This is a genomic window from Enterovibrio nigricans DSM 22720, from assembly GCF_900167155.1.
Classification (GTDB): Bacteria; Pseudomonadota; Gammaproteobacteria; order Enterobacterales; family Vibrionaceae; genus Enterovibrio; species Enterovibrio nigricans.
In genome coordinates this window covers 1-57,671 of record NZ_FUXU01000015.1, presented here as the reverse complement: position 1 = coordinate 57,671, position 57,671 = coordinate 1, and the positions used below count along the sequence as shown (strand labels likewise).

47 protein-coding genes and 2 pseudogenes (1 of these 49 running past the window's edge) are annotated in these 57,671 nt (G+C 46.5%); 22 read left to right on the top strand and 27 right to left on the bottom strand.

Going from position 1 to position 57,671, the window contains the following annotated elements; genetic code table 11:
- The 4 genes in view from B5D35_RS08010 to B5D35_RS07995 are tightly spaced (at most 53 nt apart) and all read right to left on the bottom strand, a layout consistent with a single transcriptional unit that may run on beyond the window.
- On the bottom strand, positions 1–1,301 hold the 5' portion of the coding sequence (locus B5D35_RS08010) for a bifunctional 2-methylcitrate dehydratase/aconitate hydratase (RefSeq protein WP_078752064.1). It extends 151 nt beyond the left edge of the window; 1,301 of the gene's 1,452 nt are visible here — the first part of the coding sequence; it begins with the start codon at positions 1,299–1,301; the stop codon falls past the left edge of the window.
- 22 nt (positions 1,302–1,323) lie between these two features.
- Positions 1,324–2,460 (bottom strand): bifunctional 2-methylcitrate synthase/citrate synthase, encoded by a 1,137-nt coding sequence (gene prpC / locus B5D35_RS08005; protein WP_078752063.1) that lies wholly within the window; start codon positions 2,458–2,460, stop codon positions 1,324–1,326.
- A gap of 53 nt (positions 2,461–2,513) precedes the next feature.
- Positions 2,514–3,386: a methylisocitrate lyase gene (prpB, locus tag B5D35_RS08000; RefSeq protein WP_078752062.1), complete on the bottom strand. Its 873-nt coding sequence runs from the start codon at positions 3,384–3,386 to the stop codon at positions 2,514–2,516.
- On the bottom strand, positions 3,383–4,024 hold the full coding sequence (locus tag B5D35_RS07995; RefSeq protein WP_170915153.1) for a GntR family transcriptional regulator: 642 nt from the start codon (positions 4,022–4,024) through the stop codon (positions 3,383–3,385). Before B5D35_RS07995 ends, prpB begins: the two co-directional genes overlap by 4 nt.
- Before the next feature lie 430 nt (positions 4,025–4,454).
- On the opposite strand from B5D35_RS07995, the gene B5D35_RS07990 reads away from it, so the two are divergent.
- The 5 genes from B5D35_RS07990 to B5D35_RS07970 all read left to right on the top strand — a co-directional run bounded on the left by B5D35_RS07990 (position 4,455) and on the right by B5D35_RS07970 (position 11,692).
- Positions 4,455–7,616 carry a chitinase C-terminal domain-containing protein gene (locus tag B5D35_RS07990; protein ID WP_078752060.1) on the top strand — a complete coding sequence of 1,054 codons (3,162 nt, stop codon included), beginning with the start codon at positions 4,455–4,457 and terminating at the stop codon, positions 7,614–7,616.
- 161 nt (positions 7,617–7,777) lie between these two features.
- On the top strand, positions 7,778–9,604 hold the full coding sequence (locus tag B5D35_RS07985) for an ABC transporter ATP-binding protein (RefSeq protein WP_078752059.1): 1,827 nt from the start codon (positions 7,778–7,780) through the stop codon (positions 9,602–9,604).
- A 131-nt stretch (positions 9,605–9,735) separates the two neighbouring features.
- Complete coding sequence (locus B5D35_RS07980; protein WP_078752058.1) at positions 9,736–9,966, top strand: hypothetical protein; 231 nt, start codon at positions 9,736–9,738, stop codon at positions 9,964–9,966.
- A 207-nt stretch (positions 9,967–10,173) separates the two neighbouring features.
- Positions 10,174–11,331, top strand: coding sequence for a flavohemoglobin expression-modulating QEGLA motif protein (locus tag B5D35_RS07975; protein WP_078752057.1), 1,158 nt, complete (start codon positions 10,174–10,176; stop codon positions 11,329–11,331).
- 103 nt (positions 11,332–11,434) lie between these two features.
- Entirely contained in the window at positions 11,435–11,692 is a 258-nt protein-coding gene (locus tag B5D35_RS07970) for a hypothetical protein (RefSeq protein WP_078752056.1), read from the top strand.
- An 18-nt stretch (positions 11,693–11,710) separates the two neighbouring features.
- Here the strand turns inward: B5D35_RS07970 and B5D35_RS07965 are convergent, their stop codons facing one another.
- Both B5D35_RS07965 and B5D35_RS07960 read right to left on the bottom strand, forming a co-directional pair.
- The gene (locus B5D35_RS07965; protein WP_078752055.1) at positions 11,711–12,793 is read right to left on the bottom strand and encodes an endonuclease/exonuclease/phosphatase family protein; all 1,083 of its coding nucleotides are present in this window, start codon (positions 12,791–12,793) and stop codon (positions 11,711–11,713) included.
- A 52-nt stretch (positions 12,794–12,845) separates the two neighbouring features.
- Positions 12,846–13,346, bottom strand: a complete 501-nt coding sequence (locus tag B5D35_RS07960; RefSeq protein ID WP_078752054.1) for a hypothetical protein — start codon at positions 13,344–13,346, stop codon at positions 12,846–12,848.
- Between the two features lie 276 nt (positions 13,347–13,622).
- Here B5D35_RS07960 and mobB point away from each other — a divergent pair, with 276 nt between their 5' ends.
- Together mobB and B5D35_RS07950 are read left to right on the top strand one after the other, a co-directional pair.
- The gene (mobB, locus tag B5D35_RS07955; RefSeq protein ID WP_078752053.1) at positions 13,623–14,201 is read left to right on the top strand and encodes a molybdopterin-guanine dinucleotide biosynthesis protein B; all 579 of its coding nucleotides are present in this window, start codon (positions 13,623–13,625) and stop codon (positions 14,199–14,201) included.
- Positions 14,202–14,377: 176 nt separating this feature from the next.
- Complete coding sequence (locus B5D35_RS07950) at positions 14,378–14,833, top strand: methylglyoxal synthase (RefSeq protein ID WP_078752052.1); 456 nt, start codon at positions 14,378–14,380, stop codon at positions 14,831–14,833.
- Positions 14,834–14,897: 64 nt separating this feature from the next.
- Here the strand turns inward: B5D35_RS07950 and B5D35_RS07945 are convergent, their stop codons facing one another.
- Positions 14,898–15,194, bottom strand: a complete 297-nt coding sequence (locus B5D35_RS07945; RefSeq protein WP_078752080.1) for a winged helix-turn-helix domain-containing protein — start codon at positions 15,192–15,194, stop codon at positions 14,898–14,900.
- 450 nt (positions 15,195–15,644) lie between these two features.
- On the opposite strand from B5D35_RS07945, the gene B5D35_RS07940 reads away from it, so the two are divergent.
- Positions 15,645–15,893, top strand: a complete 249-nt coding sequence (locus B5D35_RS07940) for a hypothetical protein (RefSeq protein ID WP_078752051.1) — start codon at positions 15,645–15,647, stop codon at positions 15,891–15,893.
- A 138-nt stretch (positions 15,894–16,031) separates the two neighbouring features.
- On the top strand, positions 16,032–17,378 hold the full coding sequence (locus tag B5D35_RS07935) for a permease (protein WP_078752050.1): 1,347 nt from the start codon (positions 16,032–16,034) through the stop codon (positions 17,376–17,378).
- Positions 17,379–17,448: 70 nt separating this feature from the next.
- Here the strand turns inward: B5D35_RS07935 and B5D35_RS07930 are convergent, their stop codons facing one another.
- Positions 17,449–19,197, bottom strand: a complete 1,749-nt coding sequence (locus B5D35_RS07930) for a type I secretion C-terminal target domain-containing protein (protein ID WP_078752049.1) — start codon at positions 19,195–19,197, stop codon at positions 17,449–17,451.
- Entirely contained in the window at positions 19,194–22,298 is a 3,105-nt protein-coding gene (locus B5D35_RS07925; protein WP_078752048.1) for a beta strand repeat-containing protein, read from the bottom strand. Before B5D35_RS07925 ends, B5D35_RS07930 begins: the two co-directional genes overlap by 4 nt.
- A 347-nt stretch (positions 22,299–22,645) precedes the next feature.
- Between B5D35_RS07925 and B5D35_RS07920 the strand changes: the two are divergent.
- From B5D35_RS07920 to B5D35_RS24810, 6 genes and pseudogenes are all read left to right on the top strand, one after another.
- Positions 22,646–24,129: pseudogene (locus tag B5D35_RS07920) on the top strand (carbon starvation CstA family protein).
- A gap of 100 nt (positions 24,130–24,229) precedes the next feature.
- Positions 24,230–25,927 carry a sensor histidine kinase gene (locus tag B5D35_RS07915; RefSeq protein WP_078752047.1) on the top strand — a complete coding sequence of 566 codons (1,698 nt, stop codon included), beginning with the start codon at positions 24,230–24,232 and terminating at the stop codon, positions 25,925–25,927.
- Entirely contained in the window at positions 25,921–26,649 is a 729-nt protein-coding gene (btsR, locus tag B5D35_RS07910) for a two-component system response regulator BtsR (RefSeq protein ID WP_078752046.1), read from the top strand. The genes B5D35_RS07915 and btsR overlap by 7 nt, the downstream gene beginning before the upstream one ends.
- Before the next feature lie 148 nt (positions 26,650–26,797).
- Complete coding sequence (locus B5D35_RS07905) at positions 26,798–28,099, top strand: APC family permease (protein ID WP_078752045.1); 1,302 nt, start codon at positions 26,798–26,800, stop codon at positions 28,097–28,099.
- Positions 28,100–28,107: 8 nt separating this feature from the next.
- Positions 28,108–28,713 carry a DMT family transporter gene (locus B5D35_RS07900; RefSeq protein ID WP_244556533.1) on the top strand — a complete coding sequence of 202 codons (606 nt, stop codon included), beginning with the start codon at positions 28,108–28,110 and terminating at the stop codon, positions 28,711–28,713.
- The gene (locus tag B5D35_RS24810; RefSeq protein WP_244556532.1) at positions 28,668–28,994 is read left to right on the top strand and encodes a DMT family transporter; all 327 of its coding nucleotides are present in this window, start codon (positions 28,668–28,670) and stop codon (positions 28,992–28,994) included. Before B5D35_RS07900 ends, B5D35_RS24810 begins: the two co-directional genes overlap by 46 nt.
- A gap of 13 nt (positions 28,995–29,007) precedes the next feature.
- On the opposite strand, the gene kch is transcribed toward B5D35_RS24810, so the two are convergent.
- The 8 genes from kch to B5D35_RS07860 form a co-directional block, all read right to left on the bottom strand.
- Positions 29,008–30,216 carry a voltage-gated potassium channel protein gene (gene kch / locus B5D35_RS07895; RefSeq protein WP_078752044.1) on the bottom strand — a complete coding sequence of 403 codons (1,209 nt, stop codon included), beginning with the start codon at positions 30,214–30,216 and terminating at the stop codon, positions 29,008–29,010.
- A gap of 112 nt (positions 30,217–30,328) precedes the next feature.
- The gene (locus B5D35_RS07890) at positions 30,329–31,198 is read right to left on the bottom strand and encodes a hypothetical protein (protein WP_078752043.1); all 870 of its coding nucleotides are present in this window, start codon (positions 31,196–31,198) and stop codon (positions 30,329–30,331) included.
- Positions 31,188–33,644 carry a fimbria/pilus outer membrane usher protein gene (locus tag B5D35_RS07885; RefSeq protein ID WP_078752042.1) on the bottom strand — a complete coding sequence of 819 codons (2,457 nt, stop codon included), beginning with the start codon at positions 33,642–33,644 and terminating at the stop codon, positions 31,188–31,190. Before B5D35_RS07885 ends, B5D35_RS07890 begins: the two co-directional genes overlap by 11 nt.
- Positions 33,641–34,306 (bottom strand): fimbria/pilus periplasmic chaperone, encoded by a 666-nt coding sequence (locus tag B5D35_RS07880; protein WP_170915149.1) that lies wholly within the window; start codon positions 34,304–34,306, stop codon positions 33,641–33,643. Before B5D35_RS07880 ends, B5D35_RS07885 begins: the two co-directional genes overlap by 4 nt.
- A 28-nt stretch (positions 34,307–34,334) precedes the next feature.
- The gene (locus B5D35_RS07875; RefSeq protein ID WP_198557012.1) at positions 34,335–35,048 is read right to left on the bottom strand and encodes a fimbrial biogenesis chaperone; all 714 of its coding nucleotides are present in this window, start codon (positions 35,046–35,048) and stop codon (positions 34,335–34,337) included.
- A 57-nt stretch (positions 35,049–35,105) separates the two neighbouring features.
- On the bottom strand, positions 35,106–35,597 hold the full coding sequence (locus tag B5D35_RS07870; protein ID WP_078752040.1) for a hypothetical protein: 492 nt from the start codon (positions 35,595–35,597) through the stop codon (positions 35,106–35,108).
- Between the two features lie 101 nt (positions 35,598–35,698).
- Positions 35,699–36,193: a hypothetical protein gene (locus B5D35_RS07865; protein ID WP_078752039.1), complete on the bottom strand. Its 495-nt coding sequence runs from the start codon at positions 36,191–36,193 to the stop codon at positions 35,699–35,701.
- A gap of 374 nt (positions 36,194–36,567) precedes the next feature.
- The gene (locus B5D35_RS07860; protein WP_078752038.1) at positions 36,568–37,125 is read right to left on the bottom strand and encodes an outer membrane beta-barrel protein; all 558 of its coding nucleotides are present in this window, start codon (positions 37,123–37,125) and stop codon (positions 36,568–36,570) included.
- Between the two features lie 456 nt (positions 37,126–37,581).
- Here B5D35_RS07860 and murQ point away from each other — a divergent pair, with 456 nt between their 5' ends.
- Entirely contained in the window at positions 37,582–38,484 is a 903-nt protein-coding gene (murQ, locus tag B5D35_RS07855; RefSeq protein WP_078752037.1) for an N-acetylmuramic acid 6-phosphate etherase, read from the top strand.
- 204 nt (positions 38,485–38,688) lie between these two features.
- On the opposite strand, the gene B5D35_RS07850 is transcribed toward murQ, so the two are convergent.
- The 5 genes from B5D35_RS07850 to B5D35_RS07830 all read right to left on the bottom strand — a co-directional run bounded on the left by B5D35_RS07850 (position 38,689) and on the right by B5D35_RS07830 (position 43,990).
- Complete coding sequence (locus B5D35_RS07850; RefSeq protein WP_078752036.1) at positions 38,689–38,997, bottom strand: hypothetical protein; 309 nt, start codon at positions 38,995–38,997, stop codon at positions 38,689–38,691.
- A gap of 306 nt (positions 38,998–39,303) precedes the next feature.
- Positions 39,304–40,356 carry a TRAP transporter substrate-binding protein gene (locus B5D35_RS07845; protein ID WP_078752035.1) on the bottom strand — a complete coding sequence of 351 codons (1,053 nt, stop codon included), beginning with the start codon at positions 40,354–40,356 and terminating at the stop codon, positions 39,304–39,306.
- Between the two features lie 71 nt (positions 40,357–40,427).
- Entirely contained in the window at positions 40,428–41,702 is a 1,275-nt protein-coding gene (locus B5D35_RS07840) for a TRAP transporter large permease (RefSeq protein WP_078752034.1), read from the bottom strand.
- Positions 41,702–42,244 (bottom strand): TRAP transporter small permease, encoded by a 543-nt coding sequence (locus B5D35_RS07835; protein ID WP_078752078.1) that lies wholly within the window; start codon positions 42,242–42,244, stop codon positions 41,702–41,704. The genes B5D35_RS07840 and B5D35_RS07835 overlap by 1 nt, the downstream gene beginning before the upstream one ends.
- Before the next feature lie 468 nt (positions 42,245–42,712).
- Positions 42,713–43,990: an alanine racemase gene (locus B5D35_RS07830; RefSeq protein WP_078752033.1), complete on the bottom strand. Its 1,278-nt coding sequence runs from the start codon at positions 43,988–43,990 to the stop codon at positions 42,713–42,715.
- 165 nt (positions 43,991–44,155) lie between these two features.
- Here B5D35_RS07830 and B5D35_RS07825 point away from each other — a divergent pair, with 165 nt between their 5' ends.
- From B5D35_RS07825 to B5D35_RS07815, 3 genes are read left to right on the top strand one after another with little or no spacing between them, the layout of a single operon-like run.
- Positions 44,156–45,019 carry a MurR/RpiR family transcriptional regulator gene (locus B5D35_RS07825; RefSeq protein WP_078752032.1) on the top strand — a complete coding sequence of 288 codons (864 nt, stop codon included), beginning with the start codon at positions 44,156–44,158 and terminating at the stop codon, positions 45,017–45,019.
- Positions 45,020–45,039: 20 nt separating this feature from the next.
- Positions 45,040–46,515, top strand: a complete 1,476-nt coding sequence (locus B5D35_RS07820) for an N-acyl-D-amino-acid deacylase family protein (protein ID WP_078752031.1) — start codon at positions 45,040–45,042, stop codon at positions 46,513–46,515.
- Positions 46,512–46,904: a RidA family protein gene (locus B5D35_RS07815; protein WP_078752030.1), complete on the top strand. Its 393-nt coding sequence runs from the start codon at positions 46,512–46,514 to the stop codon at positions 46,902–46,904. Before B5D35_RS07820 ends, B5D35_RS07815 begins: the two co-directional genes overlap by 4 nt.
- Before the next feature lie 270 nt (positions 46,905–47,174).
- Here the strand turns inward: B5D35_RS07815 and icmH are convergent, their stop codons facing one another.
- From icmH to B5D35_RS07790, 5 genes are read right to left on the bottom strand one after another with little or no spacing between them, the layout of a single operon-like run.
- A complete protein-coding gene (gene icmH, locus B5D35_RS07810) occupies positions 47,175–47,969 on the bottom strand; it encodes a type IVB secretion system protein IcmH/DotU (protein WP_078752029.1) in 795 nt (264 codons plus the stop codon).
- Positions 47,966–49,291 carry a type VI secretion system baseplate subunit TssK gene (tssK, locus tag B5D35_RS07805; RefSeq protein ID WP_078752028.1) on the bottom strand — a complete coding sequence of 442 codons (1,326 nt, stop codon included), beginning with the start codon at positions 49,289–49,291 and terminating at the stop codon, positions 47,966–47,968. Before tssK ends, icmH begins: the two co-directional genes overlap by 4 nt.
- Positions 49,292–49,300: 9 nt before the next feature.
- Positions 49,301–49,801 carry a type VI secretion system lipoprotein TssJ gene (tssJ, locus tag B5D35_RS07800; protein WP_078752027.1) on the bottom strand — a complete coding sequence of 167 codons (501 nt, stop codon included), beginning with the start codon at positions 49,799–49,801 and terminating at the stop codon, positions 49,301–49,303.
- On the bottom strand, positions 49,794–51,278 hold the full coding sequence (locus B5D35_RS07795; RefSeq protein WP_078752026.1) for a type VI secretion system-associated FHA domain protein: 1,485 nt from the start codon (positions 51,276–51,278) through the stop codon (positions 49,794–49,796). The genes tssJ and B5D35_RS07795 overlap by 8 nt, the downstream gene beginning before the upstream one ends.
- 12 nt (positions 51,279–51,290) lie before the next feature.
- Positions 51,291–51,893, bottom strand: a complete 603-nt coding sequence (locus B5D35_RS07790) for a hypothetical protein (protein WP_078752025.1) — start codon at positions 51,891–51,893, stop codon at positions 51,291–51,293.
- Between the two features lie 429 nt (positions 51,894–52,322).
- Here B5D35_RS07790 and B5D35_RS07785 point away from each other — a divergent pair, with 429 nt between their 5' ends.
- The 3 genes and pseudogenes from B5D35_RS07785 to B5D35_RS07775 all read left to right on the top strand — a co-directional run bounded on the left by B5D35_RS07785 (position 52,323) and on the right by B5D35_RS07775 (position 57,097).
- Positions 52,323–53,657, top strand: coding sequence for a type VI secretion system ImpA family N-terminal domain-containing protein (locus B5D35_RS07785; RefSeq protein ID WP_078752024.1), 1,335 nt, complete (start codon positions 52,323–52,325; stop codon positions 53,655–53,657).
- Positions 53,658–53,671: 14 nt separating this feature from the next.
- A pseudogene (locus tag B5D35_RS07780) lies at positions 53,672–56,606 on the top strand (ImcF-related family protein).
- Positions 56,607–56,644: 38 nt separating this feature from the next.
- Complete coding sequence (locus B5D35_RS07775; protein WP_078752023.1) at positions 56,645–57,097, top strand: Lrp/AsnC family transcriptional regulator; 453 nt, start codon at positions 56,645–56,647, stop codon at positions 57,095–57,097.
- The last annotated feature ends 574 nt before the right edge of the window (positions 57,098–57,671 follow it).

Below are 57,671 nucleotides of genomic sequence, written 5' to 3'. Positions count from 1 at the left end.
CCCTCTTCACGGCGACGTCGATGCCCAATCGGATATTCAATCTCGACTTTCTCCGTAGACGAACCGTCTTTGAAGAACACTTGAATCGCATTCGCTATCGAGCGCTTATCCGCATCGAGGTATTCTTGGGTATACCGCGCATCTTCTTTGATCACCATTTTGTCTCGCAGAGCATCAATGCGTGGGTCGTTACGGTGGACGTCATCTTCGTAGTGCTCCGCAACCAGATCACCGTGGATCAGAGGGATCGCAATCATGTACTGCAAACAGTGGTCGCGATCAGCTGGGTTCGCTAAATTACCGACTTTAGAAATGATACGAATCGCTGATTCATGTGTCGTGACCTCTATGCGGTCAATCTCGTCCAACCTATCCAATACAAGAGGATGGAGCTTAACCGCACATTCCACCGCCGTTTGCGCGTGAAACTCTGCGGGGAAGGAGATTTTGAATAACACATTTTCCATCACGTACGAATCGAACGGCTGATTCACTTTGAAGGTCTCACCTTTAAATAGAACATCGTAGAAGCCCCACTTCTCGGCCGTCAGCACAGACGGTAATCCCATTTCTCCTTTCATGGTAATCATGGCTAAACGAACAGCGCGAGATGTTGCATCACCCGCAGCCCAAGATTTTCTAGAACCTGCATTTGGTGCGTGGCGATAGGTGCGAAGTGCGCAGCCATCTACCCATGCTTGAGACAGCGCATCAATCACCTGATCGCGCGAGCCACCAAGCATACGCGTTACCACCCCTGTGGACGCAACACGTACCAAAAGCACATGATCAAGACCGACGCGGTTATAGCTATTTTCCAGTGCCAGAACGCCTTGGATCTCATGCGCTTTGATCATTGCCGTCAGTACGACTTCCATCGTCAAAGGCGACTTTCCTTCACTGACCGCCACTCGACTTAGGTAATCTGCGACAGCCAAGATGCCCCCTAAATTGTCAGAAGGGTGACCCCACTCTGCGGCTAACCAAGTGTCGTTGAAATCTAGCCAACGGATCATACAGCCAATATTGAACGCTGCTGTAATCGGGTCTAACTCATGGGAGGTACCCGGTACTCGCGCCCCATGTCTGACGGTTGTTCCCGGCACCAGCGGCCCCATGTGTTTGGTACACTCAGGAAAACGGAGAGCCAGTAAGCCGCACCCCAACGTATCCATCAGACAATTCCTCGCCGTGTTGTAGGCTTCTGCTGATGTGATCTCTTTATCACACACATAGTCGGCGATGGTTTGCAGCAGTTCATCTGGCGCAGGTCGCTGGTTAAAATCAACGTTCTGTGACATTTTCTATCCTTCCCTGAGTCAATTAGTTTCGTTTTTCAATCGGTAGCCAATCTTGGTGATCGGGTCCGGTATAGTCCGCACTAGGGCGAATAATGCGGTTGTTTTCGCGTTGTTCGAATATATGGGCGCACCAGCCTGTCACGCGACTCATCACAAATATTGGGGTAAACAATTTGGTGGGTATTCCCATAAAGTGATACGCCGACGCATGATAGAAATCCGCATTCGGGAACAAGTCTTTCTCACGCTTCATCACCCATTCCACGCGCTCTGATACGGCGTAAAGCAGCTTTTCGTCATCCGATTCTGCCAGCGCCTTTGACCATGCTTTGATCAAGGTATTTCGAGGGTCTGATTCTCTGTATATCGCATGACCAAACCCCATCACTTTTTCCTTTTCCGCCAACATCGCCATCAAGGCCGATTCTGCCTCGTCTGGTGTTTGCCAGTTTTCAATCATCGCCATTGCAGCTTCATTCGCCCCACCATGGAGCGGGCCTCGCAATGTACCGATGGCAGCAGTCACGCAAGAGTGAAGATCAGAGAGTGTTGACGCACACACTCTGGCTGCAAACGTAGAAGCATTGAATTCATGCTCGGCATAGAGCACCAAAGAACAGTGCATCACGCGCGTATGAAGGTCAGAAGGTGAATGGTCGAACAGCATATCGAGAAAATACCCGCCGATACTGCTTTCCTTACTGTCAGCAGTATCAATACGAACGCCTTCGTGGGAGAAGCGATACCAATAGGAAATGATAGCAGGCAGGTGCGCCAGCAAGGTGTCCGTTTTATCTTCTTGCTCAGCGAAATCGGTTTCAGTATCAAGGTTACCCAACATTGAGCAGCCTGTTCGCATGACATCCATCGGGTGTGCATCGGCAGGGATCCGCTCTAAAACTTCACACAGCGGTGCAGGAAGGCCGCGTTTATTAACAAGAAGTGCTTTGTAAGCATCAAGCTCAGACTGATTGGGTAGCTTGCCTTTTAGGAGTAAATAGGCGACTTCCTCAAACTCTGCGTGATTCGCCAAGTCGGTAATATCATAACCTCGATAAGTCAGTCCGGTACCCGATTTACCTACTGTGCATAACGCTGTACTGCCTGCACTTTGACCTCGTAGCCCTTCACCACCAAGCGGTTTGTTTCTGTCTGGCATGGTTCGCTCCTTCTCGTTAATGACTTCCTTTCGATAACGCGTCCTTTCAAAAATCAGTTGTTTTCACTAAACAGCTGATCGAGTTTCTGCTCGTAGTCGTGATAACCAAGATAGTGGTATAACTCTTCGCGTGTTTGCATCGTCGCAACCACACTTCGCTGATGCCCTTCGGTTTTAACTTGCTCATAAACATTGAGCGCAGCCTGATTCATCGCTCTAAATGCCGACAGTGGATACAGAACCATCGATACCCCCACCTCACCCAGTTCAGAAACGGAGAACAGCGGTGTCTGGCCAAATTCAGTGATGTTCGCCAAAACGGGCACATCGAGTGCGTTTGTAAATTGCTGATACTGTGCGAGTGTGTTTATCGCTTCGGGGAAAATCATGTCTGCACCCGCTTCTACACAAGCAAGAGCCCGCTCTATCGCTGCATCCATTCCTTCGACAGCCAGTGCATCAGTGCGAGCCATAATGACAAAGTCACTATCGTGCTTTGCATCCACCGCTGCTTTCACCCTATCAACCATTTCGCCTTGGCTGACAATGGCTTTGTTAGGACGATGACCACACCGTTTCTGAGCGACCTGATCTTCAATATGAACCGCTGCCACACCTGCACGTTCCATCTCTTTCACGGTACGCGCAATGTTGAATGCACCGCCAAATCCAGTATCAATATCAACGAGTAAAGGCAAATTCGAAGCAGCGGTGATTCGCCTTGCATCTTCCAAAACATCATTCAACGAGGTCATGCCAAGATCTGGCAAACCAAATGATGCGTTCGCGACCCCGCCGCCTGACAAGTAAATTGCATGATGACCCACTTGCTCTGCCATCATTGCGGTGTACGCATTAATGGTTCCCATTACTTGTAAAGGTTTATGACTATTAACGGCTTCTCGAAATTGTTTCCCTGCACTCATGACGCCATCTCCTTATGATCTTTCAGCCTCTCAGCGGCTAACTGTCCACTCCGACGGATATGTCTACGCATCAACATCTCCGCTAACTCTGCATCACGATCTTCCAATGCGGTTAGAATCTGAAAATGCTCGTTCAATGCCCTTTCTGGTCGAGATTGCGTACGTGTCGATTGCTTTCGATACATCCGAACTAAGTGGTAGAGCTCGTCACAAAGCAATCCAATCAACTTACTGTTTCTGCTTGCTTGAATGATGCGATAGTGAAAGTCAAAATCGCCTTGTTGGTGGAAATAGGTCGCACCATCCACGTCATCTATATGTTGCTGATGACGGATCAATAGCCCCCTTAATCCTTCCAACTCTCGCTCAGAAATATAAATGCACGCCTGCCTGATAGCCATGCCTTCCAACGCCTCACGCACAGCGTAAATTTCTGATAACTGCGCCTCGCTCATGGTAATGACTCTTGCCCCAACATGCGGGATCCGCTCTATCAATCCCATCGCTTCGACACGCATCATCGCCTCCCGCAGAGGACCTCGACTCACGTTAAGCTCACGAGATAATTCGGGTTCCGAAATTTTTGAGCCCGAGGGGAATTTCCCTGAAACAATGGCTTCTATCAGCCACTCCGTCATTCCCTCGGACTTAGTCACATCCTTCAACGTAAACACCCTCTATAAATCACAACAATTTGCTAACTGCTCTCGCAAATATTCATTTATTGTCGACAATTTAATCATCAATGAATAAGTTATAGCCTATAAAACGATAGATACACAGATAATTGTCAACAATTCATACTAGACATTAGTCTACATTCCATTAACATCACGCCCGTGCATGACGCACAATTTGTCATGTCATCTTAAAAACTCATGCAGTTGAAACTGTGAATCGCTACTAGAACGAGCAAGATTTTATCGTCTGTTACTGACTACAGATCTAACTCTGACGAAATGAGCAATGTTTCCTCACCAGAACTCATCTACTTTATTTATTACGCAATTTAAGTTGCGTTAATTATATATAAATCAATAACTAAAAATTTTTCTCGAGGGATTCACAATGGATGTTACACGCTCTAGCAAAGGGTTCACGCTGTCGGCAGTTGCCGTCGCGTGTATGTTTGCTTTCAACGCGCAGGCAGCAACCGACTGTTCGACTATCGAACAATGGTCTGCTGACCAAGCCTATGGCGGTGGCTCGACCGTCCAACATGAAGATAAAGTGTACAAGGCGAATTGGTGGACAATGGGTAACAACCCAGCAACATCATCTGGCCAATATCAAGAATGGAAGTTCATTGATCAGTGTGACACTGGCACTGTCGAGCCACCTCCCAATGAAGCCCCTACTGTTTCGCTAGATTCTCCAACTTCCGCCGACAAAATTACAGATGGTGACGTTGTCACGCTAACCGCAACAGCTGCAGATGTTGACGGTACGGTTGCAAGTGTTGAGTTCTTCGTAAACGGCGTTTCTGTCGGCGTTGATAAGACATCGCCTTACTCAGTAAGCTGGAACGCGACCGAAGGCAATCACACGCTTTCTTCTAAAGCGACCGACGACAAAGGTGCGGTAACAGAAAGTGCCGCGATAAGTGTATCTGTGCAAACGGGTACCGTTGTGCCTGGCAACGAGCCTCCTACTGTTTCTGTCAATGCTTCCGCTATGGCCGTTGACCAAGGCGCCACTGTCACCCTGACAGCAGATGCCGCTGACACTGACGGAACCATTGCTAAAGTAGAATTCTATGCCGCAGGGAAAGTGGTTGGTTCAGCAACCTCATCACCCTATAGTGTGGATTGGGTTGCAAACACTGCTGGCAATGTATCGGTCTATGCCAAAGCAACTGACAATGACGGTGCCGCGACTGATTCCTCGCTTATTACTGTCAATGTTACCGGACTTCCAACCGTTTCAAACTGTCGTCCTGATGGCCTTTATCAGACAACGGGTGTGAATGTCCCTTACTGTACAATTTATGATGCAGATGGTCGCGAGCTAATGGGTGCTGACCACCCTCGCCGTATCATCGGCTACTTCACAAGTTGGCGCTCGGGCGATGACCCGCAAGCCGCCTACCTCGTAAAAGACATCCCTTGGGAAGAACTGACCCACATCAACTACGCCTTCGTAAGCATTGGCTCTGATGGCAAAGTGAACGTCGGTGATGTGAATGATCCTACCAATGTCGCCGTAAACAAAGAATGGCCAGGCGTTGAAGTTGACCCAGCACTGGGCTTTAAAGGTCACTTCGGTGCGCTCGCTACCTATAAGAAAAAGCACGACGTTAAAACGCTTATCTCAATCGGTGGTTGGGCAGAAACAGGTGGTCACTTCGGCACAGACGGAATACGTGTTGCTGACGGCGGTTTCTACACCATGACCACGAATGCTGACGGTTCCATCAACCACGCTGGTATCCAGAAATTTGCAGATTCAGCCGTTGAAATGATGCGTCAGTACAAGTTCGATGGTCTGGATATCGATTACGAATACCCAACATCAATGGCGGGTGCGGGCAACCCAGACGATAAAGCGTTTATGGAGCCTCGCCGTGCGTATCTTTGGGCCTCTTATCAAGAGTTGATGAAAGTCCTGCGTGAAAAAGTGGACCGTGCTTCTGAGCAAGATGGCATTCACTACATGCTGACTATCGCTGCGCCATCTTCAGGCTACTTGCTACGTGGGATGGAAACCTTTGATGTCACTAAGTATCTTGATTACGTCAATATCATGTCTTATGACCTACACGGCGCATGGAACGATCACGTTGGTCACAATGCTGCCCTGTATGACACAGGTAAAGATTCTGAGTTAGCTGCATGGAACGTCTATGGCACCAGCCAATACGGCGGTATCGGTTATTTGAATACTGATTGGGCTTACCACTACTTCCGTGGTTCAATGCCTGCGGGCCGTATCAACATTGGTGTTCCTTATTACACCCGTGGTTGGCAGGGCGTAACGGGCGGAGATAATGGCCTTTGGGGTAGAGCCGCTCTTCCAAACCAGGCTGAATGTGCACCTGGTACTGGCGAAGGTGAGAAGAATAACTGTGGGAATGGTGCCGTAGGTATCGACAACATGTGGCATGACAAAAATGCCCGTGGTGAAGAAATGGGCGCAGGCTCTAACCCTATGTGGCATGCTAAGAACCTCGAAAACGGCGTCTTTGGTAGCTATGCATCTGCATATCAACTAGACCCAGCGACTAACCCAGCTCACGTTCTGAGTGGCAGCTATGCACGTAATTACGACAGTGTGGCAGTCGCCCCTTGGTTGTGGAACGCTGAGAAGAGCGTCTTCTTGTCTACCGAAGATGTAGCATCAGTTTCTGTGAAATCAGATTACGTCATCGACAAAGGTATCGGCGGTATCATGTTCTGGGAACTGGCCGGTGACTATAACTGTTACGTCTTTGACGCAAGCGGTAACCGTACCAACACGATCGACAAAACCGAAAATGCGTGTGCTACTGGCAACGGTGAATTCCATATGGGTAATAGCATGACTAAAGCGATCTACGACAAGTTCGCTGCAGCCACACCTTATGGCAACAAGGTTTCTGACACCGCTATGCCTACTGAAGCCGTCGATATCGCAGTGTCTGTCGGTGGATTTAAAGTGGGTGATCAGAACTACCCGATCAATCCAAAACTTACCTTCACCAACAACACAGGTACAGCACTACCTGGAGGAACTGAATTCCAGTTCGACATTCCAACCTCTGCACCTGACAACGCGAAAGATCAATCTGGTGGTGGCCTGAGCGTAATTTCTTCTGGTCACACGAAAGCCAACAACATTGGTGGTTTGGAAGGCAACATGCACCGCGTGTCCTTCTCTCTCCCTAGTTGGAAATCACTGGCAGCAGGCGCAACATATGAGCTGGATATGGTGTACTACCTACCAATTTCTGGCCCTGCAAATTACACCGTGAACATCAACGGTGTTGAGTATGCCTTCGCGTTTGAATATGCCGACCTGCCATTGGCAGACCTGAGCGGTGGCGGTACTGACCCAGGTAACCCAGACCCAGGTACGTGTGACACCGCAGGCCTAAGTGTCTACCCTGACTTCCCGCAGAAAGACTGGGCAGGAAACCCAAGTCACGCCAATTCCGGTGACAAAGTGGTACACGAAGGTGCTATCTACCAAGCAAACTGGTGGACAGCTTCTGTTCCAGGCAGCGACGGTAGCTGGAGTAAAGTGTGTGGTTAATTACCACTAAAACAACGCATTAAATAAATTCAAACCGGCCTTTTTGGCCGGTTTTTCTTTTCTTCATCATTCCTATCCCCCCTATTATTTTGCAAATGAAGGCGTATCATGTGGTCTCTTTGTGACCATTTCTCCCTACACACTTTCGAGACCAACTCAACATGATCTTCAGACTCTTCGAGCAAATTACGCCGGCTTTTCCGCAAGCCGAGCCCGCTCAGCCACCAAACTCCTTGTTGGATTTTTGTCGTCACTACACCAAAGGATTTGAAAAACCTTTAATCCTTATGTCCTTACTGACCGCCATGATAGCCGTGGCAGAAGTGACGCTTTTTGGGTTTCTTGGCCAGTTAGTTGATTGGCTATCAAGCCAAGAGCAAAGTACATTTTTGGCCAATGAAGGAAATACACTCTTTTGGATGGGTGCCCTTATTTTGGGGATGCCTCTGCTCGTTTCACTTCATTCATTGGTTCTCCATCAATCCCTATTAGGGAATTACCCAATGTCGATTCGCTGGCTCGCGCATCGGTATCTTCTAAAACAAAGTATCGGATTCTACCAAAACGATTTTGCAGGCCGAATTGCCACTAAAGTGATGCAAACCGCATTGTCTGTACGTGAAACCGTGATGAAACTGCTTGATGTCGCCGTCTATATTTCTGTGTACTTTTTCAGCATGCTTTTCGTAGTCGGCCACGCCGACATGCGCTTAATGGTACCGCTTCTCGCATGGTTGTTAGCCTACATTGGTATTCAAATTTACTTCGTTCCAAAGCTCAAGGCTGTGTCCACCGAACAGGCCGATGCTCGCTCATTGATGACCGGCCGAATTGTTGACAGCTACACCAATATCGCGACCGTAAAATTGTTCTCTCATACCGAGCGTGAAACTGCTTATGCCGAAGAAGGCATGACGACCTTCATGGACACGGTCTACCGACAAATGCGTCTGGCTACCGGTTTCAATATCGCTGTTGAAGTGATCAACTATGTATTGGTATTCGCTATTTCAGCTATTTCCATCTGGTTGTGGCTTGATGCAAAAATCACCATCGGCGCGATCGCTATTGCCGTAAGCCTGGCCCTTCGCATCAATGGCATGTCTAAATGGATCATGTGGGAAATTGGCTCGCTGTTCGAAAACATTGGTACTGTCGTCGACGGCATGAGAACTCTCTCGAAGCCTGTAGAAGTGACCGACAAACCCGACGCGCCTGAACTGGACGTACCAAAAGGCGAAATTGCATTCAATGACGTAACCTTCCACTATGGCGAAACCAAAGGTGTCATCGAAAAACTGAACTTGTGCATCAAGCCAGGCGAAAAAGTCGGCCTCGTCGGACGTTCAGGTGCAGGTAAATCCACTATGGTGAACCTGTTGATGCGCTTTCATGATGTTGAAGGCGGTGAGATCCGCATTGATGGCCAGAACATCTCTGAAATAACGCAAGATTCGCTCCGTGCAAATATTGGGATGGTGACGCAGGATACATCACTGCTTCATCGCTCTATCCGTGAAAACATTCTGTATGGCAGACCGGATGCCACGGAAGAAGAGATGATCGATGCCAGCAGAAAAGCACAGGCACACGATTTTATCGAAACGCTTAGCGACCCACATGGCAACCTCGCTTACGACTCCCAAGTAGGAGAAAGAGGCGTCAAGCTATCTGGTGGTCAAAGGCAACGTGTCGCGATATCGCGCGTTTTACTGAAAAATGCACCGATTCTGATCCTCGACGAAGCAACGTCAGCACTGGATTCTGAAGTCGAAGCAGCGATTCAGGAAAGCTTGTACCAGTTAATGGAAGGCAAAACCGTTATCGCCATCGCTCACCGGCTATCAACCATTGCTGCCATGGACCGTCTCATCGTATTAGACAAGGGTGAAATCGCCGAAGAAGGTACTCACCAAGAGCTCATTGCCAGCGGCGGGATTTACGCACAACTTTGGCAACATCAAACGGGCGGATTCATCGGAGACTAACACGCCACATCAGCCAACAAGCAAATATTCAACGCAAAGGGATGACTTAGTCGTCCCTTTGCTTTTGTCGCAGAAATGAGAATTCTCTCCTACCCTTAGCGAAAGACTACCGTTAACTAAAGGAAGCCATTATGCGATTCACTCTCCTCGCTGTTACCGTTCTTACACTATCTGCTTGTACTGATTACGACCCTATTCCGGTCAGCCAGTGCAACAAGGTTGTCAGCCATGCTCAGAAAGTCTTGGGCGCATTGGCACCGAGTGCTAACGAGCTTATGAGCCAATGTAAATCAGCCTCTGACAGTGAGCGGGGCTGCGTAATAGCCTCCTCTAAAAAAGGCCAGCTCGCACAATGCTTGTAACCCCAAAGCAATAACTTAAAATGAGTATTCCGGCGAGTGATCATCTATCACTGCCGGTTAACTCTCGCCCTCACGCCCTGCTCTATTTCAACTAAGAAAAATCACTCATTTTTGTTGTGGAAATCACAAAACCGACGCATACTCAATACCTTGTTGTACCCAAGGATGTGACAAGATCCCTTGTCCAGGGGCAGTGAGGGACATAATTTGAATACAGGATGTTTAACTTCTTACCCACGCACAGACCTTCTCCATGCTGCGAAACTTGATGACGCACTGTTCAATTTAGTCAATGGTATCGAAATACTCTCGGCAGTCAGCCCTTTAAATTACAAAGAGCAAAAAGCAGACTTTTTCAAGCGCCACTATTCGTTCGAACCTACTTTCACCTACAAAGAAAATGTCGCGAATGCGTTTCAACTAAAACGGCAGCTGTTTAACCTTCCCATCGAAAAAGTTGAAGACGCCGATCTTCAAACAATCTATGAAGATGTCATCGTTTCCTACGCTGACAAAGTCGATCAGTTGCAAACTATCGGAAGCAATGAATTTCTCTACAATTCGTTACGCTATTTTGGCGAGCCGACGGAAAAAGACATTCGTAACGCAACGTTTATCCTGCACTTGCCCGACACCGACGATGAAGATTGTGCCTTGGTCGATGCGGCCGGCATTCAACACATCATGGAAGCCTTCGCACAGCATGAAGGATACGACTACCAATTGCTGATTGACGACAACATGATTGCCAATGCATTGGTTTCCGGCACGTCCGTAAAAATAAATTCCGCGGCACAAGTACCCTTGGTCGAAGCAAACGCCCTGGCGCATCACGAACTGGGCGTGCACCTTGTAACCACCCTTAATGCACGCGTACAACCACTCAAAATACTGTCGCTAGGTTGTCCCGTAAATACGATGACACAAGAAGGCATGGCAATTTTAAGTGAGTATTTGGCGGGCCATCTGTCAATCAAACGTCTGAAAATTCTGGCTCTTCGCGTGTTGGCCGTGGAGTCTATGATTAAAGACAAATCTTTCCGCACCACATTCATGATGTTGAAAGAGCAGTATGGTGTTGAACGAAACTTGGCATTTACAATTACCGCACGCGTATATCGTGGTGGTGGTTTTACCAAGGACTATCTCTACCTGAAAGGCTTCCATGAGGTGCTAAATGCGTACGAACAAGAGAAAGGCTTTATGGACTTGCTTTGCGGAAAAACCGCATTGATGCACCTTCCACAGATCAATCGCTTGGTTGAAAAAGGTATATTCATCCCACCACAAAAAATCACGCCGTCTTTCAACGCTCCGCAAGATAACGACGAAATTCGCCGATTTATCACGCACGCAATTAAGTGACGGTTAAACGCGCTTACCTTGTCATCGCTGCCATCTGATTTGACGATGAGGATTTGAGATCGTTTAGGTATATACTGGCTCCGATATATTTCAGGAGCCATTTATGCAACGTTCAACCCTTATCGGTCTCAAAATCGGTCTTTTAGCACTTTTGGCATTTATCGCCGCTATCGGCATGAGTGTGAATGCGCCCGCTTCACAATGGCTCAAAGAAGCGTTTCTAGGGCTGAGCTTTAGCTTTGGTTTTGGACTCGGCTTGCCAGACGCCGTCGCTTACGTTGCAACGATTCTGGTATTTGTTGCGATATTCAGTGCTGGATATTTCGTTGGCAACCTCGTTGTAAAAAAGCTCGAAAACTAGCCAACACTCCTCTCCCCCTTAATCAATGTCAATATCCACCCAAACCAAACGGTGATCTGAGGGTGCTTTAAATGACAGACGCCCTTGATTATCGGTAAGAAGCGAATACAAAGGGGCATCTTTGCGCGGCCAGAAAACGCCGCAATCCTTTACAGTTAATTCACGTGAAGGCAGCACATAGTCAAGCCTCAGTCCCCGGTTGTGCGTTGCCAGTGCCTCATTCTTTACGTGTTTGTTAGCAAAGTATTCTATGGCACCGATACTTGAAGGAGAGACATTTGCATTCACTCTTGGATGGTTAATAAGGGATAGTATTGCAGCCTTGTCGCCATCACCGTTTGCGCTGTCCGCGTTCAGATCGCCCATCACCACAAAAGGCATCTCTGCACAAACACCACCATGCAGACCATTATCGTCACGCAACGCATTTTCATCGGAGATGATCGCATCCAACAGTTTAAGTTCGTCAGCATTTCTGTTGAGATTTCTTTTCTCCGGACCGTCAAAAACTGGTGGTGTTGGGTGGCATGCAACCAAAGTAATCGCTGAGCCCTCAATTTCAATAGGAATCGCAATGTGATTTTTGGAGGACATCCTTAGTTTGGCGGCAAACTCTTCGGGGTAGAAATCTACAGGCATGCGCGATTGAGGCATGTCTTTCCACAAGAGTGTTTGCCACGTTCTGACGTCATCTACCCTTAACGGATACTGACTCAATACAACGAAACCGTACTGCCCGTGATGACGACCAAACCCTTGCGCTTTCTCAGGAGCCATCGACACATCATCGTCCAATACAGGCAAACCGGTATTCGAGGGCGGAAGATAGCGATAAGGATAGTGAATAGGCTCAAGGCCAAACTGACCCGTGCTCAAGTATTCGCGACAAAAATACGCGAGAGAACCCGCATCCCCGCCTTCACCCGGATGATCGAATTCACACAACAGAAGTACATTCGGACGGCAGTGCTGAATGACAGCGGCCAGTTTCTGAATTCTCTTACTGTTACTTTTAAGCTCTGTATGCACAAGATCGGGCAAGTCCGCAGACATTGCCACATTAAAGGTTGCGAACCGAACGGTGGAAGGCTTCGCTGTCATATTCTAGGTCACCAAAGGGTACAAGACCCAAATGGTAACCTAGTCCCGGCATTTATGAACAGCGTTGCCGATTGAGTAATTTAGAGAGTGCATCACGGATATACTTTGCATCCGCTTCCGCACGATGCGGTGCCGGCCCCAAAGCATCCAACGCGGAGATAAAATCCGACTTTTGTATGCCATCGATTCCTTGGAGCCAATGCCCCACTTCTGTCAGTGTAAATGCTGGTCGCATGTGCGCCGACTTGTAGAGTCGTCCGAGCCAGAACAAATCCCACTGACTGTCGCAAATGACATCATCATAAACGCATAATCTGCTGTTCAGATGCGCACAGACATCAAACACTGACATACCTTTTGTCATAAGTTCTTGTCTGCTTATGCCGTGGATTTCGTTCTCAGCATAATCGTCCCAGTACTGCCAGTTTTCTGAGGATGATTCGGGGTTGATAAGCAAGCTAACGCTTGACCCATCAGGAAGGCTATAGCCTACTTCAATCGGATATGATGCTTCAGTGAGACCTGATGCTTCAAAATCGAGTGTAACCCACATATTATCGCTCCGTGATAATCAGATGTATCTGCAGTTATCGAGTCAGGATCAAGCCAACTAATGCCCACAATTGCTTATCCATAAGAACTTTGTGATGCATAGAATACTTGCCCAGCCAGGCTCGTGTTGGTTTGTATTTTAGATAACAACGATTAACTATGACTAACTGTAGTGCCTCTTCGCTATCGTGCACGTCTTAATCTTGTACGCGTACCGATTTATTTTGGGCCTTATCACTTTTTAGAATGACACTTTGCATTTAGGGCAATGAAGATTATGGATTCCAACAAGTTAACACCCGTTATCGGCTTTGCCGGATTCAGCGGCTCAGGAAAAACGACATTGCTTGAACAAGTTATCCCGCAGATCAAAGCACGAGGATTGCGAGTTGGCGTACTTAAGCACAGCCACCATACAATTGAACCGGATCCACCAACGAAGGATAGCTATCGTTTACGCTATGCAGGAAGCGATCAGCTGCTTTTGGCTACCGCCCAGCGGCATATGCTTTTTTTCGAATACCATGATGTTGAAAACCGAGAACCAGCGCTGACAGAGTGCTTGGCACAGTTAGACCATTCACGCCTAGACGTCATCTTGGTTGAGGGGTTTCGCGATGCCACATTGACAAAAATAGAGGTGCATCGTCCAAGTTACGGTAAACCTCTTCTCTGTCAAATCGACAATAATATTGTCGCGCTGGCCACTGATGGTGCCGTCGAGATGCATCAGAGAAACGAGATGAATATTGAAACATTGGATTTAAACCAGCCCACCCACGTCGCGCAATTCATCCTACATTGGCTTGAGCATGGTTCGAAAGAACAAAAATACCGCGCTTATTCGAGTAATTAGTGCTATCCATCACGAGTCAAAGTGATAGATAGGTGATTAGGGGTATGAGACATGTCACAATCAGTCCGTATGAATTACTGATCCCTGTCGGGAAAATCACCGTTGGTTGTCGCAGATGACAATGAACATCATTCAGAATGTGCTTTCTGTTTTTCCTCTAAATAAAGAAGTTAAGAATGAAGTCCACCACTCGTAAAGTAAATTCGCGCAAGCAAGTCGCCCTTGTTGCTCACGACCACTGCAAATCCGAGCTGGTTCGTTGGGTAAAAGAAAATAGAGAAGAACTGTCTCAACATTCACTTTTTGCCACAGGCACAACAGGGAATTTACTTGGCAAAGAGACCGGACTTTCAATCACCTCTTTGATGAGCGGCCCGATGGGCGGCGACCAACAACTCGGTGCCATGATCTGCGAAAAGAAAATCGACGTTCTGATTTTCTTCTGGGATCCCTTGAGTGCAGTACCCCATGATCCTGATGTTAAAGCACTGCTTCGTATTGCCGCGGTTTGGAATATTCCCGTTGCCATTAACCGCGCATCAGCGGGCTATCTCATTACTTCGCCTATAATGGCACAAGAAGTAGAAATCGAAGTACCTGATTACGACGCCTATCTGGCAGAACGACTGTAATCGTCGATAATCAACACGTTGAATTTAAACGCCCAACTCTTGGGCGTTTTTTTATGGGTGATGCCTAGCTGGATTGAAGAGGATAGTTCAGCGTTTCCTTGATAAAAGACAGATTCCTCTTCACCCATGATTTATTGATCGCCCCCCAATCAGAGATTTGATACCCACCGTTTTTGTTGGCACCAACAAACTGCACCTCAATATCAAGTTCGGCTAATGCATCAATCGTATCCTGCGCAGTCCGTCTCGGCATCCCTGTTTCACCTATTATGGCGGGCACGGTGTTTACACCTTCATCAATAAGGTAAGCCACTAAAAGGCGGCGATAAAAGCTGGTTTTGGTTTTGCTGGGTGCTGACAAATGTATCCCCTCTTTTTTTTGTTTCCCAACAGTGTAACGGCTATCTGTTAGGGAAAAAGTACGGGGTTGATGATCGGTGCCAAGGCTCACAGAAGTAACCTTGGAAAGCCACTTTTAGCCACATCTCATGCCTATTGACTTTTCTCTCGTTATCTCAGGAATGACACACCAATAGAACCTCAATCGGAAAAGTTTAATGCCAGACTAGGTGTTGACTAAATACATGCGGAACATTGTGGGTAGGAGAAAGCCAACTCATCGACGTCACTACGATCCCGTGTTCATTGTTAAGGGCAATTGGTCTCGATGAAAGCGAAGATTTTCGAAAGCCAGCGAGAACTTATATTTCAATTTTCCTGCTGCTTTTACGTGATTTTTAGGCGTTACAATGAAATGAAGTTAAGCAAGAAAGCTATATAGACACACAACTATCCGTATCAGGAGGCCATTATGGCGCAGCAAAAAACCAAAGTGTCCACCCATGAAACAATGGAACATGCTTACGGCGACGACGTAGAGCATAAACACAATAAAGATCATATGGACTATCGTGCTCATGAGCCTAGCCACGGCCATCACTTACACGGCGGTGTAGACACCCATAAAGGTACGCATCACCATCACCGAACAACTCACCATCACCATCATTACTACGGCCCAGTAACCATCGTCATGGGCCCAGACGACAACGAAGAATAGCCTGCAAATATTTTTTATTGCCTAAGAAGCCCGCCTCACGCGGGCTTCGTTGTTACTTGCTTGCATCTTAGGTGATACACCAAAGTGCATCACCCACGACTAGCCTTACTTCCAAACTCACCAAATGAGGGTTCAACAATGGGAAGTGGTGATAGCAATATCGTTTTTCACATTCTGGATGTCTTTTTCAACATGGTTTGGCAGATATATTGGCCCCTAGCCTTCGGCCTGATACTGTCGTCATTTATTCGCAATATGCTGCCTGTTGATACCGTTTCAGCGCACCTAGGACATACCAGCGTCAGAAGCTTATCCATTACCACGTTATTAGGCGTGGTCTCGTCCTCGTGCTCCTACGCAGCAGCTTCTCTCTCCCATACTTTACTTCTTAAAAAAGCCACATTGGCTAACGCAATGGCCTTTTTGGTATCGAGCACCAACCTCATCGTAGAAATGTTTATTGTTCTCGTCGCTTTACTCGGCTGGACGTTTCTCTGGGGGGAAATCCTTGGCGGATTACTGCTTATCTGCTTTGTTGCGTTGCTTTTCACCCGCTTCTTCCCAAAGGACGTCGAGCAAGAACTAAGAAACAAATTGGACTCAGAAGGGGCACCTGTCGCTAAACACGACTGCGGTATGGATATGGGCGACATGCATCATGAAGACCATAAACAAATGCACCCAGAGAAAGAAGTTGATGATTGTGGCATGGCGGGTATGCATAGCGAAAACCACGAACATATGCACCATGACCATGGCATGCACTCTCACAGTGAAATGCATCACGACGAGCCTAAAAGCGACTGTGGCATGGACATGGGTTCTATGAACCACGATTCGCATGCGCACATGCATGGTTCCAATACATCTGAGATGCCACATACCCCACCAAGTAAAATGACGAAAGCTGCTGGATTTTTCCATATGGACTTGGCGATGATAGGCAAAGAAATTTTGATAGGTGTCGTAGTCTCTTCCCTATTAATTACCATTGTGCCGTTGGAAGGCTGGCGCGCGCTGTTCATCAGCAGTGATGCCAACCTCCCCGTTTGGTTACATTCATTCCTCGATGTGATCATTGGTATTTTCGTGGCCATGATTGCCTACGTATGCTCAGTCGGTAATTTGCTTCTGGCCGCAGCACTTTGGCACGGGGGAATTTCGTTCGGCGGTGTGATTGGTTTTATTTTTGCTGATGTACTTACGATTCCCATGATGCGGGTTTACCAAAAATACTATGGTGTTCGACCTGCAAAATGGATGGTGGGCTTACTCTTTGTCGCCATATTACTGACCGGACTGAGTGTCGATATCGTTTTCCATGCACTGGGTTTCGCGGTAAACGATTCGTCGCTACGGCCCCTCGTTCAAGATGGTTTCGGCATGAACTTCACCACCATCATGAATCTGATTTTCATACCCCTGTCGGTTTGGTTTTACCGTATTGGTAAAAAAGCCAATGCCGGAATGGGCATGAGCATGTAAAAAAGAAAAGGTCAGGCATTTTTTGCCTGACCTTTTCTTTGCGTGTGACTTTTATAGACCTTTGGCAGCGCTAATGATCGATATTGAGATACGCCTGCATCATCATCGACTCCAAAACCAGATGACTTACTTCGCTGTCCGATTTTCCAGAAGTATCGATAGAGTATGCTGTTGCCATGTCTGACACACTCAGATTATCGAACACAATTTGTTGGTCTATATTGCCATCACCATGACTGGAAATACTGATGACAGCATGCCCGGACCCATCGTCTAACACTGACAGATAGTCATCCATGGTTGCGTCCGTTTCATCTTGCAGTAAATCGGACAAGTCCAGCACGTCATTTAGCAGATCGAAATCAGTAATATGACCAATGGTCACGCCCGCTTGCCCTTCAACGTCTGCTTGCAGGAATTTAAACGTATCCGTACCACTGCCACCCGTGAGCGTATCATCGCCCGCTCCGCCAACAATAAGGTCATCGCCTAACCCGCCGTCCAGGGTATCATCACCACCACCACCATAAATCGTTTCATTTGCCGAGGTGCCTGTAAACGTGTCATCGGTACTCAAACCCGCAAATGAAATGATCGGGTCATCAATGATACTGACAGTAACGGTTGAACTGACTGACTCCGATGAATTAGACACATTGTAAGTAAACACCTCTGTTTCATTGCTACCATCACTCGCTGACGTCAGCAGAAACTGATATTCACCCGCGCGATGGACGCCATAGTTCTCGGTGTAAAGCGTGAATTCGCCGTGGTCTGTGGGAATGACAATAATCCCCGATCCATCAGGGTTGTAGGTGGTGCCATTCCATTCAACAGTATCTACTTGCGCATCTCCCGTAATGCCCAAGTCATTGTCCAATACATTCCCAACACGATAGTGCAGATCAGCACCATAATCCGACCCGTAAGTCAGGCTGGATTCATAGACGGAAACCACGTCTGCCACTGCAGTCATGGATAAATCATGGGTGATTGTCAATACGGCAGTATCCGTATCGCCGTCGTTATCACCCAAGGTGTAAGTAAATAGCTCATCGCTGTATGGTCCAGAACCAGACACCGACGATACAAAGGTATAGCTCCCGTCCGGACTGATTGTCAGCGTCCCGTGGGTCGCTGTAATGGTTGTTGCACCAGACACAAAGAAGGTTGTTCCATCATAAAGAACGGACGTCACTTTGGCATCTGACGCAACAGTATCGGCACCGCTACTGTCTGTAATGACATTGCCATAGATTGACCCCAACTCGCCAACGCTGTCACTGTCACTGTCATCATTGGCCGTGATATCCATGTCATCCACATTCAGAGCCACTTTTGTCCAGCTTCCGTCACCTACACGGTAGTAAAAACTGTCTTCAATGCTAGAGGAAGATGAATGATCAAGTAGCGGCGCAACATAGGTAAATGAACCATCTGGATTGACCGTGACCGTCCCCCCCAAGGTGGTGGTAAATGTCACCGCACCTGAGACGGTTGCCGCGTTGCTGCCCGAGGCATCCGTCGCGACTTCAATGGCATTGTTTGTATCGCCTGTGTCGTTAGAGAGCAGGCCTGACGCTTGATTTACCGTTAACGTCCCTTCTTCCGTTATCGAATAGCTATCAGCGACAGCGGAAAAATCATCGGTAAGCGTGATCCCGAAAGTCTTAATGGAAACATTCCCTGATGCATCCACCGCTCTCACCGTCACGGTTGGATATGGATCAGTTTCAAAATCCAGCTTGGAGCTGTCTCTAACGGTCACGACGCCAGTACTTGAATTAATTTGAAATGCACCGTTGTGATCATCTGTCAAAGAATATGATGTCGCGTCTTGCGTCGTCGTAAAGGATACGGCGTAATTTGAAAAAAGTTAGCATAGTGCTGCCCGCTGGCGACATTCGATGTTTGTCCGTCATACGTTACGGTTGCCCACACATCCGTTCCATCCGAAAGCGACTGAACGTGACCAGAATTGTGGGCGTACACGATTCCACCCGTTGCGACTACCGTAGAGAGAAGTGTTCCTCCCAGGTAAAAGTTAACCGTTGCGCCAGAAGGGATTCCATTCGCATGAATGCCCGTCACATTCCCCCAACCATGTGCATGCCAACGTACTTGTGTACTGTCTATCCAGCTGCCGATGCCTTCAGGGTCAGCATACGCAGTCAGTCCAACGGTGGTACCATTCGCAGCGCTTTCACTGATAATGTTTGACGATCCATTACTGTCAGTGATTGCGCCGATATTTGACCCATCGGTTTCCGACGTTACATCAATGGTGTATTCCTTCGATACATGAGAGCCATCCGCGGATGTTGCTTTAACCTCAATCGTCACTTGAGGATCTGTAGACGCATTCAATAAAGCATGGTTGGCAACGTATACCTGTCCCGAAGATGAGTTGATACTGAATGCGCCGCCATGATTATTAGTCAGACTATAAGTAACATTATCGCCATCGCCATCCGTCGCTTTCGCTTGCAGATAGGTATACCCATTGCTCGCATCACCAACCAAATTCTGCATTGCATTATTATCAGATAGATCACCAATACCACCGTCGATAATATCAATGTCGTAATTTTTTGAACTCAAACTTCCGTCACTGGACGTAGCAACGACTGTGATAGTTTGTGTGGTACCCGTTAGCGTACTCACATCCGCGGCGACCGTAACGACGCCTGTAGCGCTATCAATCTCGAACAGCCCCCCCGCGTCATCAGTCAAAGAAAACACAACGTTATCTCCATCCGCATCGATAGCTGAAAGGTTAACGCCTACCGTAGCGCCAACACTTGCAGTAGCGGCTACTTGATCAATATCCGTATCGCTGTCTGTGATGGCTCCTAAACTATTGTCCGTGTCGCCCATCGCAGGATCAGCATTCGATACATCTATCACAAACGACTGATTGCTAGTACTTCCATCAGTCGAGCTCGCCTGCACCACAATTGTGTGCTGAGTAGCAGTCTCATAGTCCAAATTGCCATTAACTGTGACAACACCGGTCGTGGCGTTAATGGCAAACATGCCTCCCGCATTGTCTGTCAGCGTGTAAGTTACTGTATCGGTTGCATCACTGTCAGAAGCATTCAGCGTTATCCCCACTTGCGACCCGATAGATGCATTCTCTGATATGGTGTTTACCCCTGCATCCGTATCTACCACCGCGGTGACGGCAAACTCAGAGGTGTCATCCGTTAGCCCTACCGTCAGCGTATGGGTACTGGTGCTGCCATCTGTCGATGTCGCTAACACAGTGATCAGATGTGAGGTGACACTTTCATAATCTAACGTACCATTAACGGTGACTTCACCCGTTGAGGCATTGATAGCAAACAGTCCTCCCGCGTCATTGGTCAATGTATAGGTGATACTGTCTGTCCCATCATTGTCTTGAGAAAGGAAAGTCACACCAACCGCAGTTCCGATGGTTGCAGATTCGGACACGGTATTTGCCGAAAGATTGGAATCCGTTATTGCACTGGCCGAGAACTCGGTGGTGTCATCCGATACATTGACAGTAAATGATTGGCTGGTTGTTGACCCATCCGTTGACGTTGCCACTACCGTGATACTGTGACTGGTGCTTGTTTCGTAATCCAATGCAGCAGCCACAGTCACCACACCCGTGCTTGGGTCAACAGTGAAGCGGCCGCCCGCATCATCTGATAACGAGTAGCTAATCACGTCAGATAAATCGCCATCTGCCGCACTAAGTTGTACACCCACTTGGCTACCCACGGTTGCACTCTCCAACACAATATTGGCACTGCCATCTCCGTCTGTGATTGAGGAGACGCTGAACTCAGCGTTATTGTCAGTTAAGGCAATGGTGAACGTCTGTGTTGAGGTGCTGCCATCTGTAGAGGTAGCTTGAACGATGATGGTTTGCGATTGTGCTGTTTCATAGTCAAGTACAGAGCTGTCAGCAACGGATACTTCCCCCGTAGCGCTATCAATCTCAAACGCGCCACCCGCGTCATCGACTAAGGAATAAGAAATGTAATCGCCGTCAACATCGGCTGCGCCAACAGTGAGTCCCGTCAAACTGCCATCAGCGATGCTTTCGGATACCTCTCCGTAAGCACCATTTATTGCGGAAATAGCGGACACCGCATTGTCTGTATCGCCTTCTTCTGGGGAGCTGTTGGTAATGTTGATTGTGAACTGTTTGGTTTGAGTGTGGCTGTCTTCTGACGTTGCGGTCACTTCGATCGTATAAGAAGACGCGGTTTCGTAATCCAAGTTTCCCGCGACAGTGACAACCCCTGTTTCCGGATCAATGGCAAAGAGTCCGCCTGCATCATCGCTCAGCGTATAGGTGACATCACCATGCCCATCATCAAATTCTTTCGATACACGAATGCCGACTTCATCGCCAACTTGTGCATTTTCATTTAGTGTATTTTCGCTGTCGCTAAGATCAATCATCTCCGCCAGCGGGAACATACGTCCAACCAAATTAAGCTGGAAAGGTGAAAGCTCACCAAGAATGTCTTTAGTATCAAAACCCGCCATCTCTGACGTAGCAACACCTAAGTGTAAACAGCCTTCGATCACTGACAGAGGGACACGGGTCTCATCATGAGACACTTCTTCTTCGTTTTCTCTACGATGTCCGATTTGGATCCCTGAGTTCGCAAGCCCAATGACAGATGCAATGCCTGCACTCGGAAACGTTTGCGCCAAAATATCATCTAAATCGTCATTCGCAATCGCTGAGAACACGGGCTGGGGACCATAATCTGCAATAACAAATGCAGTTGCTCTGCTTCCCAATCCTGAGTAATCCGCAGAGCCTGGTGACGCCATAAAACTGGCGTTGTGAAACGCAATGATCAAATCACCCGCATAACCTACGTCATTCCCGTTAACAACTCGAAGTCCACCCTCAGGAGAAACAGCAATCATATCCCAAACCTCCAGGTCAAAAATGGTTAACCTAAAGCCCGCATCCTTTCGTTATTCCCAAGTGACTTGAAGATGCAAGATTCAGCGAGCATCTCCCTGCAGCTTGAGTTTTCCGTGATTGAAACCACACTTATAAAACCGCGGACACACTTCCCTTCACTAAAAGTAGCACATTTGTCTCATAAGTGATCCGATCAGTACTCGTCGAGCTTTACACCACCTTGACCGCTCAACGCTCTATCCTGCCACTCACAACGCTATTTCCCCGCTTAACCAATCAGATGCTGCTGCATTGACGTAAACGCCGTACATTGCCACCGTGCATTCACTCTATAAGGACTTTTGCCATGATGTGGTTTCTCTTCTGTGTCGCAGCACTCGTTGGCGGCTATTTCATTTACGGTGCCTTTGTCGAAAAAATCTTCGGCATCAACGACACCCGCAAAACCCCTGCTCACACCAAAAACGACGGTGTTGACTATGTCCCTATGTCCACGCCTAAGGTTTATCTCGTTCAATTGCTCAATATCGCCGGTGTAGGCCCCATTTTCGGCCCTATCATGGGGGCATTATATGGGCCCGCTGCGATGCTATGGATAGTGGTGGGATGTATCTTTGCAGGTGCTGTACACGACTATTTCTCTGGCATGCTGTCAATTCGAAACGGCGGCGCATCGGTTCCAACCATCACAGGTCGCTACCTGGGTAATGGCGCAAAACACTTTATGAACATCTTTGCCATTATCCTGCTACTGCTTGTCGGTGTTGTCTTTGTCTCTGCGCCAGCAGGCATGATCACAAATCTGATTAACGAACAAACCAGTCTCACCGTTAGCATGACCTTCATGGTTGTAGTGATTTTGCCTACTATATTCTGGCGACCATTGTCCCAGTTGATAAAATCATTGGTCGCTTCTATCCGTTTTTTGGCGCATTGCTGATTTTCATGTCAGTCGGTCTGATGACAGCCATTGGCCTGTCTGATGAACACACCGTTATGGGTGGCTTTGAAATGTCTGACATGTTCACCAATATGAACCCTGACGACATGCCACTTTGGCCTGCGCTATTTATCACTATCGCTTGCGGTGAAATCTCTGGATTCCACGCCACCCAATCTCCATTGATGGCCCGCTGTATCGAAAATGAAAATAATGGCCGCTTTGTGTTCTACGGTGCCATGATCGGCGAAGGCATCATTGCCCTGATTTGGTGTACCATCGCGCTGTCTTTCTTCGGCTCGCTGGAAGAACTAAACGCAGCGGTCGCGAACGGAGGACCCGGCAATGTCGTTTACGGCGCGTCTTTTGGTCTTCTGGGTGTATTCGGGGGTGTGATTGCATTTCTTGGCGTCGTGATTTTACCTATTACCTCTGGCGATACCGCATTCCGCTCTAGCCGACTGATTTTGGCTGAATACTTCAACATGGAACAAAAAACGCTACGTAATCGACTGATTGTTGCCATTCCGCTGTTTGTTGTCGGTGGTATTCTGACTCAGGTCGATTTCGGGATCATCTGGCGTTACTTTGGCTTTGCCAACCAAGCGACAGCCGTAATGATGCTCTGGACGGCTTCTGCATACCTACTTCGCCACAACAAACTGCATTGGATCACCACCTTGCCAGCCATGTTCATGACGACGGTGTGTGTCACCTTCATTCTGAACAACAGCACACTTGGTTTTGGTTTGCCGATGAACGTTTCGACCATTGCAGGCCTAATTTTCACATTGAGTGTTACTGGCCTCATCATTAAAACGTCTAAAGGCAAGGGGGAAGAGGATTTGGCCGATGAAGATAACTCAGAGGGTGTGACGAAGACGGCGTAATTCGTGTTCCCATTCAATAACAAGAGCCTGCGTAGTCAGGCTCTTATTGTTTCACTTTTAAATGAGATTAAAATAGCGAAAACAACCGTTAAGGTCTGATATGGAACTCGTCATCTCTCTGCTTCAGCAGATGTGTGTCTATCTTGTACTCGCATACATGTTGAGTAAAACGCCCATCATTCTTCCTTTGCTGAATATTTCCTCTCGGATTAGCCACCGCGTCATTTGCTACATCTTATTCTCTGGTTTTTGCGTACTTGGCACTTACTTTGGCCTTCAATTCAATGATGCCATTGCCAATACCCGAGCTATTGGGGCCGTAATGGGAGGATTATTTGGGGGCCCAGTGGTGGGTTTTCTTGTTGGCTTAACAGGCGGTTTGCACCGTTATTCTCTGGGAGGATTCACCGACGTTGCATGTGCTATTTCAACGACGGCTGAAGGGCTCATCGGCGGCGTGCTTCACGTCTATTTTGTGCGTAGAAACCAACTCACTGCACTGTTCAATCCCGCCGTTGTTTTTTGTATCACACTGTTTGCTGAAGTCACTCAAATGCTGACCATACTTTTGGTCGCAAGGCCCTTCGATCAGGCATATGCCTTGGTGTCTGCCATTGCCGCTCCCATGATCATTGCAAACTCCATCGGTGCTGCCCTGTTTGTCAGCATTCTTCAAGATCAAAAAACCATTTTCGAGAAGTATTCCGCTACCTTTTCCCGACGAGCACTTAAAATCGCAGAGCGATGCGTCGGCATTTTACACGGCGGATTTAACAGCCAAAATGCAGGAAAGATAGCCCGCATAGTGTATGAAGAAACAAAAGTCGGTGCGGTCGCTATCAGCGATAAAGAAAAGATCCTCGCATATGTCGGCATTGGAGATGACCATCATTTACCCGAGACCAAGATATCGTCGCAGGCAACGATGGATGCGATTGCACAAGATAAAATCATCTATTTGGATGGCAGCGAAAACCCGTACCAGTGTTCTATTTCGTCAGAGTGTAAGCTTGGCGCAGCACTGATAATACCGCTGCGTTCTGGCGATGAAGTGGTTGGCACAATCAAGCTCTATGAACGAAAACATAAACTTTTTTCTACCATCAATATGTCTATGGCGGAAGGTATCGCCCAACTGCTTTCCAGTCAGATATTGTTCAGTGGTTACTTGCAGCAAAAATCGCTGTTAACACAATCAGAGATAAAACTGCTTCAGGCACAGATTAACCCTCACTTTCTGTTCAATGCCCTGAATACAATCAGTGCCGTAATTCGTCGTGATCCAAATAAAGCGCGAGAGTTGATTCAAAATCTCTCGCAATTTTTCCGGAGCAACCTAAAACAAAACATCAATACAGTGACACTTCGTGAAGAGTTAGCACACGTAAATGCGTATCTCAGCATTGAAAAAGCCCGCTTCACAGACCGTCTCCATGTCAGCATTGAAATCGACGATGCGCTGTTAGATATCACCTTACCAAGTTTCACCTTACAGCCCTTGGTCGAAAACGCCATTAAGCGCGGTATTTCGCAAACGCTTGAAGGCGGTGAAATTCGAATATTCAGTGAACAAACACGCACTGGCTACGCCATCATTGTGGAAGACAATGCCGGGACATATCAGGCGCCAAGTCCCGAACATACTGGGCTCGGTATGGAAATTGTGACTAAACGATTAGAAAACCATTTTGGTCGTGATGCATCGCTAAAAATCGACACGCGGCAAAACCAATTCACGCGAATGACGTTTATTATCCCGTCCGTTATTGCCCACAGAAGTATTGAAACGACATGCTAACCGCCCTTGTAATTGACGACGAACAGCTGGCCCGCGAAGAGCTCACCGAGCTTTTGACAGAAACGGGCATCGTCAATGTTATTGATGACGCACCAAACGCCATTATCGGGCTTCAGAAAATCAATGCGTTTCGCCCAGATGTTGTCTTTTTAGATATTCAAATGCCGCAAGTGTCGGGGTTAGAACTCCTTTCAATGCTGGACCCCAACAACATGCCCTATGTGGTATTCGTGACTGCCTATGATGACCATGCACTCCAAGCGTTTGAAGACAATGCATTTGACTACCTCTTAAAGCCCGTGGAGCCTTCCCGCCTTCAAAAAACCGTTTTGAGGCTGCAAAAAAACCTGAATCACCTTACACGCCAACAAAACTTTTCCGCGCTAGAAACGAACGCATTGGCACAGATCCCTTGTGCGGGCCACAACAGAATACTGTTGGTACCAACCAATCAAGTAGAAAGCGTTAAATCCGATTTGAGTGGCGTGCATATTCAGTCTGCGGAGTTAAACGGCACCACGCAGTTGACCTTGAAAACACTTGAAGAAAAAACACCGCTGATACGCTGTCACCGCCAGTATCTCGTGAACGTTAATCATATTCGAGAAATCAAACTACTCGACAATGGGCTGGCAGAAGTCATCACCACCAGCCGCTTTCATGTCCCGGTTAGCCGCCGATTTTTAAAGCCACTCAAAGAGCAAATTGGTATTTCGGTATAGCCTCAGAAATACGAAACCGCCGTGGTTAATAACCACGTTAAAACCCAACGCCTGCCTTCATTGCGTTTGTCACTGATCCGCGTCATCTGGCCATAACCTGATGGACTATCCTCCTTGGTAATTGTTAACGAGCCCCCAAGGAAAATGGATGTCAGACTCAAATCCGCTACCCCACCACAAGCACATGAGTGTTTGGGGCGTTGTTGCACTCGGAATAGGCTCGATGGTTGGTGCGGGTGTCTTTGCACTCTTAGGCCAAATTGCCATCAATGTGCGCAGTGATACATGGATTGCCTTTGTTCTTGCCGGCATCGCCGCCTTGTTCTCTGGGTATTCCTATGCGCGATTAAGTGCTGTGTTTCCGTCTCGCGGAGGAGTCACTGACTTCTTTGCATTAGGCATTGGTTCTCCTGTTGTCGAGCGCGCGCTCGCTTGCTTGTACCTGATCACACTCATTTTGACACTTGCCCTTATCGCCAAAGCCTTTGGGGCGTACACTGCACGCATTCTCCACCAATCAGAACACAGTGACTGGGTAAACATCTATGCCACTGGCATCATGATTTTGCTGACAATCATTAACCTCTTGGGCTCTAAAACAGTAGGCAGGGTTGAGCTTGTGCTGGTCGCCGTCAAACTTATTATACTGTTTCTGTTTATCATTGTCGGCGCGATCACGCTCAAACCATCGATGTTAGAGGTCCATCAAGACGTGCAAACATCGATGATGTTCTCCAGTATTGGTCTTGCCTTTTTTGCGTATTCTGGGTTTGGACTGATGGCAAGTGCCTCCGCCGATGTGACTAACCCCGAGAGGGACATGCCCCGCGCATTCATGCTCGCAATCGGCCTTGTCATTGTGCTCTATGTGGTTCTCGCCCTTGTCGTATTGGGTAACGTCAGCCCGGAAGATCTGATTAAGTATACCGACACCGCCGTCGCACAAGCCGCCGCCCCCATTCTAGGCAGTGCTGGCTTTTTACTTGTCTCGATAGCCGCACTTTTTGCTACCGCGTCTTCCATTGTCGCGAACATTTTCTCTATGTTAAATGTGTCCAAGGAGATGGGTAGTTCCGGTATTCTTCCGCTGCCGTTTAGAAAAGCGATCTTCTCTGGCGGTAGTCAGGGGTTTTTCCTTTTGATTGCACTGGTTATGCTACTTACCAATTTCTTCAATCTCTCCTTTATCGCGAACGTCGCGAGTGCCACCTTTCTGGCTTGCTATATCGCGGTGTTTGTCGTGTGCTGGCGAAGAAGAAAAGAATGCCATGCCAATGCCCTCCTTCTGGTACTCGGGTTTGTTTTTATGGTTGGGATATTTACAACCTTTATCGCCGAAATGGTCATGGCCGGACTGTGGTTACAGTGTGGAACGCTTGCCGCAGCCATTCTGGTCAGTCTTGCTATTGGTTGGAAAACGCCACCTGAGAACACTGAGATTGAGGAATAAACACGTCAATGTTTAACATACTCACACAGGCACTCTCTAAGCTTCAAGACGAAGCGAAAGGCCGTGTTTTCACGTTGATGGGTGTGATGATTTTGAGCTTTGATAGTTTGCTGGTACGGCTTATTGACAGTGATCCTTGGACACTCATTTTTTGGCGCGGATTATTGCCGTCATTGGTTTACTTTCTCGTGCAATGGCACATGGACAAAACCGTACTTGAGAAGCACTTCTTCAAACCCGTATTAAGCACTTTGCTAACAGCAATATTGTTGGCGGCCTCAACGATTTGCTTTGTATTTTCGCTCGATAATACGCAAGTCACGAGCACATTGGTTATCGCCAACACAGCGCCTTTAATCACCGCAGTACTGGCCTTCTTCTTTTTGAAAGAGCGGCTTTCAACCTCAACAATGATTGCTATCGCGGTGTCAGTAGGGGGGATTTGGCTTGTGTTTGGCTATCAGCCAACACATGCTGAGCTTGAAGGGGATTCTCTTGCATTGGTGACAGCGCTTTCCATGTCGGTGTATCTCATCATGCTTCGAAAACACAGGCACGTTATGCAACCGTGTTTTTGGTTTACGGCGGACTATTTACTGCAATCATCGCGCTAATCGCGGGCGCGGAGCCCTTTTCGCTTACCCTTCAACATGCCTTATTCATGCTTATGCTGTGTGTTGTGGTGCTTCCGTGTTCGTTTCTGTTTATCAATATCGGTCCGCGATACCTTCCCGCCGCAGAAGCCAGTCTCATCTTATTGCTGGAAATATTGTTCGGGCCGCTTCTGGTCTGGTTAATATTGGGAGAAGCCCCTACCCGCTCTGTCGCGCTGGGGGCAGGAATCATATTGCTTACGCTCGTCACTTATACCTTGTATGGCCAAAGGCATCGATAAGACCGATGCCCATTTAATCCCCTTTCATCAACCCTTTACCTGACCCCAGCAGCATCTCTAACAGCTGATCATTATCAATAGATTCGCCCGCCAATACACTCGCCAGAATTTTACTGCCGAACAATTGCGGGGAAATCACAACATCAGCATTCACCTGTTTCACTTTGTTCAGATTTTTCGCGTCATTCACTGCCGCGACCACTTTTATATCGGGTGAAATGGATTTTACTGAAAGAACAATAAATGCGTTTGTGGCATCGTCTTCCGTCAACGCCAACACTGCCTTACACTGCTCTGCGCCCGCCTCTTTTAAGAACTCGCTGTCTGTACTATCTCCGGACAAGATATCGATTTTCCGTCCAATACGTTGTTCGATACTGAGAAATTTATCTTCATCTTCGATAGTCAGCAACGTCACTGGCATTTCCCGCTTGGACAACTGCCAGACCGTACTGGTAGCAAGGACTGACGTACCACACACCAAAAAATGGTTCTTTCGATTCATGGGTTTTTGAACTCCTTTCACCAGTTTGTTTAATCCGCCACGGATAATGGGCCCAAAGACGGTTGTGAGTGATGTAGCAAAGACAGTGATACCCGCGATAATGACAGAAACAGTAAACAACCTTGCCGCTTCCGTTTGCGGAATAATGTCCCCATATCCGACGGTCGTCATCGTGACCATGGAGAAGTAAAAGGCTGTCATCAAGTCATGAATTTGGGGCTTGAAACCGCCACCAAAGTACAAAGCACCGTATGTGGAATAAAAGAGCAGGACAGCGAAACTAATAAAAGCCGCGATCCCACCCGCAGTGGCACTGGAGCGATGAAAATCTTTCCCCAAAGAAAAGAGCAATACCGCCGTCCCCGCACTTAAATATAAGTGTTTGCCAAAGTGAGGAAAGAAATGCCAATTGAAGGTAAAAGCGATAATCAACAAGATCAGGCTAACAGCCCATGCCACCCTCGCGCGAAACAAGAGCCCCAGCGCGTTAAGCATAAGAAAGGCGCCAAGCAATAACCAAGGGCCATTGGCTGCGTGCGCCCAATCTATGTTGGCAAAATTCTTGATATTAAACAGCGCGATCAGGTCAAGCTTTTGACCCCATACCGCGCGAAAAATGACAACACCATTGAGGAAGACAAGACCCGCAATCAAGATGTGTCGTAAATACAGCAACAGGGAAAGAAACTTGTCCCATTTGGCTTTGTGCCACTTCAATATCCCATCACTCCGAGTATTTTTCTTGAAGGGAGTATAGTGGCTAACACAACATGTATTTGTATATTCGCCAAGATATCAATACAGATGACAATGCCGGAGGATTAGCAAGCTACTGCGGTGCAAGTGACAGGCTAGGTGCAATATAGATATGTACAGTGTCACTGTATTTGCCCCCAGCTTTACGTTTAGTGTCACCCACAATAATTTGGATGGACAAGGGCGTGCCATCCGTAGAATGGCTTCGGCTCCATCGCCTTTGTGTGCCATCAAAAGAAATAGCTTCATTGGCTATCAACATCTGATACGCCAAATCCCATTTCGGGTTTTGTGATTGATGACGAAGCTTACCGTCATATAGGGAGTCAACTGACAAGGCATAAGGGGCAGTACTTTCTACCCACAACCTAGGGTCATAATCAATGATTTTATTTGACTTCAATGACCCTAAATCGAGGTTGTAGTGCCGTTGAGACAATCCGTAAAACTGAATGCGTGCACTCGGCAAAACCGCCGCATCAACATTTAGCGTAAGCTGATCCATTTCCATCGAGGAGTTCGCTTGAAACAAGGACGCTCTCAGGCGATTTTTATACACTCCCGCTTCGAGCCATTGCCCACCCACAAAGCGAAATTCAACAATCGCGTCGGTGTTGTCACTGTCGAGTTGTAAAATCCACTTATTCGACTGAATCTGACCTTGCGTGGAATACCAATCGAAACGCATCTCAGCCCTGTGCGCATTGGTCAGCGCCGCGCGTTCATTTTCCAAATCTAGGACAACAATCACGTCGCAACCTTCAGATATGGCCGTTCGAACGTTGAACTGCTGCCTGAGAGGATAGGTGCTTGTCGCAAAGACATCGTACGTGTTTACGCTTGTTATTGGCTCCAAGCTCAATACCGATGCCTCACACATATCAGCAATACTCAGCGAAGAATAAAGAAGCGTCCCGCTGAAAAGTAACCCTCTACTCCACATATAATTCTCCCAAGCGCACCAACGTCTCGCCTTTGTCATCAATGATGATGCCGACGTTTGTCCTCGGATTGGTTTTTAAAACAAGTAGGTACTTACCCGGTCGCATCCCTGAAATAGCAAAACGTCCCTTCCTGTTGGTGAAAAACTCCACCGGTGAAACCCGCTCATCATCAAGAAAGACAGCCTCACCAACCGTAAGCGGTACGGGGTTGTCATTGTTTTTGAAACGCAAAACGCCCAATGCGGTGATGACGGCATCCGAACCAATCGTAAACTGATATCCCTGCTTGTAGCCGGGATTGACAGAAAACACACCTTCACCCAAATCATAACCGGCCGGTAAGTCCTCAACATCAAAGCTCACAAACTGAGGGTTATAAGAAATCAAATCCGGAATCAGAACATTCGACGGTGTGTTGCTGATCACTCGCGCATACCCGTCCGTACTTGATGGGTCGATATCGATGGTATTTTCAGCCAGACTTTTATGTTTGCTGACGATCGCAAAGGCTTCGCCGACCTCCCGTCCTACCGCGATGTTATCTCCAGAAAACGCGATGGCACTTGAAAGCTGAAGCCGCGTGCTGTGATTGCGCATATCTTCGCTTAAGTCTTCAAAACGGGTAAAGTGATCGGCTCTCGCTTGAAACCGATTTCCCGTGTAATCGATGGACCCATTGATGTTTGCGTCTCGGTCATCATCCCGCTCAATCGATGCAAATGCCGAAACGCCGCCAGTATTGCCCACACCTTCACGGTAACTGATATCTAATCCAGCAAAGCCATTTACATTCTGCACACGGCTCACCATTCTTGTTGTTTCACCGATTGGCCAGCTAAGCGTAAATGTGGTGCAAAATTCGTCGTCACCAGAGCGGTACTTTTGATAGTCTACGCGCGTGCTCCACGTTGCTCTGGTTTGAAATAAAACCCCCGTCAAACTTGGGCTAACCGACCAATAATTGTCTGTCTCGCGTTCCCCTTGCGAATAAGATAAAGAGAGTGCAGAGCGCAACGTTGGCGTCAGGTTAAAGGACGTGAAAAATGAACCAAAGTGCCTGACCGAATTAAGCGGCGAACCCGCGTTATCAATCTCTTCTACGCCAGCAAAATTTGGGCTGACGTAGTCGTAAAGAAAGCTCACTTGCGTTAGCCATGCTAACTCTTCCGCGATGTCTATATCCTGCGCGAAACGAAATGCATGCCCTTTGCCGAGTTCAGGGTGTTCACTTTGACTCGCGACCATCTCGGTCACCCCCAAAGACGACGCCAACAGTACCGTTCCACCATATTGATAAAGTGACTCGCGCTTCTGTCCATTGATGCCGACCGTCAGCCAAGGTGCAATACCAACATCAACGTAACCGGAAATGATCCTCTGATCCGTGTCATAGTGCAGCGCGTCTTCTTCAAACTCAGTCGGTGCTCCCACCAAAAATGCGTATTCATATTGGCCTGCCGCCAATAAATCATTCCCCGTCGCCACGGAAAAACTGACCCGCTCTTCCTGTCCTGCTGAGTCAGTGATCACAAGCTCTATGTCGTTGATACCTTGAACTATCGGAATATCATTGAGGTTGTACGTCCCGGCATTGAGCGTAAAACGTTGCACGACAGCACCATCTACAACGACATCCACATTTGACGTGCGCGTCAGCGTGAACGTTTGCGACGCTTTTGGCCTGACATTACGCGTAGGAATAAGTGAGAAATCTCGGGTAATGCCAATACCAAACACATCGACACTGTCTTGAAACAAAGTTCCTGCATTAAACATATCGCCAACCACTAAGCGAGTTCCACTTGTCGGAAAATCAAGGTTCAGACGTGTTCCCTGACGAATGTATAGCCCCTCAGAACCGTCTAAATCGTCATATGTCGATTCGTACTCAAGCGACAGTCTTTTATAGTTGAACCCAGCATCAAAACGGTGGTGATAATGGCTTTGTTTGCTTTCTCCGTGACCCAAGGATTGCACCAAGGTGTTGGAAACGGACGCATTGATATAACCACTGATATTTTGAGGTTCTATGAACACAGTGTTCCCCGTTTGTTCCGTTATCGATAGGTGCTGCGTTTTCATCTGATCGGACGGGATCGTTATCACGCACTCCAAACTGGAAAAATCAAAAGCCAGTACCAATCCTGCCTGAACAAAATCATGCTGGGAAAGCAGGGAACCATCACGGCTTTTTCCAAGCTTAGCGAGTGTTGATGGCATCACCATCGGCGCCAGCAACGTCAATGTTGACGCCTTAGGCAATAGAATCTCGTCATCGGCGGTGATGGTTAATTCGGTTTCACCGATGACACTGTCACTTACCCGCAAAAGAGACGTCAGTGTAATATCTCGTCCAGTCGGGTTTATTTTCTGATCGGCGGAAGCTGACGAAATCAAAATTGGACTGACAAGCAACAATACATTGAGATATCGCACCCCATTCATCGCGGCTCACCCACATAAGCTCCCGGTGTCACAAATGTGGGTACATCCAAAACGACAGATGACGAAGGGGATAGAAAACGTTCGCCAAATATCGTTTCAGGCACTTCAATCACGTTCTGACTATTTTGTATAAATCGAAGGCGACTGAGAAACGTGTAACGATTACCGTGATTCGACAATGTTGCTTTGTCACCACGGATACGCAGTGTAATCTCAGCCTGTTGGCCAGGTGAAGATACATGCACCAATGCGTTATAGTGAATTTCTATGGCTAATGCAGAGCCCGCACTTTTGTCCCAAGAATCGGGGTTATCAAATGGCTCAAGGGCTGGTTGGGTAAACCGAACAAAAAAACTCTCCGATTTTGGCAGATTCCCCTTCCCCAGCCATTGAAGCCGAAAGACTTGAACACCCCCAACTTCAAGAACGGCAGCAGGTGGAAACACCACTAACTCAGCGTTTTCGGTGTCCTCAACGGTAAAATTACCATCCCTATCAAACACCAAGTGACGCACGCTGACTTCAATGGATGTTTGCTTCGAGCTACTATTTTCCAGCCTGATCTGTGCCGTTGCCCTGGACTGCGTGCTCATCTCAATAATCGTCGGAGAAATCGTCAGTGCATCAGCATGAAACCCCAATACACCGCCGAGTATGCACATTAACGCCTTATGCATAACAACGGCCCAACTAGTTAAGGTTGCTGATTTCTACCGACGTCTTATTCGGTGAAAAACCTTTGATCGGTTTCATTGAAAAAACGCGTGAAGAATGCGGCAATACAAGCGTCGCCGCGATGTATTTACTGATATCAGCCCCGCGCAAAACCATTGTTTTTCCGCCTTCTTTCAACGTCCATATCACCTCATTGATCCTACCGTAACTGTCTCCTGTATTTTCCACCTCCACCAGCCAGTTTTGTTTGTCCTTTTTCAGACTTTTCACCGACAAGTTGGACGATACATTCTCCGGTTTGACGTTCATCAAGGTGTCGAAACGCATTAACAGCCCAATATCTAAATCCTGATCCTCATCACGCAGCACATTCTGTTGCCGAACAGAAATCCGGTACGCTTTTGACTGTTTAATTTCGGGATCGCCAATGTACCTGACAAGCACGGACTGAGATTTACCCGGCGCAATGACTGCGGTAACGGGTATCACCAGAAGGTCATCATCCGCAGCATCCAGGGTTTCAATACCTGCACGATCCATCGAGAGTTTGAGCGGAATTAATTCTACTGTAAGGGGAAAATCGTTCGTGTTATCGATACGCATCGACATCTGCGCCCCCCTGCCCAGAGGCGTCATTTCCGCAATCATCGGTTTGACTTGATAGGCATGAGATACCCAAGAAAAGAGTAATCCCATCAACAACACAGACCAAGAGAACAACATATTCATCTTTAGAGTGCTCCTGCTTTGCAAAGACACAGGGAGGCTATCGCCTCCCTGACCGCTCTATTGCTGAGCTACTGTGATTGTTAGCGTATCTGTATAGTCACCGGCAAACACCGTACCCGTGGGGACATTGATGGCCATATCACTCGTCACGCCAGCGGCCAACGAAGCCGAACCAGCATAATTGGCAGAAGCACTGTTACCAACAGAAGTGTCTAAAGAAACTGGGCTACCACCCATTGCGAGCGAAGCTGTGTAATCCAGCAGAATGGTGGAAGTTGGATCAGTGCTTTTTAAACCTTGATTAGAACTGGTCAGCGTAACCGTTGCACCCGACGCATAATTACACGTTACGGTAATGTCTTGGATCGTGCCTGTGGTTGCAGACCCTGTATTTAACTGACCGACATGCAGGTTTGTCGTATCGTGCAAACCGGTGACCGCGCAGACAGGGTCAACATTACCCGACACTTGAACGGATTGAGGTGCAGCATAAGAAACCGCCGCAAATAACGCAGACACTGACATTGTTGCGAGAACTAGCCTTTTCATAAACTTCTCCAAGAGATCATTTAACTTACATGTATCGGCTCAAAAAGCCATTTTGAGCCGAATCAACTGCATGACTGCATGACTGCAGATTCTATAAATTATTAATATGCATCGTTAATTGAAGGCGAAACGTCAATAGTAATGATGTCCAAATATTCCCCTGCGAAAATTAACTTTTCTTTCAATGTTATTACCAACTTTCCTTCGGAGAGGAATGGAATAGCATTTGAACCGTTAACATATTGCGGATAATGTAAATCTTTACTATTAAAGGTGCGATTAATACCCACACTAGACACCAATATATTTAGGTCATAGAAATTGGGTTTATCACTGTGATCGCTCGTCAATTTCAGACCACCGGATCTTGAAAAGACTGACATTGCAAATGGCTGATTGCAATCGACAATAAATGGGAGGGTATGTTTTTTCCTCTCCGTTATATTGACGACATTTCCAGCATTCAACTTGATATCACACCGAGACTCAATCTCACCAGAGATCGTCATCGATAGTGACTCTGAAACAGCGAACGCTGTTTCCGAATGAAGTATACATATGCCAACCAACATTACTGTATTAACGCGAGAATACATCAAACCTCCCGCTTTTATTATTTTAAATCACATAGGGTAATGTAGTACAAATTAATAATGATAGTATTAGAATGCATCATTAATTAAGTGCTAAAATATTAGCATGAGATAAAACTAATACAATGGTCGTATAGAGATAATATTTTTAATTGTTTGTCTCGAAAACAACTCATTTATATGCAACCTAACCAAAGAATAGAAGTTCAACACACGTATCATTTTTATAACATTGCACTATACATGGAATAATATACACGAGACAGGTAAAGAGCATAAAAGGCCGAACGTAGGGCGGGGAATTTGAACGAAAACCGATAAAGTATGTAGCAAAAAATGAGGGAAATATCTCCCTCATCACAACATGATAGCGTAAGTTAGAAGCGATAACTCACACCGGCATAAAACCCGTTAGTCGTAAAGTCGATAGTCTGAATCTCAGCCGTCGCAGATTTGAAACCGAGATTCACACCAAAGCCGGACTCCGTCTCATAGCCTGCTTCAATACCAAATTGGATACTGGAATCCGAATCGCTGGCGGTGCCTGATGAATCGCGCACTTCAATGTCCATTGAACCAAACCCAACTAAGCCCGCCACATAGAAACTTCTTGCATCGTCCACATAAAACTTTGGCTTCGCGTTGAAGTAGAAGGCCGATCCTTCAAGCATTAATACGTTAGAAAAATTCGCTTCACCAAAAAAACGAAATTCCAGCTCCATCCCCAGGTCAATATAATCGGAAATCGGCATTTGATACCCAATAAAGAAGTCAAACCCAACGTCGCTGTCTTCGCTCGCGGTAAAGCCCGATATTTCGAATTCAGTCTCAGCACCAAACAGCATATTTGCGCCCACATACACGCCTTCCGTTGCTTGGGCCGTACTGCTAATACCCAATGCCAAAGCGGCAGCTAAAAATCCAATCTTTTTCATCGCTCGTCTTCCCTAAATGATTGCTGTCTATAAGCCGAACAACCTTATACAGGCTGTGTGGCGTTTTTAAATAACGTCCGTCAGCAAAAAGTGGCGCAAAAAAATGTTTTTGTTATTTTGATTATTTAAGCCGTCCTAGAATAAGTGACATTGCACTGTTATTTAATTGATTTCTCTGAACAGCAATTCCGAAGCGTGCGTTTGATCGCAAGGCTATCAATAGCTCATCTCGTTGCCTTATGACCTATTTATCAAAGTGAACGCAGCTATCGTCACGTAAAACACACCCAATACCAACTCGGGTGCAATGAAGTAGATGAACTTGCTATCATGGCAGTCCACAACGTCAACGCCACTATTTCATAGCGCGTGGAATAAAGTAGTCTGTGATCGTCGCAACACACTGAGAACACATTATTCAATAGTATCTCCCCCATCGATAATGAGAGAACACGAATGACCATTGAATTAAACACCATGATTACTGAGAGCCGTAACCCGGCCAGTGAACATATCGATGAATTGAGCACCACCGAGATGCTACAAGTTATCAATAATGAAGATAAAAAGGTGGCGCTTGCCGTTGAAGCAACATTGCCTTCAATTGCTGAAACGGTTGATGCCATTGTCGACGCCTTCGCTAACGGCGGTCGCTTAATTTATACCGGCGCAGGCACCTCGGGACGTTTGGGCATTTTGGATGCAAGTGAGTGCCCGCCCACTTATGGCACCCCAGCAAAGCAAGTGGTTGGGCTAATCGCCGGAGGCCATCAGGCTATCTTGAAAGCGGTTGAAAACGCAGAAGATAACCGCGAGCTTGGTCAACAAGATCTTAAAGACATTAACCTGTCTAGCAATGATGTGTTAGTGGGTATCGCAGCAAGCGGCCGCACGCCTTATGTTATCGCTGGAATGGAATATGCCCGCTCAGTGGGAGCAACTGTCGCGTGTATTTGCTGTAACCCAACAGCCCCCATGACAACGCTAGCAGACATTGCGATTACCCCGATTGTCGGCCCTGAGGTGGTAACAGGATCTTCACGCATGAAAGCGGGTACTGCACAAAAACTGGTCCTCAATATGTTGACCACTGGCGCCATGATCCGCTCCGGAAAAGTGTATGGCAACTTAATGGTCGATGTAGAAGCGACCAACGCCAAGCTTGTTGAGCGTCAAAAGAAAATTGTCATCGAAGCCACAGATTGCACGAGAGAAGAAGCCATCGCGGCATTGGACTTAGCTAATGGCCACTGCAAAACTGCAATAGTGATGATATTAGCCAGTGTGTCGGCCGAAGAAGCAGGACGATTATTAACAGACAACCGCGGCTTTACCCGTTCAGCAATCACCAACAAATAACAACGAACGTTTTAATGACGAAGCAGGCGAAAGCCTGCTTTTTGTTTGGTCGATAAGGTAAAATTACTCCAAAGGCCAAACTTGTCTTATGCATCATGTCTGAATAAGATTAATAAAACAGACATTTTATGAGAAAGCAAAAGATTCAGAGACATATCTAATTAAAATGATGTAACGCCACTCTCATTTCAAATTCGGTACCCATTATTCATTATTTGGAAAAACAAGGTCATCCGATGAATGATTAGGTGATTCTCCGTTAAAATCAATTAACTTCAAAACTTCGACTTCATCCTCAACAACACCCCATACTTGGGCGACACCGTCGGTGTGTCTAACTTCCCAAATTCGTGATGTTCCTTTGTGAAAATCCCAATCGGAACGATCTTTGGGCATATCTCCATTTGCTCGGACGATACAACCGAGCAAATCGTGATAGTTATTGACTAACTCAAGTTCAACCACCTGACTAAGATCGTACTTCTCTCCATTTGTTTTAACTTTATCATTCATATCAAATTTCCCTTATATTATGAAAGACCCTTAAATTAAAGGGGAGATCACAATATAACCATTTTGGGTATTTATTGGTACAGCTAATTTGTAAACACACTGAACGGTCAATTATTTATTATTAATCACCATTGAAAAACTCACAAATTGCGAACTATAAGCATTATGATTTATTAAAACGAAAATCATAATGCTGCCACTTACGATAACTATTTGGTGAATATCATCACTAATTATTACAATAACTCGATGCAATTAATCGCCGTATTGGGCATCATCGCAGCCCAATACGGCTCCTTCTCAAAATTACTGCAGATACACGCTTTGGTTTGCCTTTTCGACTTCACTCAAGAAAAGGTTAAGTAACTCTGTGCCTTTATCACCATGGGTTTCTTTGATGTATTCAATTACACCAGGTTGTGTAGCGTTGCGCATCGCTTGTCGCTGGTCACCACTCAAAGCGTTAACTTCCATTTTCGCTTTTAAACCATCCAACCCACGGTCTTTAGATGCTTCAATCAATCTCGCCAGTCCGCGATTTGAGCTCAGAGCAATTTCCACAGCATCAGACACAATCGCTTGCTGCTCCGGCGTTAGCCCATCATAGAACTCTTTGTTGATCATGAATGTATAAGGGGCAAACAGGTGGTTGGTGAGGGTCAGGTAACCTTGCACTTCGTTGAATTTGGCAAACGAGACGGTCGGGATCGGGTTCATTTGCCCGTCAATTACGCCAGTTTGAAGCGAAGAATAAACCTCACCCCAAGCAAGTGGGTACGCTTCAGCTCCCAGAGATTGGATGATCTTTTGGTGGGTAGGCAATGTCATGGTGCGGATACGCAACCCCTTAAAATCCGCCAAGGATTCAAGCGGTCGCTTGGAGTTGGTGACAGAGAAGAAACCACCGGTATCAGGGAAACCGAGCACTTTTACGTCTTTCAACTCACTTTCAATGTCTTTCGCTAGCGTTTGCCCAAATTTGCCGTCAAAGACCTCATAGGTCGCCGCATTACTTGAGAAGGCAAAAGGCACATCCAGCACACCAATACGGGGGTAATACCCTGCAAGCGGCCCTACAGGTGCAAGCGTGCCCTGCAACTGACCGTCTCGCACCATCTGAATGTGCTCTTTGGCGGAGCCGAGTTGGTTACTCGGGAAAACCTGAACCTTGATTTCACCATTGGTGGCTGTTTCAACAATATTTTTAAACACACCCGTGAAAGCGTGCGCCGGATTTTCCATGATGCCCGCTTTATTATCATGCCCAATGCGAAGCACTTTTTCTGCCATGGCAAACGGTGCGGATAACAGAGTCGTTGCAAGCGCCGCGGCGATAAAGGATTTGTTGATGTTTTTCATAATCACTCCATTGTTATGTTTGCTTCTTCGAGCGTTCAAGGACGAAAACGCTCGTGGTAATTCAGCTTGGGCTAGTAGCCAAGCAGCCGAGGGATGTAAAGCACCACGTCCGGTGAATAAGCGATAAAAAACAGTAAAAGTAACTGGCCGATTAGAAATGGCATTAGCTCCTTAGATATCCCTTCAATCTTTGCGCCAGTAACCGATGACAGAACAAACAGGCAAGCACCTATTGGTGGGGTCATTAAAGAAACGTTAAGTGCGAGCACAAAAATGATGCCCGCATGCAGCGGGTCAAGCCCAATTTCCGCGGTTAGAGGGACCAGAATAGGCGCGAGAATGACCAACATGACATTGATGTCCATCAGCATGCCGACCGTCAGCAATAACAAGATGATCAACGCCAGAATGATATTCGGGTTGTCTGACAGGGAAATGAACACATCCGCAATCATCTGTGGGATTTGGTTGAAGCTCAGCCACCAGCCCAGAATGGATGCCGACCCTATGATGAGGTAAATCACACCGGAGATTTGGGCGGTGCGAACAATCATATGATAGAACGCCGTCAACGAGAGGTTGCGATAGATAAAAGTACCGATGATCAAGGCATAAGCCACGGCTATGGAGGCCGCTTCCGTCGGGGTAACAATACCAAAAACAATGCCACCCAAGATAATCACAGGCATGAACAAGGCGAGACTGGATTGTCGAAGCAGCAACAAGATCTGCTTCAATGATGCGCGTTGTTGATTTTTCGGTAAGCCTTTGCGTTTACCCATTGAGGCAATAATCGCCATGCAGACAAAGCACACCAAAAGCCCAGGTAAAATACCCGTCGCAAACAGGCCGCCGATAGAAACACCCATCAGCGAACCATAAACCACCATTATGCCGGAAGGCGGGATAGTCGGCCCTATGATGGAACCCGCTGCTGTCACTGCGCAGGCGTAATCTTTGGAGTAGCCTTCTTTTTCCATTGCAGGAACCAGTGTTCGCCCAAAGGCTGCAGCATCTTCAGTAGCAGAGCCCGTGATCCCAGAAAAAAAGACAGAAGCAAGCATGTTTGAATGTGCCAAACCGCCTCTAAAGTGGCCTACTAAAGCCTGAGCCAAAAAGACCAGACGGCTGGTGATACCCGTGTGGTTCATGATCTCCCCAGCCAATATAAAGAACGGCATGGCAAGAAACGGGAAAATATTAAGCCCATTAAATATTTTGCTTGGCGCCAGGGACGTGAAATGCGAACCGCCGATTTCATACATACCAGCCAGTCCAGCAACACCTAGAGCGATAGCGACAGGGGCACCGAGAAACATCAGAAAAAAGAAGAGTGCAGCAACCATCAGATATCCTCCTGTTGAGGAAGGTGAGACGTTTCGTAAGCACCACAGAACACGAAGAAAATGTCCTCTAAAAGCACCAGAAAAGCTTGCAGCGCAAAAAGTCCAAACGCGACGGGAATAGCGGCGTAAGCGTACGCCATGGGTAAACCAAATACGGTTGAAAGCTGGCTCGCGCCTTTTTCAACGAAGGTGATACCAAGAAATGAAATATAAGCAAAAAAACAAACAGTCAGCGTACTCAATGCGAGTTGCAAGCCAAGTCTTATTCTGTCCGGCAGCCTGTCCGCAATAAAAGCGAGCCCCATGTGTTCGCGATTTGCCGTGCAACAAGGAACAGCCATTAAAATCGCCCAAATCATGATGTAGCGAGCAAGCTCTTCCACCCAAGCAAGTTGAAACTTCAGCCAATAACGATCCAATACGCCCAACCAGACATCCAATATCAGCAAGATCATAAGAATGGCGACCACACACTGATTCATTTTATAGAGGCGGACCTTAACGGCGTTGATCTTTCGTTGTATCAATTCGGAGGAGGTCATGATGTGTCCCTGTTCATGCATAAAGGCACTTTTGACGGCTAAGTGAACCAAAGCTTAATGTCGGAATACCCATTCAGCCGTGATGTAAATCCCAAAAATAGCAATGTGTGATAGTTTCTAACACACACACTTCATAGTTTATGTTAGTTACTTGTTTTTATTGAGTTTAGCGGTTATTTGAGGAGTTCTTACCTATTTTCCGTGTAGATAAGTAACATCGTTGAAGTGCAGGATAATAAGGGTAAAGATTGGAAATGCAGGGGGCGCCACTTGAAAAAGTAACATGGTCAAATGAAGGCAAATTTCCTTTCAATTTGTGATCTTCGTTTACTTTTTGTTAACATTCAACTCGCGCCAATTTAAGCGGCGTTAACCGGCACCGTTTATAGTGTGGCATCAGATAGAAACCAATGGCGTCTGTTGAAAATAATGCCGCCCGATATGCTTACCGCATGGTTTTGTTAGGCGCTAGAAGTATGTGTCTAACCACTTGGTGATGACGCAAGGTTCTGTTTCCACGCCAATATAACGCCACTTATCAAACGTCAGGCAAGGGTGCGAGGTGGAAAAAACCATAATGTCGCCAACCCGCAGCGCACCTTCATACATCGTGTTCAGAAAAAGGTGTTGATCCATGATATCTGTTGAAGAGACGGAAGGCAGAGGCAGTTGCTGACCGTCTCGATATAAGCCAATCGCTTTTGGCAAGCCCGCATCAAACGCCACATCTCGCTTCCCTAACCCAATAACAGCTTTCCCTTTTTCTGGCACCGAAATGACATGCGCATAGATTGTCAGTGCAGAAATGAGGTCGCCATTCAAATGACAAGCCGCACTGTCGTCTCTACGCGCTCTATTCATCACGGCACTTTGCGATTCTTGGTAGATACCGTCATCATGGATGAGATAACAGCCCGGCCGGATGATGGTTGTGAGTGTGGTTTTCCCTGCGAATGCCTCAGCCACAACGTCATACCACACAGAGCCAGCCCCCGTAATGATTGGCTTTTCAAGCGGCGAAAGGGATTGTAACGACTCTGCCAGCTCAACCGCCGAATTAACAAACTTTCTTACCTCAGGTTCGACATCATCGTCTTCATGCTCTGCATGGATGACACCTTCATAAAACTCAATGCCAGCGAACATCAAGTTTTCCGACTGGGCAATGTGTTGTGCTAACGCTTTGACTTGCTGATGGGTACGGCAGCCGCAACGACCACCCTTTACGCCCAACTCCACGAGAAGTGACACATGGAGCCCTCGGCGCTTCGCTGCTTCCTGCCACTGCTCAACAAGGTACGGGCTATCAACACAGGGATAGACCTCGGTTTGATAGTGCTCGATGATGTCCAGCACTGCATTAATATTCGCCCACCCCACAACTTGATTAGCAAGAATGATACGCTTGGCACTGGCCTCTGCAGCAATCAACGCCTGCGCTGGCGTGGCGAGTGTCAGTCCCCATGCACCCTGAGCAATCTGTGCTTTGAACAACTGGGGAGACATCGTCGTTTTACCGTGAGGAGCAAGCAATACATCGCTTTGATTCGCGTAGGTTTGCATCCAACTGGCGTTATGCGTGATGGCGGATTCTGAAACGACAGCAGCAGGCAACGGTAAATCGGTGAGTAAGGAATATTTGCCTTGTGACTTTCGCATCAATGGAACGCCTTTTGCGCCCTTTTCAAAGGGAAGCGAGTCCAACGTGTGATAATAACTACCAAAACTATTTTTCAATTCCGACATAACCTCATCCTCTTAACTTACCGTCGAGCTATGGTGGTGCGTGGGTTTATGATGATATATAATTTCTATCAGGTTGGAAACTATCAAACAAAATCGATATTAATGTGCGTCTAGTCACTTTATCCGCACGTTCGAATCGCTACGATATTGCATGAGGTAATCGGAATGACGATGGAAGTAGACATCCTGTCTCAGATATCACAACGCTTTGATGCATTGAGAGACGCTGAAAAAAAAGTGGCTAAATGTGTCATGGATAACCTGGCGGGTGCGGCCAGCATGAGTATTACCGAACTTGCAAAAGACGCTCAGGTCAGCGAAGCCACCATTACGCGTTTTGCAAAGGCTGTGGGCTGTAAAAACGTGCGCGATTTAAAGATGAAACTGGCCCAATCATTGGCTGTTGGTCAGCGCTTTATTATTGAACCCGTTGAGCAAACCGGGATTCATGGCATTTATGAATCCATAAAGCAGTCTATGGATGCGAATCGAAAACTGCTCGATGAAAAAGACATCGAAAAAGCCGTCAATTGGCTACACAGTGCAAGACAAATTATCAGTGTCGGCATGGGTGGAGGCTCAACCATGGTTTCCCAAGAGTTGCAGCATCGCCTGTTTCGTCTGGGGTATGCCATTACAGCCTACCACGACGGATTGCTCACCCGAATGGTTGCGGCAACGGCAGACAGCAGTGATGTCATGGTGATCATGTCGACCACAGGGCACACCCCAGGCATCTTAGACACCGCGCAGTTAGCCAAAAAATATGGCCTCAAGGTGATAGCAATCACTCAGGCTGATTCGCCGTTAGCAGACATTTGCGATCTGCTATTGCCGATTACGACACAAGAAACGGATTTTATTTATAAGCCTTCGGCTTCCCGTTACGCGATGCTGGCCTTAGTAGACGTGATTTCCATGCAAATTGCCGTCACACATAAACGACGCTCTCGTGACAAGCTCAGAAGACTAAAACTGGCTTTGGATTCCTATCGGGGAGGCAGAGACCGACAACCTTTGGGGGATTAAAGCCTCGCGCTGAGAACACTATGAAATACGACTGCTTAATTAAGGGTGCGACAATTATTGACGGCCAAAACCAGCCCTCATATCTGGCCGATGTGGCAATAATTGATGATGAAATAGTGGCAATAGGTCAGCTTGATGCTACTCACGCAAAACGCGTCGTCGACGCCAAGGGGCTCGTGCTGAGCCCTGGCTTCATAGACGTGCATACGCATGATGATACGAATGTCATCAGAATGCCTGAGTGTATCCCGAAAATCTCTCAGGGCGTCACGACCACCATTGTGGGCAACTGCGGTATCAGCGCCTCGCCCGCCGTGCTAACGGATGAACCGCCCGATCCAATGAACTTATTGGGGGAAAGAAAGGACTTCAAATACCCCACGTTTTCCAGCTACGTCGATGCGGTCAACGACGCAGAGCCAGCCGTCAATGTTGCCACTTTAGTCGGGCATACGACGCTAAGAAACAACGTGATGGATGACCTTTATCGCCCGGCGACACCAGAAGAAATTGGTGTGATGAAGAAACAACTCAGGCATGCGCTGAACGAAGGCGCACTCGGCCTCAGTACTGGGTTGGCATATGCCAGCGCAAAGCGTTGCGAAGAACGCGAGGTTTTGGCTCTCACGCAAGAACTTACACGCGTCAATGCCATATACACCACGCATTTGCGCACAGAGTTTGAAGGTATTTTGGACGCAATGGATGAAGCATTCCGAGTCGGGATGGCGACAAAAGTGCCCGTTGTCATCTCCCACCTCAAATGCGCTGGCGCCGGAAATTGGGGGCGCGCACATGAAGTTCTGGAAAAAATGGAGCATGCCCGTCAATCGCTGGAGGTTGGCTGCGATTGTTATCCCTATTCCGCCAGCTCCTCAACATTAGACTTAAAACAAGTTACTCACGACTATCCGATTTTTATCACTTGGTCAGCCTCACTGCCTGACTTGGCGGGAAAAATGCTCTCTGAAATTGCAGGTGAACTTGGCCTGAGCCTTCTTGACGCAGCTAAGAAACTTCAGCCTGCTGGCGCGGTTTATCACAATATGGATGTCGACGATGTCGAGCGCGTCCTTCAGTACCCGTTGACCATGATTGGATCTGATGGCCTACCGAATGATCCTCACCCTCACCCTCGTCTATGGGGCGCGTTCCCCCGAGTGCTTGGATATTACTGCCGCGAGCGTAAATTGTTCCCTCTCACGACGGCAATCCACAAGATGACTGGTCTGTCTGCGCGACGCTTTAACCTGGTTAAACGCGGCGAGATCAAAGTCGGCAATTTTGCCGATCTGGTGTTGTTCAACCCAGATGAAATCACCGATTCCGCCAGCTTTCGACAGCCGAAGCAAGCCGCCCAAGGGATCCATACCGTTTGGGTAAACGGAAAAATCAGTTACCAACAATCAACAGGGGTTCAGGGACGACATGGCCGTTTTTTACGGCGTGAAAATACTGAACTCGCTAGCAGCGAAATAATGGAGATAAATTCATGACAATTAAACGATATGGCGTAGAAGGTGGAACAGGCACAGGCGGCCAACACCTGCCGTTCGCGCGTGCAACGGAAGCTGGCGGTTTTTTATATGTATCCGGCCAAACCCCAATGATTGACGGCGAAGTGGTCGAGGGCGGTATTGTTGACCAATCCCGTCTTGCGATTCAAAACTGCGTCGACATCATGGAAGAAGCCGGATACACCCTAGCAGATGTGATGCATGTGAAAGTCGTGCTGACAGATTCTCGCTACTTCCAGTCTTTCAACAAAGTTTTTAAAGAGTTCTTTGGCGAGCACCCACCCGCACGAATTTGCATGGTTTGTGATCTGGTTGTGGACGTAAAAGTAGAAATAGATGTGACCTGCTACCGCGCAGATCGCGGGTAAGTGTTGCTTTGACCCGATATAGCCAATTGAGAAAGTGATTCAGGGCGGAGTAACAGGTATAAAAAATCGGAAATCAGTGAATGATTTCCGATTCTGAATCATCAGAAAAGTCGGTCAATCGAACCCAAGTCAATATCAATCATTGACGTCTTTTACCTTCACAGTCATTAGCACCTAGACTCCCTCTATAGGTCACATCAGAGTTCTTGAAGCTATGCGTAAAGCCCTTTCTCTCCAACGAATGTGTTGATCAAAGAGTAAATATCAGTGCTACTTATATATCTCAATAATCTTCTGAAACATTCCATTTATCGTGATGTAAGCAGCAGCATGCATAGCAATTAGAATTCCAGCAGTTAATAGAAGTGTTAACTTAGGAGGTACAACTTTTTTGAGGGGTTGTTTAAGATACTTTGTTTTCAAATCAACAAGAGATAGCTTCTCCTTCTCAAGCAATCGGTCATCACGCACGAGCCGATAAATCACCTGAGAGATTTCAACTAAAGCCTCCTTACCCCCTTGCCCTTCGCGACCGAATTTCCCTTTGAAACCCATTTGGAGGAGCAGATACAAAAATTCTATAACATAGCGATACTTTTTAGGTTCGTTTTTTAAGCGTTCTAAAATGATGAAAAATTTATCGCCACCTGACGTCTCATTGTGGAATTCTGCTAATAAGCTGTTCTGGCTCCAACGACTATCAGCCCCCCACTGCTGCGAAAGTACAGCTTCATCAAATGCAGCACATAGACAGTAACGAACAACTAAAATAGTCGCACGTTCAACCTCCATTTCATCCAGTTTACGCTCACCTTTACGTATTTCACGAGCGACTTGCTCACGAAATGGCATTGGGTCGTCAAGCCAAGGAATTGAAGACATGCATGACAGTGTCGCTATAAGCCACGAAAACTGATCAACCAGAGGATTAACACCAATAGCATCAAGATCTAAACCACTGACTGCGATATTTCGGGAAAGATCCGGTGGGGGCATGACCTCCATAGGCTTTCCCGGCTCGGGTTGAAAGAGAACGACCGTTACGTCGTCATCTATATAGCTCATAGCCTAACAGCCCATAGTTGCAACGATAGATTAGAGAATTCACCAGAAACATGAACTGCTATTGCTGCTGCATTCTCAAGCTTCTCCCACTCGTCGCTCATTTTATCCAATTCGAAGTAGGTATAACCTGCATGGAAAGGAAGCGCACGAGGAACTACAGGCATCGGTTTAATGCCAATACCAGGAAGTTGAAGGTTGATAAGCTGACGAATATTGTCAATTGAGCCAATCTTGATTTGGCTAACAAATTGAGTATGCAAAATATCCAGCGGAACATCTGCTTTAACAGCAAGAATAAACGTGGCCGCATTCACCAAACTATTATCCGGGATCACCGCTGTACTGATACCGTAGTTTTGCTCAATCAGCGTCAACGGCAACGCTCGCTGTTCAGACATAACACTTAGGCACTGCTTCGAACTGTCGATGACTTGAGCCATACAATTTGTTAGTTCACTATGGTTATAGGAAACATAAGGATGAGGCCGCCGCTCTTTAGAGCAGATAGTTGACAACTCTCCTTCTGCTTGCAAAATCGTGCGATAAAGCGCCTCAGGGTGGATACCTTCAACAGATCCAAAATGCCAAAAAAGCGGTTCATAGCGGTTGAGGGTTTGTAACAACATAAAATCGGCAACCGAAGATACACCCTGTTGATCAACCATACCCATACGTTGCACTATCGATTCCGCACGGTGACGAAGCATTGACGCAAACTCTTTCACGTATTTCGATAATACTGCTGAGGCATGGATATCAATACACGTCGGGATATAGTTGTCGTTAAGCACAACACTGCCGTCAGGTTTCACCTCCGCAATTTTAAGAATTGGAATGGTGGTGTAAGCACTTCTATCCTCATGATCGAACATCAACCTAAAGTTCAGCTTCCCAACTTGAATATTCGCCATGTCGTTACTTTCGAAGCACGCATCCACAACATCTTCAGCGTGAATGGAATATCTCGCACCTACTCGCTCTTCCCCAAACAGCTCTGAGCGCTCAGATGGGAGAGGGCAGCAAAGAAAAACCTCTTTGCCGATCATTGATGAGTCAACATCAATTATTTGTGGTAAATCAGATTGCAGAGGCAATTGGAATGGTGTTCGATCTTGAAGAACACCTTCAATCTTGGTGATACCAATCTTACCTAGCGACAACAACTCGGTGTTTATTTCAAGGCGGTTAATACCCCAATTGAGCGGAGAACAATATTCGCTTAACATACTGCTAAATTTGTCCTGATAGCGCTCCAACTGCTGTAAATGCTGGGGCTTCATAAACAAACCGTCCTGCCAAACTACTCGGTTATACAACGACATATATGTTCCTTAAAAATAGACCTGCTCGATACCACGGGTTGTATCTGAAATCATTTCACTCCCTTCCAGCTTGATGCGCTGAAAGTATTCGGACTTCTCTTCAATTTGCTCAACTTTGCGCCATGATGAGCCATTAATATCTCGGAAAGCGACGGAATAGCCTATTGCCCGCGTGGCTGGGTCTAAGATCAACAACTGATGAATTTCATCACCGGGTTTAATCTGAAACTCATAACGCTTAATGTATTCATCCCCTAGCGCCGCTTTATCATTTTCAAACAAAGCAAAGAAATCGAGGGTTCTGAAAAGCACTGGAGAGGTAAGCTCATGAATGCGAAGGATAACAGGGGAAGGTTGTCCCCCCTCGCGTACGTTAAGCCAATCAGACGCTTCAACAATCAGTTCGACCGATGATGTTTCAGGAATGATGCCCGAAGATTCCTTGAACTGATCCCAGACAGAACATCCTGAAAGAGCTAACACAGCTACACTGACCCAAAACTTACGCACTCTTAACCCCCAGATTTTTCATGTAATGCTCAGCAATTTTATTCTTCGCGGTTGTGCCAGCTGAATACATCACGTCTTTGTGCTTCTCATCAAAAAAGGCTTCGTACTGTCGCCATAATTGGCGTTTCGTTTTAAACGAAGACTCAGTTTTTACTTGTTCCGCAAAGCGCTGAGGGTGGAGACGCTCCAATTCACTAGAGATAACATCATTCACAGCTTGATGATAATGCACCTGATGGTCATCCAACTCATCAAGCAACTGCTCAACCAATTCATTGGGCGCGAGAAGATTCTGCTCATTGAGTGTCAGCATTAACTCAAGGATGTTATTGCTCTCTGCCACTGAATCGCCTGATTGTTTTAGGCTCTCCACTTCGCGCAAGTCCTGCTGAAGTTTCTCCATGCATAACCGTAAACACGACCCCATTTGTAAGAAAAAGCGGGGATCTTTTGACATGGCTCCATCCCGCTCAACACCCAAACCTTGAAAGAACGACGTACTCAAATCACCCAAGGTTTCAACTGCAGGTGTATGGCGCGCACTCTCCTGAGGCTTCTCAAGTACGTCTTCAACCCTGAGTTCCTCCCCGCTACCCGTTGGGATAACCTGTGTCACCTCTTCCCAATATGCTGTCTTTCTGCTCTGCTGAGATAAATGTTCTGTAAAGGTAGAATCCTTAAAAGGTGGGACAACCGTGTTGCTCAGTGATGGTTCCGAGTGATGGATTATAGATTCAGGAACGACTGACTCTGGCAATACGCACTCATTAAGTGAAGATGCATGTGCAGAACTAGATTGTTCATTGAGTGAACCCGCTAACCAGTCCTCCGGAATTATATTTGGCACGTCAAAATTTGAGTAGATACTGTCACTATCATCATGTAACTGACAGGAAACAACCGGTTGCTCTGTTTCCTCTTTCCCTGAAGCGTTCGGCTCTTTAATGAGAAAATCATCGTCCTCATTCATTGAGAACGCCAAATGCGCTACAGGATCATCTTTTTCAATCTCTTGACCATCTGACTTCATAAAGAGCTCCTCTATGGTAGAGGAGACTTCTTCACTTTCGGCCTGATACCCACCCAGTCCAACTAGTGGATCGTTAGTTTCGCGATCAGGCACGATGTCGATAGCAATATCCTGAGCAAACATTTTCGTTTCAATAGCCACTGACACTTCATAGCGACCTAATACCAGCATGTCACCATCGTGCAACGAAATAGGCTGATTCTTTAAAATGCGAGCACCATTCAACATCGTCCCGTTTGTGCTTACATCACTGATATAGTGTAAATCCCCATAGACGTGAACGAGGCAATGCGAACCCGAGATAAACCGATTATGATCAATAAGGGCAACGGTACTTCCGGGGTTACGACCGATAGAACCACCATCCTCGGGCAGCTCAACACTCATAGCTCCCGTATATTCCTCAGGCGTTTTCGTGAAGTTCAACACCAGTCTTTTGTTATACATCGCTGGTTCCCCTTAGAACAGTAAAGACACCGACAGCTCTGCACCGCCAATACCTTCGTTATAAATTGGCAAGGTATAGGAAATCTGCGGTACTAACTGAAGATGGTTATCCGAATTGCTACCGAACTTTATTGCTGTACCGAATGTGAAAATCAGCCCAGCCTCAAACTGACCAATATCCTCAAGCTGTTCACCATATTTATAACCCTCATCATCAACCTGCCAGCGATTCGCATACTGCTGGTAACCAAAAGACAAGCCACCACCAATGTACGGTGTAAAGGGTCCCCACGATGCCAGTGCATACTGAGGGATAATGCGTAAATCAAGTCCAATAAGTTCCTGATAAACGCCACTAGCATCTGGCATAATGGAGTCTTGTGTGTAATTTGCTGCCAACCACCATCTCCAGCGGTTATTGTTTTCATCAATTGGACGAGTGTGAACAATGCCGTAGCTTAGTGTTTCAGCTGTCCCGCTCATACCTTCTTCATAGGTAATACTGTCAATACTTCTCAAAGCGCCTGATATGCCATAACGCTCTCCTTTTGCGTGTACAGAAAGAGAAGAGAGACTAATTACCAACACCAAAACACTTCTAATTATTTTCGCCATAATAAACGCACATCTGGAAAGAAATCAGCTAAAAATAACAATATAAATATCTATTTCAATACCCAATGTCTCAGCACTACAAATTACACCACTTTGGCATAACCACCCGTCATAATAACTATGACTTTAGTTATTATGCATGTTATTAAAAACCGCCAATGACCACAAAACAAGAAAGGCAACAATTGCGCACCCCAAACAACACATAACACCCCACAGAAATTAACCCGCATTAAACATCCGAGGATAGAACGAAGATCACACTCGCAGAATTTCCTGAACTAATATCACAATATGAGACTATTGTGGCTGGGCAACTTAGATATTTTATTTGAATGTGCATAAACAAATATACAATCTGACCTCGAATATAGACGACAACTATAATAATTCACTCCCTACTCTGGCAGTTGTATATAAAAGGAACATATGTATTACTCGGATTTTTCTCGCCGACCTATTGACGGCGAACAGCCAAATGGCCAAAACCCTAATAATCTAGATGAGTTTGATGAAATAAAGCGTCAAATCAACAATCTTAGCAAAGTAACGGGCAGTGTCTCATGGAAGAAAGTGGAAGAACTTTCACGGAGAATATTGGCCAACCACGCCAAAGACATTCGTTGCGCGTGTTATTATGGAACTGCAGCTACGCATAATCGAGGGGTTCAGGGACTCGTTGATGGTCTCGGTATTATTTCAGATATATGCCTTATTTATTGGCACAGCGCCTATCCACCGAAAGACCGATCCACAGCTCGCATGTCTTCATTCGAATGGTACGTGGAACACACTGAGCGCCAACAGCGTAAGTTAAAGGTATCTGAAGAAGACTTACCTCTCATAGAGTTAGGTCATCACCTTACAATGAAAATAGATGAAGAATTACGGCAGCACTACGGTGTTAAAGGCCCCTCTCTAGCAGCGATCCGACGAATACTCAGTCAATGGCAAGACGATTTAAAAGCCGAACAAGCTCGAAAATCTGAGCTACTAAGAAAACAGAAAGCAGCACTTGCACCTCCACCGTCGGTACCACAACCTTCTATAACGCTGGATGTATCGCCGTCAAAGTCACCTTATGACGCCAAAGCAGAGACACCGAAACACACTGAACCGCCAAATAATAAGAAACAACCCATCTATCTTTATGCACTCATTGCAACAGGGTTAATGATAGGTACTTTCGGGAGAATTGCTTACACCGAAAACAAAATAATGACCTTATCTGAACAAGTGGAACTCTCATCAATTAGCAATTTGTCAGTACTTACTAGCAGAATAGCGAAAGAAAACGAAGAAATCAGAGAAGAACTAAAAAACAGTTTACTAACACGCTCTGAGGAATTAGTAAATAACCTAATTGTTGATCCGGATAACATTAATAAACTTAAAGTAATTGAAAATATCTTAAAGTCACTAAATGATTTATATCCTGACTCAGCGTCTACTCAAAAAATAACTGAAGAATTTAAAACCAAAAAATCAAGCTTAGAAGTTCAATACCGTGACATAAACAAAGATTTTCAAACTGCAAGGACTTACTTTGCTAACGCTAAATTGAAAAACCCAGATGAACACTTTTATGTAATTGCTTATCAATACAGTAACTCATTATTCCCTCTTCAAGGACGTATAGAATTTGCCGAAAGAAATAGTAATGTTGCAGAATTGGAAAAAGCACAGCGAATGCTAAATATATTCCAATACAAAATAAATGAACTCAAAATATCTCATAACAAGAATATCAATAATCAACCATAAAAGTTTTCAGGCGTATGTATAAAAATAATATAAAGCGGAACCCAGTACTGATCTCTACGCTGGTTGCTCTTCTGATCTCAGCAATCATCCTTAGCGTCTATTTCACGTGGTTCTCCAGCACTCAAAAGTGGGTACTTTACGGTGCTCTCGCTGTCGTCGCACTCTCATACCTGGCATTTAACACGGTGCTTTGGGTTAAAAAGCGCCGTCAGTTATCATCTCAACAACTTGAAACAGAAGAGGATGCTCTCCGACTAGTTCTTCATCCACTGTTAAAGCGTATTGGTAACAAACCCGTTTATCTGCTAATGGGTACGAAAGGCGCGGGCAAAGCGCAATTTCTGTTCACCTCGAATACCATCAAGCCTGTCGATAAAACCAATTCAGTTAAAAATGACTTTTTCGAATGGTATGAATCTGAGGCAGGGATTTACATCAAACCTGATCGCCGTCTTGTGTTCCAAGAAGTATCAAGTGTCGATGCTGCCTTGTGGAATACGTTCATTAACGAAATCATTGAGTACCGCCCTAGAAAGCCTTTCAACGGATGTTTACTGTTCATTGATTTCGAATTTCTCATTGTCAATGAAAGCGAACAAGTCGAATATGCATTAGCCGCCCTATGTAAACGTTTTGCATACATTGGTGAACAAACGGCGTCGGCGTTACCTATTTACCTGATGATGTCAAAACTCGACAAGCTAGATGGTTTCAAAGAGTACATCCAGTTTAGTCCGCTAAAAACAACAGTCGATTACCTCACTATTCCACTAAAAGACGCTAAAGGGGCAATGCTGGATTACTTTAATGACAGCTATGCCAATCTGCTTAAAGTAATGGAAGCCAATGCACTGGATGCGTCAGCACATTCGAGCAGCACAGAAGAACGTAAAGCGATCGTCACCTTTCCTAAGCAATTTGAGCTTTGCCAATCTGAAGTGCGCACCGTTCTTGAACGTTTCAGCTCAGTGAACCAAGGCACCTACGTGTTGGATATCCGTGAGGTGTTCTTCGTCTCAAACCACCAAGGTGGTCGAAAGTACAATCTCCTAGCAAAAAGCTGTAGTAACTACTTCAATTTACCCATCATTGCATCGGGCTATTCACACCTGTCCGAAACGCCGTACTTCACCCGCTTCTTGGTTGACGCAAAAGTACTGCCTGAGTCAGAATTTGCGGGAGAAAACAAAACTTACCTCCGAAAAATCCGCCGTCACAGCATGCTGTCGCTACTTGCCAGTGCAACAGTGTTAGGTGGCTCAAGCGTGCTTATCTACAACATGTTAGAAAGTAATCTTTCTGTCATGAACCAACTCATTGCCGCAGAAGAACAGCAAGGCAGTCAAAACGAAAACGCACGCGATTTCGAATCTCGCCTAGCTAACGCTAACACCCGCATTAAAGCATCTTTTGACGCATGGATGAGTGGGAACGCTGCGCTGGACAAAGAACTGGCGTCACTCAATATCAGCCGACTCGAAGAATCCACTAAATTGGCGTATGGCTCGCTGTTAAACAACATTCAGAACAACCTGATGCCGATGATTGAAGAAGGTTACCGTTTAGAGCTAGGAAAAAATCCTGATTCTTCGCAACATTCGCTAGCATTGTTGAAAGGTTACTTAATGTTTAAGGACCCAGCAAAACGTGACCTTGCTTTTCTTAGACAACAAACTGTTGCAGTGTTCGATGATCTCAACGTAGATGGCCATGTGGCTGTTGAAACGCTGTCATACATTGATGCCTACTTCCGCACACCGTTTGCGCCAGTAGATATCAATATGGATCTCGTACGTGCTACCCGTCGCGACCTGTTGTCTTCATCAAATGTCGATTTGGTTTACGGTACGCTATTGACACAGGCAAAAGGTATCGACTTGGGTACACTTAACCTTCCGCGTGCGATAGGTTTCGACTTCTCTAACCTTTTTACCGATGAGATTGACATTGAGCGTTTGGATATAAATAAGGTATATACCGCGACAGGCTTCAGCACCTTCTTCCGCCCGAACGTTGACCTAATGTCTAAAGAAGTGATCGCAGACAACTGGGTGCTTGGCCTTTCAAACCACACAGTACCAACCAAACCAGAGCAAGAAGCGTTCAAAAAAGACGTATTGAAGAAATACACTGATGACTACATTAACTTTTGGCGTAACGCACTCAGTGAACTCAAAGTGAAGCGATACAGCACCATTGGTGATTTGACCAATGCCGTGGACTTAATTTCAGGCCCATCATCTCCGATGACGACCGTACTAAAGCAAGTGGTACAGCGAAGTTTATAGCAAATTTAAAGAGATTGGCCTAAACAAGTATCCGTTCGACCCTTCTGCACAAAGCGATATCTCGCTCGAAGATTTTGAGTTGCTGTTTGCATCAGGCGGTATTCTCGACACCTTCATCAAAGACAACTTCGCGCCGTTCTATGACACCATGCTGTGGCAACCGAAGCGTGTAGATGGCGAAGTTATGCCGTTATCTCCTGCCCTTTTAGTGCAACTGCGTAACTACAACGTGATCCGCGATACGTTGATTAACAAGAGCACCAACCGATTCCATATCCCATTTAGTGTGAAAGTGTTGGATCTGGATTCGAGTGCGATTCGCGCAACCATCAAAATTGCAGATACCGGTATCAATTACTACCAAGGACCAAGTCAAGTTCGTGAGCTGGAATGGCCACCACAAAGCGGTGACAACAACATCAGCATTACAATTCAGGATGTCACAGACGAAGGGAAGCAGCATGTACTGACTGAAACTGGTCAGTGGGCTATTTATCACCTTTTACAAGATTCAACACTAACAAGCACCAACGATGGCAGCTTTATCAGCGACATCACTGTATCTGGTCGGGATTTGAAAATTCGAGTAACGCCTCTCACGCCTAAAAATCCATTTACGCTACGAGAGCTCTCTAATTTCACGTTACCTGAACACATTTAATACGATAACAATAAGAATAGAATCAACGAGGTATCACTATGCCAGCTTCATCAAATCTACAAAGTTTAGATAAACTCGACCGCAAAATTCTCTCTAACTTGTTGTCGAACGGCAGAGAGTCAATTGCAAATTTATCACGTAATGTTGGGCTGTCCCGTACTGCTGTGTCTGAACGAATTAACCGTTTGGAAAAAACCGGCATTATCAAGGGGTACACAGCGCAAATACGCATTGATAACAGCTCCAACACAGCTTCGTGCTACTTATTAATCTCTTGTGAGAAAGGAAGAAAACAGGATGTATCTGCCTATTTAAAAGAAATCCCAGAAGTACGCTCCACCAGCATTGTTGGTGGTAGCTTTGATATTATCGCGCTAGTAGAAGCCTCTGATCTTCAATCTATCCACTACTTGGCGAGCGAAATTGAAGGCTTTTGTGGCATTCGAACACTGCAAACAACGGTCGTACTGCACCAACCATTCTGCCGCTAAGCGCAGATTCATCAGTAGGCTAGATATGAAAAAAGCACCGAAAGGTGCTATATCTTTCAAAGTAACACATTGTTTTAAATAATCTTAATCTGTATCCCTTCCATAAATTGACCACGTATCTATCAGGTACAACCAAAAAAAGGCCGCTCAATTGGGCGGCCTTTTAATTCTACATAGACTAATGCGTCAATAAAATATCCACCTTTTTATATGTTTGAACTGATGTAGTCTTAATAATTGGCCACATTTAGTATTACAAAATAATTGCAGATACCTTACATTTCATCCGTACGCAGAGCGCAAACTGCGTAGATTGCATCTTGTAAATAATTATAATTAATCTGCTTCACTGTGTTTTGGTTCCTTGCCAGCATAACTTCCCTGTGATGCTGGTTTTTTTTATTTACGCTTACGCGGTGCCTTTTTCTTCTTGGTCGTCGAGACCTTCACCGTTCCGCCGCCTTTCTTGAACTTGTAACCCTTTTTGAGTTTTCCGTTCGCTTTTAATCCTGTCTTGGCCATGTTGCTATTCTCCCGTGTGTTCGTTACGTAGGGTTTCCCAAAGGCCCAACAC

Coding starts and splice junctions, on each gene's coding strand:
- prpC (WP_078752063.1), bottom strand. CDS start 2,460: ATGCCAGACAGAAACAAACCGCTTGGTGGTGAAGGGCTACGAGGTCAA.
- prpB (WP_078752062.1), bottom strand. CDS start 3,386: ATGAGTGCAGGGAAACAATTTCGAGAAGCCGTTAATAGTCATAAACCT.
- B5D35_RS07995 (WP_170915153.1), bottom strand. CDS start 4,024: ATGACGGAGTGGCTGATAGAAGCCATTGTTTCAGGGAAATTCCCCTCG.
- B5D35_RS07990 (WP_078752060.1), top strand. CDS start 4,455: ATGGATGTTACACGCTCTAGCAAAGGGTTCACGCTGTCGGCAGTTGCC.
- B5D35_RS07985 (WP_078752059.1), top strand. CDS start 7,778: ATGATCTTCAGACTCTTCGAGCAAATTACGCCGGCTTTTCCGCAAGCC.
- B5D35_RS07980 (WP_078752058.1), top strand. CDS start 9,736: ATGCGATTCACTCTCCTCGCTGTTACCGTTCTTACACTATCTGCTTGT.
- B5D35_RS07970 (WP_078752056.1), top strand. CDS start 11,435: ATGCAACGTTCAACCCTTATCGGTCTCAAAATCGGTCTTTTAGCACTT.
- B5D35_RS07965 (WP_078752055.1), bottom strand. CDS start 12,793: ATGACAGCGAAGCCTTCCACCGTTCGGTTCGCAACCTTTAATGTGGCA.
- B5D35_RS07960 (WP_078752054.1), bottom strand. CDS start 13,346: ATGTGGGTTACACTCGATTTTGAAGCATCAGGTCTCACTGAAGCATCA.
- mobB (WP_078752053.1), top strand. CDS start 13,623: ATGGATTCCAACAAGTTAACACCCGTTATCGGCTTTGCCGGATTCAGC.
- B5D35_RS07950 (WP_078752052.1), top strand. CDS start 14,378: ATGAAGTCCACCACTCGTAAAGTAAATTCGCGCAAGCAAGTCGCCCTT.
- B5D35_RS07940 (WP_078752051.1), top strand. CDS start 15,645: ATGGCGCAGCAAAAAACCAAAGTGTCCACCCATGAAACAATGGAACAT.
- B5D35_RS07935 (WP_078752050.1), top strand. CDS start 16,032: ATGGGAAGTGGTGATAGCAATATCGTTTTTCACATTCTGGATGTCTTT.
- B5D35_RS07925 (WP_078752048.1), bottom strand. CDS start 22,298: ATGATTGCTGTTTCTCCTGAGGGTGGACTTCGAGTTGTTAACGGGAAT.
- B5D35_RS07915 (WP_078752047.1), top strand. CDS start 24,230: ATGGAACTCGTCATCTCTCTGCTTCAGCAGATGTGTGTCTATCTTGTA.
- btsR (WP_078752046.1), top strand. CDS start 25,921: ATGCTAACCGCCCTTGTAATTGACGACGAACAGCTGGCCCGCGAAGAG.
- B5D35_RS07905 (WP_078752045.1), top strand. CDS start 26,798: ATGTCAGACTCAAATCCGCTACCCCACCACAAGCACATGAGTGTTTGG.
- B5D35_RS07900 (WP_244556533.1), top strand. CDS start 28,108: ATGTTTAACATACTCACACAGGCACTCTCTAAGCTTCAAGACGAAGCG.
- B5D35_RS07890 (WP_078752043.1), bottom strand. CDS start 31,198: ATGTGGAGTAGAGGGTTACTTTTCAGCGGGACGCTTCTTTATTCTTCG.
- B5D35_RS07885 (WP_078752042.1), bottom strand. CDS start 33,644: ATGAATGGGGTGCGATATCTCAATGTATTGTTGCTTGTCAGTCCAATT.
- B5D35_RS07880 (WP_170915149.1), bottom strand. CDS start 34,306: ATGTGCATACTCGGCGGTGTATTGGGGTTTCATGCTGATGCACTGACG.
- B5D35_RS07875 (WP_198557012.1), bottom strand. CDS start 35,048: ATGAATATGTTGTTCTCTTGGTCTGTGTTGTTGATGGGATTACTCTTT.
- B5D35_RS07870 (WP_078752040.1), bottom strand. CDS start 35,597: ATGAAAAGGCTAGTTCTCGCAACAATGTCAGTGTCTGCGTTATTTGCG.
- B5D35_RS07865 (WP_078752039.1), bottom strand. CDS start 36,193: ATGTATTCTCGCGTTAATACAGTAATGTTGGTTGGCATATGTATACTT.
- B5D35_RS07860 (WP_078752038.1), bottom strand. CDS start 37,125: ATGAAAAAGATTGGATTTTTAGCTGCCGCTTTGGCATTGGGTATTAGC.
- murQ (WP_078752037.1), top strand. CDS start 37,582: ATGACCATTGAATTAAACACCATGATTACTGAGAGCCGTAACCCGGCC.
- B5D35_RS07850 (WP_078752036.1), bottom strand. CDS start 38,997: ATGAATGATAAAGTTAAAACAAATGGAGAGAAGTACGATCTTAGTCAG.
- B5D35_RS07845 (WP_078752035.1), bottom strand. CDS start 40,356: ATGAAAAACATCAACAAATCCTTTATCGCCGCGGCGCTTGCAACGACT.
- B5D35_RS07840 (WP_078752034.1), bottom strand. CDS start 41,702: ATGGTTGCTGCACTCTTCTTTTTTCTGATGTTTCTCGGTGCCCCTGTC.
- B5D35_RS07835 (WP_078752078.1), bottom strand. CDS start 42,244: ATGACCTCCTCCGAATTGATACAACGAAAGATCAACGCCGTTAAGGTC.
- B5D35_RS07830 (WP_078752033.1), bottom strand. CDS start 43,990: ATGTCGGAATTGAAAAATAGTTTTGGTAGTTATTATCACACGTTGGAC.
- B5D35_RS07825 (WP_078752032.1), top strand. CDS start 44,156: ATGACGATGGAAGTAGACATCCTGTCTCAGATATCACAACGCTTTGAT.
- B5D35_RS07820 (WP_078752031.1), top strand. CDS start 45,040: ATGAAATACGACTGCTTAATTAAGGGTGCGACAATTATTGACGGCCAA.
- B5D35_RS07815 (WP_078752030.1), top strand. CDS start 46,512: ATGACAATTAAACGATATGGCGTAGAAGGTGGAACAGGCACAGGCGGC.
- icmH (WP_078752029.1), bottom strand. CDS start 47,969: ATGAGCTATATAGATGACGACGTAACGGTCGTTCTCTTTCAACCCGAG.
- tssK (WP_078752028.1), bottom strand. CDS start 49,291: ATGTCGTTGTATAACCGAGTAGTTTGGCAGGACGGTTTGTTTATGAAG.
- B5D35_RS07795 (WP_078752026.1), bottom strand. CDS start 51,278: ATGTATAACAAAAGACTGGTGTTGAACTTCACGAAAACGCCTGAGGAA.
- B5D35_RS07790 (WP_078752025.1), bottom strand. CDS start 51,893: ATGGCGAAAATAATTAGAAGTGTTTTGGTGTTGGTAATTAGTCTCTCT.
- B5D35_RS07785 (WP_078752024.1), top strand. CDS start 52,323: ATGTATTACTCGGATTTTTCTCGCCGACCTATTGACGGCGAACAGCCA.
- B5D35_RS07775 (WP_078752023.1), top strand. CDS start 56,645: ATGCCAGCTTCATCAAATCTACAAAGTTTAGATAAACTCGACCGCAAA.